Annotated in this window: 39 protein-coding genes, 1 pseudogene and 1 riboswitch (1 of these 41 running past the window's edge); of the genes and pseudogenes, 24 read left to right on the top strand and 16 right to left on the bottom strand. The window is 47.5% G+C overall.

Features of this window, described 5'->3' with window-relative positions; all coding sequences use genetic code 11:
- Nucleotides 1–459: 459 nt before the first annotated feature.
- From ICC18_RS15405 to ICC18_RS34765, 3 genes are all read left to right on the top strand, one after another.
- Complete coding sequence (locus ICC18_RS15405; RefSeq protein ID WP_188175295.1) at nucleotides 460–1,413, top strand: prenyltransferase/squalene oxidase repeat-containing protein; 954 nt, start codon at nucleotides 460–462, stop codon at nucleotides 1,411–1,413.
- A 501-nt stretch (nucleotides 1,414–1,914) separates the two neighbouring features.
- Nucleotides 1,915–2,523, top strand: coding sequence for a tetratricopeptide repeat protein (locus tag ICC18_RS15400; protein ID WP_312029534.1), 609 nt, complete (start codon nucleotides 1,915–1,917; stop codon nucleotides 2,521–2,523).
- Between the two features lie 398 nt (nucleotides 2,524–2,921).
- On the top strand, nucleotides 2,922–3,071 hold the full coding sequence (locus tag ICC18_RS34765; RefSeq protein WP_376745643.1) for a diguanylate cyclase domain-containing protein: 150 nt from the start codon (nucleotides 2,922–2,924) through the stop codon (nucleotides 3,069–3,071).
- A gap of 72 nt (nucleotides 3,072–3,143) precedes the next feature.
- Here ICC18_RS34765 and ICC18_RS15390 read toward each other — a convergent pair whose 3' ends face one another.
- Nucleotides 3,144–3,329: a YgaP family membrane protein gene (locus ICC18_RS15390; RefSeq protein ID WP_188175294.1), complete on the bottom strand. Its 186-nt coding sequence runs from the start codon at nucleotides 3,327–3,329 to the stop codon at nucleotides 3,144–3,146.
- Between the two features lie 286 nt (nucleotides 3,330–3,615).
- On the opposite strand from ICC18_RS15390, the gene ICC18_RS15385 reads away from it, so the two are divergent.
- Genes ICC18_RS15385 through cydS form a run of 3 tightly spaced genes read left to right on the top strand, consistent with a single transcriptional unit; the run spans nucleotide 3,616 to nucleotide 6,095 of the window.
- Nucleotides 3,616–4,956, top strand: coding sequence for a cytochrome ubiquinol oxidase subunit I (locus ICC18_RS15385; RefSeq protein ID WP_188175293.1), 1,341 nt, complete (start codon nucleotides 3,616–3,618; stop codon nucleotides 4,954–4,956).
- Complete coding sequence (locus ICC18_RS15380) at nucleotides 4,953–5,981, top strand: cytochrome d ubiquinol oxidase subunit II (RefSeq protein WP_188175292.1); 1,029 nt, start codon at nucleotides 4,953–4,955, stop codon at nucleotides 5,979–5,981. The genes ICC18_RS15385 and ICC18_RS15380 overlap by 4 nt, the downstream gene beginning before the upstream one ends.
- Nucleotides 5,982–5,984: 3 nt before the next feature.
- A complete protein-coding gene (gene cydS, locus ICC18_RS34760) occupies nucleotides 5,985–6,095 on the top strand; it encodes a cytochrome bd oxidase small subunit CydS family protein (RefSeq protein ID WP_376745640.1) in 111 nt (36 codons plus the stop codon).
- 14 nt (nucleotides 6,096–6,109) lie between these two features.
- Here the strand turns inward: cydS and ICC18_RS15375 are convergent, their stop codons facing one another.
- The 3 genes from ICC18_RS15375 to ICC18_RS15365 are packed head-to-tail and all read right to left on the bottom strand — an operon-like array spanning nucleotide 6,110 to nucleotide 10,558.
- Entirely contained in the window at nucleotides 6,110–7,108 is a 999-nt protein-coding gene (locus ICC18_RS15375) for a sugar ABC transporter substrate-binding protein (protein ID WP_188175291.1), read from the bottom strand.
- Entirely contained in the window at nucleotides 7,098–8,738 is a 1,641-nt protein-coding gene (locus tag ICC18_RS15370) for a response regulator (RefSeq protein WP_312029538.1), read from the bottom strand. Before ICC18_RS15370 ends, ICC18_RS15375 begins: the two co-directional genes overlap by 11 nt.
- 5 nt (nucleotides 8,739–8,743) lie before the next feature.
- A complete protein-coding gene (locus ICC18_RS15365) occupies nucleotides 8,744–10,558 on the bottom strand; it encodes a cache domain-containing sensor histidine kinase (protein WP_188175289.1) in 1,815 nt (604 codons plus the stop codon).
- A gap of 256 nt (nucleotides 10,559–10,814) precedes the next feature.
- Between ICC18_RS15365 and ICC18_RS15360 the strand changes: the two genes are divergently transcribed.
- The 6 genes from ICC18_RS15360 to ICC18_RS15335 all read left to right on the top strand — a co-directional run bounded on the left by ICC18_RS15360 (nucleotide 10,815) and on the right by ICC18_RS15335 (nucleotide 18,654).
- The gene (locus ICC18_RS15360) at nucleotides 10,815–11,855 is read left to right on the top strand and encodes an ABC transporter substrate-binding protein (RefSeq protein WP_188175288.1); all 1,041 of its coding nucleotides are present in this window, start codon (nucleotides 10,815–10,817) and stop codon (nucleotides 11,853–11,855) included.
- A 103-nt stretch (nucleotides 11,856–11,958) separates the two neighbouring features.
- On the top strand, nucleotides 11,959–13,467 hold the full coding sequence (locus ICC18_RS15355) for a sugar ABC transporter ATP-binding protein (protein ID WP_188175287.1): 1,509 nt from the start codon (nucleotides 11,959–11,961) through the stop codon (nucleotides 13,465–13,467).
- 5 nt (nucleotides 13,468–13,472) lie between these two features.
- The gene (locus ICC18_RS15350; protein ID WP_188175286.1) at nucleotides 13,473–14,501 is read left to right on the top strand and encodes an ABC transporter permease; all 1,029 of its coding nucleotides are present in this window, start codon (nucleotides 13,473–13,475) and stop codon (nucleotides 14,499–14,501) included.
- Complete coding sequence (gene yjfF / locus ICC18_RS15345) at nucleotides 14,494–15,456, top strand: galactofuranose ABC transporter, permease protein YjfF (protein WP_188175285.1); 963 nt, start codon at nucleotides 14,494–14,496, stop codon at nucleotides 15,454–15,456. Before ICC18_RS15350 ends, yjfF begins: the two co-directional genes overlap by 8 nt.
- Before the next feature lie 48 nt (nucleotides 15,457–15,504).
- A complete protein-coding gene (locus tag ICC18_RS15340; RefSeq protein ID WP_188175284.1) occupies nucleotides 15,505–17,568 on the top strand; it encodes a methyl-accepting chemotaxis protein in 2,064 nt (687 codons plus the stop codon).
- A gap of 117 nt (nucleotides 17,569–17,685) precedes the next feature.
- A complete protein-coding gene (locus tag ICC18_RS15335; protein ID WP_223192577.1) occupies nucleotides 17,686–18,654 on the top strand; it encodes an ABC transporter substrate-binding protein in 969 nt (322 codons plus the stop codon).
- A gap of 97 nt (nucleotides 18,655–18,751) precedes the next feature.
- On the opposite strand, the gene ICC18_RS15330 is transcribed toward ICC18_RS15335, so the two are convergent.
- Genes ICC18_RS15330 through ICC18_RS15315 form a run of 4 tightly spaced genes read right to left on the bottom strand, consistent with a single transcriptional unit; the run spans nucleotide 18,752 to nucleotide 24,022 of the window.
- Nucleotides 18,752–20,707 (bottom strand): glycoside hydrolase family 127 protein, encoded by a 1,956-nt coding sequence (locus ICC18_RS15330; RefSeq protein ID WP_188175282.1) that lies wholly within the window; start codon nucleotides 20,705–20,707, stop codon nucleotides 18,752–18,754.
- A 54-nt stretch (nucleotides 20,708–20,761) separates the two neighbouring features.
- A complete protein-coding gene (locus ICC18_RS15325) occupies nucleotides 20,762–21,595 on the bottom strand; it encodes a carbohydrate ABC transporter permease (RefSeq protein ID WP_188175281.1) in 834 nt (277 codons plus the stop codon).
- A complete protein-coding gene (locus tag ICC18_RS15320; RefSeq protein ID WP_188175348.1) occupies nucleotides 21,592–22,545 on the bottom strand; it encodes a carbohydrate ABC transporter permease in 954 nt (317 codons plus the stop codon). The genes ICC18_RS15325 and ICC18_RS15320 overlap by 4 nt, the downstream gene beginning before the upstream one ends.
- A 37-nt stretch (nucleotides 22,546–22,582) precedes the next feature.
- On the bottom strand, nucleotides 22,583–24,022 hold the full coding sequence (locus ICC18_RS15315; RefSeq protein WP_223192575.1) for an ABC transporter substrate-binding protein: 1,440 nt from the start codon (nucleotides 24,020–24,022) through the stop codon (nucleotides 22,583–22,585).
- A 227-nt stretch (nucleotides 24,023–24,249) separates the two neighbouring features.
- On the opposite strand from ICC18_RS15315, the gene ICC18_RS15310 reads away from it, so the two are divergent.
- Both ICC18_RS15310 and ICC18_RS15305 read left to right on the top strand, forming a co-directional pair.
- On the top strand, nucleotides 24,250–25,899 hold the full coding sequence (locus ICC18_RS15310; RefSeq protein ID WP_188175280.1) for a response regulator: 1,650 nt from the start codon (nucleotides 24,250–24,252) through the stop codon (nucleotides 25,897–25,899).
- Nucleotides 25,900–25,910: 11 nt separating this feature from the next.
- Nucleotides 25,911–27,731, top strand: a complete 1,821-nt coding sequence (locus ICC18_RS15305; RefSeq protein WP_188175279.1) for a sensor histidine kinase — start codon at nucleotides 25,911–25,913, stop codon at nucleotides 27,729–27,731.
- 117 nt (nucleotides 27,732–27,848) lie between these two features.
- Here ICC18_RS15305 and ICC18_RS15300 read toward each other — a convergent pair whose 3' ends face one another.
- The 6 genes from ICC18_RS15300 to ICC18_RS15275 all read right to left on the bottom strand — a co-directional run bounded on the left by ICC18_RS15300 (nucleotide 27,849) and on the right by ICC18_RS15275 (nucleotide 36,788).
- Nucleotides 27,849–28,691, bottom strand: a complete 843-nt coding sequence (locus ICC18_RS15300; protein WP_188175278.1) for a carbohydrate ABC transporter permease — start codon at nucleotides 28,689–28,691, stop codon at nucleotides 27,849–27,851.
- Nucleotides 28,692–28,702: 11 nt separating this feature from the next.
- Complete coding sequence (locus tag ICC18_RS15295) at nucleotides 28,703–29,581, bottom strand: carbohydrate ABC transporter permease (protein ID WP_188175277.1); 879 nt, start codon at nucleotides 29,579–29,581, stop codon at nucleotides 28,703–28,705.
- An 80-nt stretch (nucleotides 29,582–29,661) separates the two neighbouring features.
- A complete protein-coding gene (locus tag ICC18_RS15290) occupies nucleotides 29,662–30,996 on the bottom strand; it encodes an ABC transporter substrate-binding protein (protein WP_188175276.1) in 1,335 nt (444 codons plus the stop codon).
- A 122-nt stretch (nucleotides 30,997–31,118) separates the two neighbouring features.
- Nucleotides 31,119–32,705, bottom strand: coding sequence for a response regulator (locus tag ICC18_RS15285; RefSeq protein ID WP_188175275.1), 1,587 nt, complete (start codon nucleotides 32,703–32,705; stop codon nucleotides 31,119–31,121).
- A complete protein-coding gene (locus ICC18_RS15280; protein ID WP_188175274.1) occupies nucleotides 32,706–34,508 on the bottom strand; it encodes a sensor histidine kinase in 1,803 nt (600 codons plus the stop codon).
- A 78-nt stretch (nucleotides 34,509–34,586) separates the two neighbouring features.
- Nucleotides 34,587–36,788 (bottom strand): alpha-galactosidase, encoded by a 2,202-nt coding sequence (locus tag ICC18_RS15275; protein ID WP_188175273.1) that lies wholly within the window; start codon nucleotides 36,786–36,788, stop codon nucleotides 34,587–34,589.
- Nucleotides 36,789–37,099: 311 nt separating this feature from the next.
- On the opposite strand from ICC18_RS15275, the pseudogene ICC18_RS33745 reads away from it, so the two are divergent.
- From ICC18_RS33745 to ICC18_RS15235, 9 genes and pseudogenes are all read left to right on the top strand, one after another.
- Nucleotides 37,100–37,903 (top strand): annotated as a pseudogene (locus tag ICC18_RS33745) (glycoside hydrolase family 43 protein); the annotation flags it as partial.
- Nucleotides 37,904–37,972: 69 nt separating this feature from the next.
- Nucleotides 37,973–38,917 carry a glycoside hydrolase family 43 protein gene (locus tag ICC18_RS33740; RefSeq protein WP_312029537.1) on the top strand — a complete coding sequence of 315 codons (945 nt, stop codon included), beginning with the start codon at nucleotides 37,973–37,975 and terminating at the stop codon, nucleotides 38,915–38,917.
- 636 nt (nucleotides 38,918–39,553) lie between these two features.
- Complete coding sequence (locus ICC18_RS15265; RefSeq protein ID WP_188175271.1) at nucleotides 39,554–40,594, top strand: glycoside hydrolase family 88/105 protein; 1,041 nt, start codon at nucleotides 39,554–39,556, stop codon at nucleotides 40,592–40,594.
- Between the two features lie 142 nt (nucleotides 40,595–40,736).
- Entirely contained in the window at nucleotides 40,737–41,654 is a 918-nt protein-coding gene (locus ICC18_RS15260; RefSeq protein ID WP_188175270.1) for an ABC transporter permease, read from the top strand.
- 1 nt (nucleotide 41,655) lies between these two features.
- Complete coding sequence (locus ICC18_RS15255) at nucleotides 41,656–42,528, top strand: carbohydrate ABC transporter permease (protein WP_188175269.1); 873 nt, start codon at nucleotides 41,656–41,658, stop codon at nucleotides 42,526–42,528.
- Nucleotides 42,529–42,590: 62 nt separating this feature from the next.
- Nucleotides 42,591–44,204 (top strand): extracellular solute-binding protein, encoded by a 1,614-nt coding sequence (locus ICC18_RS15250; protein ID WP_188175268.1) that lies wholly within the window; start codon nucleotides 42,591–42,593, stop codon nucleotides 44,202–44,204.
- A 29-nt stretch (nucleotides 44,205–44,233) separates the two neighbouring features.
- On the top strand, nucleotides 44,234–46,573 hold the full coding sequence (locus tag ICC18_RS15245; protein ID WP_188175267.1) for a helix-turn-helix domain-containing protein: 2,340 nt from the start codon (nucleotides 44,234–44,236) through the stop codon (nucleotides 46,571–46,573).
- Nucleotides 46,570–48,264, top strand: a complete 1,695-nt coding sequence (locus ICC18_RS15240) for a DUF8769 domain-containing protein (RefSeq protein ID WP_188175266.1) — start codon at nucleotides 46,570–46,572, stop codon at nucleotides 48,262–48,264. The genes ICC18_RS15245 and ICC18_RS15240 overlap by 4 nt, the downstream gene beginning before the upstream one ends.
- A gap of 340 nt (nucleotides 48,265–48,604) precedes the next feature.
- A riboswitch (cyclic di-GMP riboswitch) is annotated at nucleotides 48,605–48,698 on the top strand.
- A gap of 167 nt (nucleotides 48,699–48,865) precedes the next feature.
- Entirely contained in the window at nucleotides 48,866–52,513 is a 3,648-nt protein-coding gene (locus ICC18_RS15235; RefSeq protein WP_188175265.1) for an AbfB domain-containing protein, read from the top strand.
- Between the two features lie 275 nt (nucleotides 52,514–52,788).
- Here ICC18_RS15235 and ICC18_RS15230 read toward each other — a convergent pair whose 3' ends face one another.
- The gene (locus tag ICC18_RS15230) at nucleotides 52,789–55,071 is read right to left on the bottom strand and encodes a glycoside hydrolase family 127 protein (protein ID WP_188175264.1); all 2,283 of its coding nucleotides are present in this window, start codon (nucleotides 55,069–55,071) and stop codon (nucleotides 52,789–52,791) included.
- Between the two features lie 240 nt (nucleotides 55,072–55,311).
- On the opposite strand from ICC18_RS15230, the gene ICC18_RS15225 reads away from it, so the two are divergent.
- On the top strand, nucleotides 55,312–56,160 hold the full coding sequence (locus ICC18_RS15225) for a helix-turn-helix transcriptional regulator (protein ID WP_188175263.1): 849 nt from the start codon (nucleotides 55,312–55,314) through the stop codon (nucleotides 56,158–56,160).
- Between the two features lie 19 nt (nucleotides 56,161–56,179).
- Here ICC18_RS15225 and ICC18_RS15220 read toward each other — a convergent pair whose 3' ends face one another.
- On the bottom strand, nucleotides 56,180–57,671 hold the 3' portion of the coding sequence (locus ICC18_RS15220; protein ID WP_188175262.1) for a glycoside hydrolase family 31 protein. Its footprint extends 584 nt past the window's final position; only the last 1,492 of its 2,076 coding nucleotides appear in the window; its start codon lies beyond the right edge, outside the window; its stop codon occupies nucleotides 56,180–56,182.

Genomic DNA, 57,671 nt, shown 5'->3' with positions numbered 1-57,671 from the left:
CGTCTATTTCATTTTCCGCCAATAACAGCCGCATCCTTCAATTCTTCCAAAGAAAATCTCAGAAAATCAAAAGTATGGTGAATATCGCCGCTATCTTGAAAACATTCCGGTCTGGGCAATTCGACTAATGAATCATCTTATTCACTATATGATTCATTCCTCCGATAGATTGGACGAGTATTCCTCCGCAACTCACCATTTCAATCTTGCAAGTTCAAACGGGATATACCGTCACCAGCAGGGGGACAAGTTGATATATAAATGGGTATCCCCAGACTATTCAAACCATGTAATTCTAAATAAGTAAACCAGGTTTAGTTCTGGGATGTGTAATTAAGAACGGGCAGGATAGTTTAATCACTTCGCGAATATAAATATATGTAAATATTTACCGATGGTCGAAAACAGCCAAGGAGGGTACGTAGTATGAACTTGACCAAAGTGAGGAGTAACCATTAGATGACTACAAAAAACCCCGAATGGCAAATCCCGAAGCCAAAGAAATCAGTATTAGAGTGGCTGCTTGACGCGGACCCAGCGATCCGTTGGCAGGTGATGCGTGACCTAACCAAAGAGCCCGATGACTATGTTGCCACAGAGCGGTCGCGGATTGCCTCGGAAGGTTGGGGTGCCCGGGTCCTCGGCCTGCAATCTTCCGAGGGCAACTGGGGTGGTGACGCCGACGCACGGAACTGGCTATGCACGAGCTACACCTTGCTGCTTTTGAAGGACCTAGGCTTGGATCCGTCGGGTGAGGAAGCCCGCAGATCGATCGGCCTCGTGCGTGATCACATCACCTGGCCGCGGCAAATGGGCGGCCGGCCCTACTTCGACGGCGAGACCGAGCCCTGTGTCAATGGTTGGATCCTTGGAGTGGGTGCCTACTTCGGAGAGTCAAGCGATCGGCTAGTCGATCGACTCCTCGGAGAGCAACTTAAGGACGGAGGCTGGAATTGCGACGCCCCTCAAAGTCGACGATCCTCGTTCCACAGCACCATCTGTGTCCTGGAAGGACTATTAGAGTACGAAAAGGCTAAGGGTGAAACTGCTGCGGTGACCGAAGCCCGCGTCCGGGCACAAGAGTACCTTCTGGAGCGTCGCATGTTGAGGTCTCTTTCATCCGGCGAGGTGATCGATCCAAAATGGACGCGGTTTTCGTTCCCGACCACGTGGCATTACGACGTGCTGCGGGGTCTGGATTACTTACGCAGCGCCGGTGTCGAACCCGATGATCGGGTCACCGAGGCAGTCGGTCTGGTGGCGAAGAAACAAGATCATAACGGGAAATGGCCGCTCGAGAACACTCACCCCGATCGAGTTCACTTCGACATGGAAGGTGTGGAAGGCGAGCCTAGTCGTTGGAACACACTCCGCGCCTTACGAGTGCTGGACTGGTATTCAACACGACACTAATGCATCTGATGGAAGAAGACTAGTAACTAACCGCTGGTGATGCAGATGACGGAGATTATTGTGAGTTACCGTTAATTTTAACGGAGAACAATAACTCAATAAAAGTGGATCACTTCAAAAAAGCAAAAAACCTTAGTAAAGATTACCAAGGTTTTTTCTTTCAAATTTATCGATATTTTTCAACGTTTATTTTTGGGGGTAGCTGCTATTGTTATCCCCTGTTTTACCTTTATTAAAGCTGGTTGATGTTTTTGCGTTGTTTTTACCTTTTTGATCGTTAGTACTCATCTAAGTATCACACCATCCTGTATTTTATTAGTTAATACACCTTACAGTATGTATTATCCTTCAATCATTTTATTATTATCCTAGACATCTACTGAAATTAAATAATTGCTGATTCCTCCCCTTTTTCATACTTTTTTTGTGTCCGAAGTGAAGCAAATCACGAAAGGAATTGAATAATAATGCGAGATCGTTTAGCTGAAGCCATTTAAATGCGTGACTGAGATCAACTTTCAGACAGCCGTAGCTCATGATAATTCCGGTTTAGGACAGGAGGCTATTCCTTACTATGAACGGGCCATCGAACAAGGGCTGTCCGGACCTGATCTCGAGAGAGCTTTGCTTGGCCTCGGAAGTATATATCGTTACCTGGGATACTATCAGCAAGCGGAGGCAACATTACGCCGGGGTGTGGAAGAATTCCCTCACAATCGGGGCCTCCAAAACGGCATATTATGTTCTATTCGCAACACCTTGATGAAACTTGGAAATGAAGAAAAGGGCCATCCGCAAAGGATAGGCTTTGTTGAAAAGATAAGAAAGTATAAATTTGGGGGTAACCGGAAGATTACTCCTTGCTTAAGCCAGAAACTAATGAGGATCGGATTGTTGAGACGGAAATCCAGCTGTTTTCATCTTGATGACGTAAAAATCGTGCCCATCTCCAACTGGAGTCCGAAATCACCCAATTGCGGCGAAATGATGTCCAACCCGACTATCCGTAGTCCGAGTTTGCCAACTTGGAGAGTCTATTTGCTCATGTGGTTATATAAAAGCCTCTGCAAGTGTGCTAAGTCGGACTACGGAAAAAAAAGAGAAAAATGACCTTCTTTAAGTAGTTAAAATCGACTTGCGGACGAGAGATGTATCCGGAGTACTACAAGGGAGTACATGGATATGAATACCGGATTGAAGACAGGTTAGGAAAAAGAGAAGTGGAAGGCAGCTCAAAGTAGAACAAAAAAAAGGGAATGGATATGGGGTGGAAAAGCGATAGCGCCCGCCTTTGAAATTCGTGTTGATACCGCTAAGAATGATTCAAGTAACAGGAATTTCAACAGCGGTTGGAGCCCCATATCCAATTCCCTCCCCCATGCTCAAATGTATGGGTTTAGACAAGGACCTAGCCGCAGGCTAGGTTTTTCTTATCACAAGAGGAAACAGTGTTCGGCATTCGGAAGGTGACGGGAAACGTTAGTTTAATATAACAGCGGCAGTCTAGGATTTGTCCAAGGCAGCCGCTGTTTCTATATTCGAGTCACGCTTACGATGAAGTTTTATGTTTTATCGCTAAGATGATGAGAAGTGTTTCAAGAGAAGGAGATTTGTGTTGTCGATCTGGCGGTGAGGAATTTTATCATCATTTTTTATGATGGCTGATACAAATCGTGCGAAAGCGGCAGGATGAATCCAGCAATTCCAAAAGGTTGATTGAAAGGTCAACATTATCTATTTTCACAATTCGATATTTTCAAGAATTCATTCATTGGACAATAACGGGTAGTACCCGTAATAATTGGCGCTATTCCAATTATCCCCCACCATTTTTTGTAGTATAGTCCAGCTAGGATAATTGCAGATCCCATGGTAATTCTTATTGCTTGCTCCGTTTTTCCAACATTACATTTCATTTTTTTCTCCTCCATAATGAAAATGGCTTCATTAAGTAGTTTGCCTGTTTCTAAGAAACGAATACTAAAAATTTTTAAAGTTGTATGTATTTTTCCAAGTGGTAAATAATAACTGAATCCAATCTATGAAGGAGCAAATCATGGAACGTTATCAAAAGCATGAAAAGAACCTGATCATTCTTTGCTTAATAATCGCCGGTATTTTACTTTTATCCATCTCACGTCAACTGCTTACAGGATAAAATCCGATTCATTCCAATTTATACATCGAGGGGATGTTGAAAGTATGCTTGAATACGATCCGGTTATATACAGCCGTGCTCTTATGACTTTGACTTTTGTATTTCATATTATATTCGCGACCATCGGTGTCGGAATTCCAGTACTAATTGCTTTAGCAGAGTGGATGGGGATTAAACGAAATGATCCTCATTACACATTGATGGCTCGCAGGTGGACTCGCGGATATGTCATTACAGTGGCTGTCGGCGTCGTCTCGGGGACAGCGCTAGGTCTTCAAATAAATTTGCTTTGGCCGAATTTCATGCGGATAGCCGGGCATGCCATAGGTTTGCCTATGTTTTTGGAGATTTTCGCTTTTTTCTTTGAGGCTATTTTTCTTGGCATCTACATGTACACATGGGATCGATTTAAACCTAAGATTCATTTTCTATTTATCATACCGGTCGTGATTGGAGCATCATGTTCTGCGCTTTTTATAACCCTGGTCAATTCCTTTATGAATGCGCCCCAAGGTTTTGAATTTGTGGATGGGATTATCGGCAATGTTGACCCTCTGAAGGCTATGTTTACTCCGGCAAGCCCAACGAAAGTCTCACATGTACTGACGTCGGCGTATCTGACCTCAGCTTTTATTTTTGCTTCAATTGCAGCCTTTGCTCTGCTGAAAGGAAAGAGTCACGTTTATTATAAGAAAGTGTTAAACATGACTCTTTTTGCCTCATTGGTATTTGCCATTGCAACCTTCTTAATCGGTGACTTGTCCGGAAAATATTTGGCGAAATACCAGCCGGAGAAACTGGCTGCAGGGGAGTGGCATTTTGAAACCGCGACACATGCGCCATTGGTTGTTGGCGGGATTTTAACTGAAAACCGCGAGATTAAGTACGGATTAAGAATTCCATTTGCTTTAAGTGTGTTAGCCCATGGCAATCCCGGCTCAGAAGTGATCGGACTTAATGATTTTCCGGCGGATGAAATTCCCCCATTATGGATTCACTATACCTTTGATGCGATGGTCGGCATTGGCGGGTACCTAACGATAATTCCCTTATTGTTTATTCTTGCTTTCTGGTTTCGTAGAGGAGACCCCTATAATAGGCTCTTACTTGGGGCTATTGTTATTGGAGGACCCTTAGCTATGTTTGCCATCGAGTATGGTTGGATATATACGGAAGTAGGCCGGCAACCATGGATTTTACGAGGGTACATGAAAACACATCAGGGGGCTACGACTTCTGAGCATGTTGACGTACTATTCATTGTTTTCTTTGCGTTATATGCAGTTCTCGGGATTACCTGTTTGCGGGTTCTAACCAAAATGTTTAATAACTATACGCCGGAAGAAGAACTCAAAGCAAAGGGATTGGCAGGTGAACTTCATTGAATTTGGAGGTTGCGGGGATTACGGTCCTATGGACTTTTTTGTATGGATACTTAATTGTAGCATCCATTGATTTCGGTGCCGGCTTTTTCAGTTATTACAGCTACAGAACGAAAAAGGAACATTTGATACAGAATATCATTAAACGGTATTTATCGCCTGTGTGGGAGGTGACCAATGTCTTTCTCATTTTTTTTATTGTCGGTATCGTAGGTTTTTTTCCAGATACCGCTTATTACTATGGAACAGCCCTATTGGTCCCCGGCAGTGTAGCGATCGTATTGCTCGCTGTGCGTGGATCTTACTATGCTTTTAGCACATATGGCACAAAGAGCAGGCAAGTGTATGTTTTTTTATATGGTGCGACAGGACTTCTGATTCCCGCCTCATTATCAACGGTACTTACGATTTCCGAAGGCGGGTTCATTGAGATTCATGACGGGAAAGTCGTCTTCCTCTTCCAAAGACTGTTCTTCAGCCTCTATTCTTGGTCCGTCGTTTTGCTAGCTATTGTCAGTGTGCTGTATATTTCAGCCATGTTTCTTACGTTTTATGCCGCCAAAGCAAAGGACATTCCCGCGCTCGAAATCGTGCGTAGATGGGCCTTGATTTGGAGTACCCCCACGATCGTCTGCAGCTTGATTGTATTCTATTCGATTAACTTACATAATCCTGAACATTTCCAACACATATTGGAGTTGTCCTGGATGTTTGCTTGTTCTTTTCTTTTCTTTTTGGCAGCTGTCTATTTGGTTTGGAGGAAAAAGAATTACGGAATATCTTTTATTCTCGTGATGTTTCAATTTGCATTTGCTTTTTACGGATATGGGGCAGCCCATTTGCCTTATATCCTTTATCCGTATCTTTCCATCTACGAACACTTCACGAATAAGGCTATGGGTATCGCATTAATTATTGCTTTCTTGGCAGGCTTATTGCTTCTTATACCATCTCTCTTTTTATTAATGAGGCTATTTCTTTTCAATGTCAGATATGTGCAGGGACGGATGCATCCGAAAGGAGATTAGAATATGGAATTCATTCTGATTATGGTTCTGCCGCCTATCCTGGTTGCAGCATCGCTTACTGTAGTTTTTGCTTGGGGGTGGATGGGTAAAGAAAGAGTTGATCCCAACGAGTAACAATATGCGATGCCTTAACGGATATTAGAAAGGGGCAAATCTGCAACTGTCACTTCCTGAATCCCCGTATCGATAAAGGAGGGAACGTTTTTTCCCTCGGAAGCCAGAAGCAATTGTTGGACAATCCATTGGCCCCATAAGTGTTCGTTTTCCGAAATGACGGATGTGATTTGACCGTTCAACAATGCTTCTTTGACCTCAGGCGACATGCCGAAGGTTAATGAATCACGTTTAAGACCTTGCGCTTTCCATATGAGGATGGAATTAGAGCTTGAGATAAGGTCCAAGGATACAAATGCATCAAAATGTGGATGTTCGTCGATCATATCCTCCAAGTCGCTTAAATCACGGTCGCTTTGTCCTTCGTTGAAGCGAATCTCCAGCACTTGAATTTCTGTATTCCATTTTAAATATTGAAGCATTCCTTCCAACCGGCGCTTCTGTTGGGGCGATTCGGATAATCCGCCTTCCACCATAATCATCCCTTTTCCTTTCAGATACCGCTTTATGATTGCTCCCATCAAGTAGCCTTCATGGTAAGAATCCGTCCCGATATAGGAAAGTCGTTTGCTGGCCGGCACATCGGTTTCAAAGCAAATAACCGGAATACCGAGAGAGACAGCTTTATTGATGACTGGAGCAAGTGCTACCGGATCGATAGGGCTAATCGCGATGCCGTCCACCTTTTGCTTAATCATGGTTTCCATCATTAGAATTTGCTGCTCCAAATTAATTTCATCCGGCGCTTTGACAATCAGTTTAACGGACTCGGGCTCGGCCGCCTGTTCTACAAGTTCGGTAATCATCTCGTAGAAAGGATTCGCCATCGGATACAGGATACCGAAAGTACTTGTGACTTTTCGTTCCTTATCCGGGGCTTTTGTTGTTTCTTGAAGCGGCGGACTACCGAAGGCAGGGTCATTAGAAGGTTCAGGCACTTTACAGGAGGCTAAGGTTAACACCAAAAGAAACGGTAAACATAGGTTTCGAATGAACTTGTATCTAGAGCTCACGCAGTTGTTCTCCTTCCGAACGGCTCAGGGATGCATCTTGCAAACCATTTTTCCTGAATTCTTTGGTCGTCATTCCTGTGACTCTCTTAAACAAATTGGAAAAGTAGTGCGCATCATTGTACCCGACTTGAAAGGCGATTTCAAAAGACTTCGCAGAAGTGGTTTTGAGGAGCTCCATCGCTTTTCGAATACGGGTTTGCGTTAAATATTCGATAAATGTTTGGCCGGTTTCCTGGCTGAATACCTTGCTCAAGTGGCTCGGACTAACTTCCACATGCTCGGCTGCAGCCTGAAGGGAGATGGAATCTTTATCGTAATTGCACTGGATATATTCCTTCACCTTAATCAGCATTTCCCCATACTTATCGTATAACCGGGAGCGCCAGGACCAGAACTGCACAGTCAGTTCGGTTAAGTAGGAACAAGTTTCTTCCCAGGAACGGATCATCCCAATCTGCTGCTGCAACCGGTTAAGCGTCTCTTCCGGATCTGACAGATGCCGATACATATCTTTTGCAGAGCGAAATACCTCCAGGGTTAAGTCGTTTAGGATGTAATAACCGATGGCTGAAGTATGCCAATTTATATCCTTTAGAGCGGTGGCGTATTCAATGATGAAGGGTTCTAACTGCGCAGGACTGCCGATTTTTAGAAAATCGACGAATTTACCCCGATCCAGAAAGAGCGACGGATCAAGTAGGCCTGGAAAACTTTCCCGGAGGGCATGCCGATTTTGTCGCGAGAGCCTCCGCCAATGCATTTCCTCTTCAGCCTCGAGGAACGATAAATGGACATTTTGCAAACGATCCTGGACACTTCCTATGCCGACAGACACGGAAACGGATAAACCGGATGGTTCCTCCGATATCATCCTCTGAGTCTCTTTAAAGCTCTGAAGCTCTTGCTGCAGCTGATCCAGTGAATCTCCTTTAAGGATCCAAACGGTCTCCGTGCGGCTTCGTTGGAACATTAAGTGCTTGTTATTTTGTTGCAGGCTCCTGCATGTATCAATCAACAGCAGCTCACTCTCTTGTAAAGTGTCAGATTGTATAGAAGAGGATGGACCGGGATAACGAATATCCATCATAGCGACGACATAGTAATGGGCCAATAGACTTATATGAAGCGATGCGCTGAGATGAATCGCCTCGGATGTCATAATGAAGCCGCTGCACAAGTCATTCAGCAGCTTGTCTTGCGAGATGATCTCTTTATCGCTTTCCGATTGCTTCAGTTTTTCAATTCGGGCTTTTTCTTCACGTTCATTATCAATTTTCGTACTGACTACTTTAAGCAGCGTGATGATTTCTGCAGCACTTAGCGGTTTAAGACAATATTCTTCCACACCCATACGCAACGCGCTCCTGGCATATTCGAACTCTCCGTGACCGCTTAATATGATGATTTTCACATCAGGCATTTTTTTTCGCACGATACTGCATAGTTCCAGGCCGTTCATGAAGGGCATCAAAATATCGGTAATTAAAATATCAGGTTGAAGCTGTTCAATAAGCGGAAGAGCGACTTCGCCATCGGGCGCATCCCCACAGTAAATAAAGCCCTCTTTTTCCCAATCGATACAATCCCTTATCGTCTCTCTAATTAAAATCTCGTCGTCGACCAGCAACACTTTCTTCAATGGAACTCACTCCAATCCTTCATCGGTATTCGAATGGTAACCGTGGTTCCTTCACCTTCCTTGCTGTACACTTGAACTCCATATGATTCTCCATAATATAAGCGAAGCCGCCGCTGTACATTATGAAGCCCGAAACCGCCTGATACTTCATTGCCGGTGATTTCCGGCAAATTGGGCTCCATCAAACCGTTACGAAGTTGTTCCAACCGAGCTTCCGACATTCCGATTCCGTTATCTTCCACATTCAACATAATATGTTTGTTCTCCTCCGCATAGCTATATATGCGAATCATTCCTTTGCTCCGTTTGTTCTTAAGGCCGTGATAAAGGGCATTCTCAACAATTGGCTGCAGCGTCATCTTCAATATTGGAAACGCGTAGAGGTTTGAATCTATGAAGATCTCATAATCCAAAATATCCCGATAACGAATTTGTTGAATAGTCAAATAGCTCTGTAAATGTTCAAGCTCCTTTTCTATGGGAATCCAATCCCTGCCTTTGCTCAAACTGATCCGGAAAAGTCGCGATAAGGCAATGACGAGCTGAATCACCTGCTCCTTCTTGCCGGCCTCGGCCATCCAAAGAATAGAATCCAATGTGTTATACAAGAAATGGGGGTTGATTTGTGCCTGCAGCGCACGAAGCTCGGATTTCTTCATTTCTTGCTGCTCCTTAATGCTCTGATCAAGCAGCATCCGAATTTTGCCAAGCATAATGTTAAAGCTATTTCCAAGGTCGGCGATCTCATCCGTTCCTGTCGGCGTCACTTTAGCTTCGAGAAAACCGGAGGCGGCGAGCTGCATTTTTTTCTTTAAAATATTAACCGGCCGGGTTAGACGATTGGATACAAAGTAATGAAGCGTGAAGGCGAATATAATACTCAGCACTACACTGATAATAATGAGCTGCCGAATGGAGTTAGCTTCTTCAACGATTTCTTGAAGAGGCACCTGGCCGACAATGTTCCATCCCGTCGTTTTCGAGGGAGAGGCGAAAACAAAACTGGGCTTCCCCTCCGATGCATCTATGTAATGGTTTTCCGGTCCGGCAAGTATGGCCGACAGTTCCTCGACATTAGGTAATTTGGTATGGTCGCTCATTTGAGACGGTTTAAAGATGGGTATGCCCGATTCGTCGACAACATAGAAGAAGCCATTTTTTCCGATCGTTACGTTATCACAGAACCGTTTCACGATACTGTCATCCAAATCGATGATAATAAATCCAATCACTTCATGAGTCACCCGTTGCTTGACTGTGGAAATGATGGAAATGACGTTATGATTTTTATAGTGAAATCCGTCCAAACGTTCCAATTCGGATACGCCGGAAGAAGGAATATGCAGAACATCATCCGGATGATGCATAAGATAGGCGAAATGCGTGTTGCGAAGCGGATTTCGGTCTAACTGGAAAACGCCTTTCCGTTCGCTAATTCCTCGCCCGTACAAATTGATCATGGTTATGTTCAGCACACTCTCATACCGATAGGTTTGTCTATAGGAAGCCATTGTTTTCAGAATGTCCTTTGAGTCTTCGTATGTATCGTTTTGTGAGAATAGAAAATGGAGGAGTTTCGGGTTCTTTTCTAATTCAAGGAGCTTACTTGTATCTATAAACAGGTTATCTATGTCCCTGGCCAACTGATCGGCAAGCAGCATGGTAGCGGATTTGCTGTTGGTAAATACGGTATTAAACGATTTTTGATAAGAAATAAGACCTACGGATATCAATGGCACACAAGTCAAAATAACAAACATGGTCATAAGCTTCGCACGCAAACTGGAAGTAATCTTCTGAATAAGCACCATGATAAAGAGTACCTTTCATCTTACTTTATGGGGTGATCGGAACAATTAAATTATGAAGCATCACTTATGAAAACGCAATCATTAGACAAAAAACTGCAACTTTTAAAAAAGAAAACAAAGGTCTCCTATACATAACTGGATATATACTCAAAAATTTATAATAATGCATCATAATACTCCATATACCCCCAAGATTAACAATCTTATAATCAAATCACACCAACACGAAATGGTGAAATAAAGGGAGGAATAACACATGAAAACAGGAAAAACAATGGGGTTGCTCTTAGCTTCGGCAATGCTATTATTCTCAGTAGCTTGCAGTAATACGGAAAAAGCTCCCGCTAATGCAAGCAAGCCGGAAGCGACAAAAGAGAGTACGAGTGCCACGAAAGCCCCGGCTGCAACTCCGGCAGACAAGAAGATTACTTTAGGTTTTTCTCAAGTTGGCGCGGAGAGCGGCTGGAGAACGGCGAATACGAAGTCTGTACAAGACTCGGCCAAAGAAGCGGGATTCGACCTGAAATTCTCTGACGCGCAGCAAAAACAAGAAAATCAAATAAAAGCGATTCGCACATTTATCCAGCAAAAAGTGGATGTAATCTCATTCTCTCCGGTTGTTGAATCCGGCTGGGATACGGTGCTGAAGGAAGCCAAAGATGCAGGGATTCCGGTGATTTTAACGGACCGTGCCGTAGATTCCAAAGATACTTCGCTTTATCAAACTTTCATTGGTTCCGACTTTGTTGAAGAAGGACGCCGGGCAGGCAAGTGGCTCGTGGACACCAAAAAAGACGCAAAGGAACCTGTAAATATCGTGGAGCTGCAAGGTACAACAGGCTCCGCACCGGCGAACGACCGGAAAGCCGGCTTCGAAGAAGTGATAAAATCCAACGCAAATCTGAAAGTAATTGCTTCCCAGACAGGCGACTTTACTCGTGCTAAAGGTAAAGAAGTTATGCAAGCGTTCCTGAAGGCTCATAAGGACATCGATGTTCTTTATGCTCATAACGATGATATGGCCCTCGGAGCGATTCAAGCGATCGAGGCGGCGGGATTAAAGCCGGGTAAAGACATCATCATCATCTCCATTGATGGCGTAAAAGACGGTTTCGTTGCGGCAAGCGAAGGGAAAATCAACTTTATCGTAGAGTGTAATCCATTGCTCGGACCGCAATTGATGCAAGCGGTACGTGATGTTGTAGCCGGTAAACAGTTACCTAAGAGGATCGTAACCAAGGAAGGCGTATTTACATCGGAGGATGCGAAGAGGGAACTTCCGAACCGCCAGTACTAATATCAACCTGATACATTCGTAATATAAACAAAAGGAGAAAGCCGCCCAAACCGGTGCTAACGGCATGGAGCGGCTTTCTCCTTAAAGGTAGAGGAGTGAATGTATGAATAACATACGGCCAATTTTGCAAATGACGGGGATTCACAAACAGTTTCCCGGTGTGAAGGCCTTGTCCGGCGTTAATTTCCGACTGTTTCCCGGCGAAGTCCATGCATTGATGGGCGAGAACGGAGCGGGGAAATCTACACTGATCAAAGTGCTGACAGGTGTCTATTCGATAGATCAGGGAACCGTTGATCTGGCTCAGAAGACGATAAAAATAAACAGTCCGCAGGATGCGCAAAGCGCCGGTATCAGTACTGTGTATCAAGAGGTTAATCTTTGCTTAAATCTTTCCGTGGCGGAAAATGTATACATTGGACGTGAACCGCGTCGATTCGGCCGTATTTTATGGAAAGAGATGTATCGCAATGCCGAAGAGCTGCTGAAGAAAAGAATGAACCTTGAAATCGATGTGACGCAGCCGCTCCATACGTATTCGGTTGCCGTACAACAGTTGATCGCAATTGCCAGAGCGTTGAGCATTTCCGCTAAAGTACTTATTTTAGATGAACCGACGTCAAGTCTGGATCGAGGCGAAGTAGTACAGCTTTTCTCTGTTATGACAAGACTAAAGAGTGAGGGCTTAGCCATCCTGTTCGTTACGCATTTTTTAGACCAAGTTTATGACATTTCGGATCGAATAACCATTCTCCGTAACGGAGAATTTATTGGGGAATATATGGCTAAAGAGCTTCCTCGCATAGAACTGGTATCTAAGATGATCGGGAAAGATCTTCATCTTCTCGAGGAAATTCCGAACATTTCCAGCGGGGAACGAGTGAAGGACGAAGTTTTGCTTCAGGCTGCCAATTTTGGGAAAAGAGGATCCATAGAACCGATAGACTTAACTATCCATAGGGGAGAAATTGTCGGTCTTGCCGGACTTTTGGGATCGGGGAGGACTGAGCTTGCGAGACTTATCTTTGCAGCCGACCGGGCGGATTCCGGCGAAATAAAGCTGTCCGGGTCCAAAGGCGCTATACAAACGCCAAGACATGCAATTGATCAATCCATCGCCTTTTGCTCCGAAAACCGGAAGGCGGAAGGCATTATTGACGATTTGACGGTAAGGGAAAATATTATTTTGGCACTGCAGGCAACCCAAGGCTGGTTCAAGACGATCTCGCGAAAACGCCAGGATGAAATTGCGGATCAGTATATTCGTACGCTAAACATTAATCCTCCCAACCCCGAGCATCTTATTAAAAATTTAAGCGGGGGCAACCAGCAGAAGGTGCTGCTTGCTCGTTGGCTGTTGACTCAGCCCAAACTGCTGATCTTGGATGAACCTACAAGAGGAATCGATATCGGAGCCAAGGCGGAAATTCAGAGGTTGGTTTTATCCTTAGCTCAGAAAGGCATGTCCGTTTTATTTATCTCATCCGAATTAGAAGAAGTGCTGCGGGTTAGCGACCGAATCGTCGTCCTTCGCGACCGGCGCAAGGTTCAAGAAATGATTGGCGACGATATCAGCCAAAAAAATGTCATGACGGCGATTGCGGGAGGGTGAACACCATGCTAAAGCATCACTTATTTTGGCCGCTAACGGTATTAGGCGCGCTGTTACTATTCAATTTATTATATGCTCCGGATTTCTTTTCCATTATCATGCGGGATGGCCATTTATACGGGAGTCTGATTGATATTCTAAACTTTGGCTCCCCCTTAATAATTGTGGCAATCGGGATGACGCTGGTCATCGCCACCAAGGGGATTGACTTATCGGTCGGTTCGGTTGTAGCCATTTCAGGAGCCATTGCCTGTTTAACCATTAGCCAAGGCGATGGACAGAATGCCGTAAGCCTTGTGTTCATTGCTATTGGGATTGCGTTGGTCCTATCCATTATCCTTGGCGTATGGAATGGATTCTTAGTCGCAGGCATCGGTATGCAGCCGATTATTGCCACATTGATTCTGATGGTCGCCGGGCGCGGAGTGGCGCAACTCATCACAGACGGCCAGATCATAACCGTTTCCAATGAGCCGTATAAATATATCGGTGCGGGCTCGTTAGCAACGCTTCCGTTTTCTATCTTTATCGTGGCAGCGCTCTTTCTTGTTGCCTCTATTCTAACCAGAAAAACTTCGCTTGGGCTCTTCATTGAATCGGTTGGCTGTAAGCCGGAGGCGAGTCGCCTTGCCGGAATTCGATCAAAAACGGTCATGTTTGCCGTATACATGTTCTGCGGTTTATGCGCCGGCATTGCCGGATTAATTCTTAGCTCAAACGTATCCAGCGCGGATGGTAACAATGCAGGGCTTTGGTACGAGCTTGATGCCATTCTTGCGGTAGTTATTGGAGGCACTTCCCTGAACGGAGGACGGTTTTACTTAATGGGCACCTTGATTGGGGCGCTTATCATCCAAACGTTAACGACGACCATTTATATGATCGGCGTTCCGCCTGAGATTACACTTGTAGTAAAAGCAATCGTCGTTTTAGTTGTATGCCTGGTTCAATCCGAATCGTTCCGCAAAACGCTCATTTCTCGATGGAAGACCCGTCATTATCCGGCAGAAAGTGAGGTTAAGCAACATGCTTAAACGACAATATATTCCGATTCTGGTGACTATCGGGCTGTTTGCTCTTATGTTTACGATTGGTTCTTTCCGGTATACAGGCTTCTTTTCCTTACAGGTAATCTTAAATCTGCTGATTGATAATGCTTTTCTATTGATTGCTGCTGTTGGAATGACCTTTGTTATCGTTTCCGGAGGTATCGACTTATCAGTCGGCTCGATGATTGCGCTCACAACGATGGTTTCCGCGAGCTTAGTTCAAGCGGGGTGGCCGCCGCAGCTGGTGATTCCATTAGTGCTGGCGATAGGATCTCTCTTCGGATGGGGGATGGGGGCGGTTATACATTATTTTAAGATTCAGCCGTTCATCGTTACCTTAGCGGGGATGTTCCTGGCTCGGGGACTTTGTTACGTCATTAGCATTAACACGATTACGATTGACAATGCTTTTTATACCAGTGTGGCGCAGACTAAGGTGAACTTGCCGGGCCAGAACTTCATATCCATCAGCGTGATCATAGCATTGCTGGTTGTATTTCTAGGCTTCTACATGGCACATTATACTCGATTTGGCCGCAACACCTATGCATTAGGCGGCAGCGAGCAATCTTCCTTATTGATGGGTTTACCGGTAGGACGAACTAAAATGACGGTTTACATGTTCAGCGGATTTTGTTCTGCTCTAGCAGGTGTAGTCTTTACCTTCTATATGCTTTCGGGTTATGGGCTGCATGCGATGGGAATGGAGTTGGACGCTATTGCTGCAGTGGTCATCGGCGGCACGCTGCTGACAGGCGGGGTAGGTTATATTGTAGGAACCTTCTTTGGCGTTATGATCCAAGGAGTCATACAAACCATTATCAGCTTTGAGGGCACGCTAAGTTCCTGGTGGACGAAAATCGTTATTGGAATTCTTCTGTTCATGTTTATTTTACTGCAAAGACTGTTCAGCGGACGAAGCTGGGTACACCGGCGCTAAGCGTTGCGAAAGCTCAAAATAGGGTTTGCATCGAAGGGGGAGAGCCTCATGAAAGAGTTAAAGAGCTTGGTACGAATGCTGCTGAGAAAACCCAATCAATCTATCGGAACCAAATTATTCCTTATCTTTTTTTGTTTTCTATGTGTATCCGTTACGGGATTAGGCATATTTTCTTCAAGTATTGCCAAATCAGCGATCATTGAACAAATGCAAAAGAGTTCGCTAATTACAATTTCTCTAGCAGGGGAAAAGTTGGATATGAAGCAACAATTTTATATCGATTTATCCAATCAGCTCCTTAATAACAGCAGTTTTACGGAAAATTTATTTCAAATCACAAACACGGGCATTGGAGCGGATGAGCTTCAGAGGCGCAGCTCTGAGATCCGGGGACTCTTGGACCAACTGGCATTATCCGACCAGAGCATCAGGGACATCACTCTCTTTCCTCTCGAAGATCCGATTCCCCCCATCTCTACGGAACGGGAGCGTTTTGATTCGAAAGTAAATCAGTCCGGCTGGCTCGAAGAAATTCGAAGTGCCGGCGGTAAACCGGTATGGCTGTCAATAGAAGAGAGAGGCTATTTGGGGAATTCCCCGAAGCCTCTCTTCGCCTACGGAAGACTACTGGATAAAAACAATGTCGGGTCTCGTGATTTCATCCTTCTTGTTCAGATCGATTCTAAAGTGCTACAATCAATGGTAAGCGCTCTCAAATTGAGTGATGGAGCGGAGACACTTATTATAACCCAATCAGGCAAGCCTATAATGAGCAATCGTCAGGAATCCGTTCTTCATGAATTGACGTTTCCACTTGGTCAAGCCACTTCCGGCAGCTTTTTACATAAAGGTACCGCAGGAATGGAAAGGCTTGTAGCATACCGCCAATTGGCTGCCAGCGATTGGTCTTTCTTAGGGATTGCCCCTCTTACGGAATTAACGGGAAATGTAAGTAAAATTCAAGGAACAACTTACATTTTTATCGCAGGTAATATCCTTATAGCTCTTATTATCGGATTATGGATCGCTCTGATCGTCGGAAAGCCTCTTTCCCACATGCAGCATTTGATGCGGTTGGCGTCGGAAGGCAACTTGACAGGACGGTTGTCCTTTAACGGAAAGAAAGATGAAATCGGCCAAGTCGCTCAAGCTTATAATCTGATGATCCAAAAAATCGTTCAACTGGTTAACGAGATGAGGGAAACGGGTAAAGAAGTGACTGAATCCAGTGAGCGTATGGCGACGGCATCGGTCGAAACTGCCGTTTCCGCTCGGGAAATTCATTCCGCTGCAAATCAAATCGCCCAGGGCGCCGTGAACTTAGCTGCGAATGCCGAAGAAGGGACTTCCGGGATGGAGCAAATAGGCTTCCGCTTGTCTGAAGCCTTGATGCTGCAAGACAGGATGGCCAACTCGGCTCAAGAGGTAGACAGCGTATGCCGAAGGGGCGGCAGCTCCATCAAGGAATTAATTCGTAAAACAGTGGATACCGAAGCTGGCATCCGTAAGGTTGTAGAAAGGGTAGATAGTCTTCAAGAATCGGCAAAATCCGTGCAAACTTTACTTAAGATGATGACGGAAATGGCAAATCAAACAAAAATATTATCATTTAATGCCTCCATTGAAGCTACAAGAGCAGGTCTCGCAGGTGCAGGATTCAAGGTAATTTCGAACGAGATACGCCAATTGGCGGAGAGGTCTAATGCTTCCATTGGTCAAGTGGGACAACTAACGGATAATATCCAATGGGAGGTTGAATCAACAGTTCATGCGATATCGAAGGCTCTTCCGTTCTTCCAGGATATGACCCAAGAGGTTCATGCCGTTCATAGCTTGTTCTTGGAAATCCAAGAGGAAATGGATCAGCTCCTGTCACGTTCCATGGATGTTACGCAATCGCTTTCACAGTTAGATCAGACGCAAGTCACATTAAGTAACGCTATGAGCACCGTATCTGCGATTTCAGAGGAATCATCGGCAGCAACCGTGCAAGTCGCTACGCTTTGTTCGGCGCAATTATCTATCGGGGAACAACTTGTGGAGCTCTCCATGAGAATGAAGCAGGTCTCGTCTCAATTAGAAAGACATATGGCTCGTTTTCAAATCGATTAAATCCAAGGGGGCTGGACCACCATTAACATGCATCTTAGAAAACCGGGCTTATCATTGGTGCTGCTTTCTAAGCTTATTATTGTTATCTGTTTTCTCGTGTTTCCCACGGGGTGTGATTTGGTCAAGGAAACGACGGCGAATAGCAGGAATGGGGGAGAAGGAAAGCAGGTTCCGGGGCTTAAGACGGGGACTAACATACAGAAGCGTCCTATCCTCTTGGGTTTTTCTCAACTTGGTTCGGAAAGTGATTGGCGCAAAGCGAACACACTCTCCATTAAAGAATCGGCAGAGGAATCCGAAATCAGTCTTTTATTCGAGAATGCAGAGCAATCTCAAGAGAGACAATTTGAAGCTGTCCGTTCATTTATTAAGCAAAAAGTCGATGTAATTTCAATTGCACCGGTGGTGGAAAAGGGCTGGGAGCCTATCTTGAAGGAAGTGAAGCAAGCGGGGATTCCCGTGATCATTATTGATCGATTGGTTGAAGTATCGGATCCATCCCTATACGTCACGTTTATCGGTTCCGACTTTTATGAGGAGGGCCGTAAAGCAGGAAAGTATGTACTTGATAAATTAGCTAACACTCCCGGCCCCATCGGTATTGTGGAATTGAAGGGAACAGAAGGATCTACGCCGTCAATTGCCAGGGGCAAAGGGTTTCATGAAGTAATCACCAAACGTACTGATTTTGCAGTTCTGGAAAGCGCTAATGCCGATTTCACTTTCACACAAGGGAAAGAGGTCATGAGGTCCTTCCTGCAAGCAAGAGGAACGAGTATTCGGGTCCTATTTTCACATAATGATGATATGGCTTTAGGTGCGATAGAGGCCATAGAAGAGTACGGCTTAAGGCCTGGCAAAGACATCGTTATCGTTTCGGTGGATGGTACGCGAAAAGCGCTTGAGAAGCTGATGGAGGGCAAAATTAACAGTGTGGTCGAATGCAATCCGCTGTTAGGACCCAATCTCATTCAGGCTGTAAATGAGATGATTGATGGCCGGACACTGCCCAAGCGCATCGTAACACCGGAAAGTATATTTACGGAAGTGACGGCCGCAAGAGAAATTGGCACCAGACGTTACTAAATAGTTCAATGAAAAACTTGATATAACCACAAAATGGTCAAGGACTGGTTTAAAGTCCTTGACCATTTTGATGTGCTATCATGGATAAGCTATGAAGTCATTCTTTGACCCAAACGGTCATTTCACCGACGCCGCGATTAGCCCAAGCGTAATATGGAATGAACGTTGCTTGAAAAGGTCTGGTATACTCGGATTGGTTGGCCTTATAAAGTTCCATTCCCCAATCGTCCGCAGCAATACGTTCGGCAGCAAGGCGAATCACGTTCATACCGCCTAGCAAATGGGGTTCAAACGCCGCTTCAGGCTGCGAATCTCGCGGAAGCTTGATCTGGTGCAGATGTTTCCCGTTATCCGCTTCCTCCAAACAATACACGAACGGTCCCCGCTGCAGAGCCGTTTTGCCGATCGTAGACCTGAGCAAGGGGTGACCTTTCATGCGGAGTACAGGCATGGATAGGGTGAGGCGGATTTGATCACCGGATTTCCATTCCCGATCGATTCTTGCATATCCGTCCACGATTGAGCCTGTTATATCCAGCTTTTGGCCGTTGACCGAGATTTCCGCACCGTCACTCCAGCTAGGTAAGCGCAGTGCCAATGTGAATGAGGCGGGCGACTCTGTTTCAATTTCCAGGGTCACCTCACCCTCCCAAGGAAAATTGGTTCGCTGCCCAATTGTCACATTGCTTCCATCCATGCTGATATTGGCTTTTCCTCCGACGTATAAGTGAGTATATACCGTACGGCTGTTGACAGAGTAAATATATTGTCCGAGCGAAGCCAAGAGCCTTGCTACGTTCGGCGGACAGCAGGCGCAGCCGAACCAGCCTTGGCGAACGGGTTTCACATGATCGTAAATGTGGTTTTTACCGCAGGCATCCGGCCATACCTCGAGTGGATTGACGTAGAAGAAATGCTTCCCGTCTTTGGCCATGCCGGCGACAACCGTGTTGTACAATGCCCGTTCCAATACATCGGCATATTCGCTTTTCGCTTCGATCTGAAGCATGCGATGAGCGAAAAAGATCAATCCGATGGATGCGCATGTCTCTGCATATACCGTGTCGTTCGGCAGATCATAGTCCAGGCTGAAGGCCTCTCCATGCGCCATGGAACCAATTCCGCCCGTTATATACAATCGTCTTGTGACGATATTCTTCCACAGTTTGCGGCATGCTTCAAGCAGCCCTTGATCTTCCGTCTCCGCAGCGACGTCAGCGATCCCGGCAGCCATATACACCAGCCTTACGGCATGTCCTTCCGCCGAATCCTGCTCGCGGATGGGGAGATGGGACTGGTTATAGGCTCGGTCTGCAATCATATCGAGCGTCGGCCAGTGATGGGTTTTGCCTCGTTTCTCATATTCCAATTGAAAGAAATTAGGCTCTTTGCCTCTTTCCTCCAGGAAAAACCGGGTCAATTGCAAGTAGCTTTTTTTCCCAGTCGCATGGTATAGCTTCATAAGTGCAAGCTCGATTTCCTGATGACCGTCGTATCCTTGTATTTTCCCTGGTTCCGGTCCAAACACCGAATCGATGTAGTCGGCAAACCGGCAAGCAACATCCAAAATTTTCGTTTTGCCAGTCGCATGATAGTAAGCGACGGCAGCTTCGATCAGATGCCCTGCGCAATACAATTCATGGCATTCGCATAAATTGGTCCATTCCTTGCCAGGCTCTTTCAACGTATAGAAGGTGTTGATGTATCCATCAGACCGCTGCGCTCTTGCAATAAGATCGACGACCTCATCCGCAACCCGTTCCAATTCCGGATCCGGCTTCGTTTCCAGCAAATAGCCGACGGCCTCCAACCATTTGGCTACGTCGCTGTCCTGAAACACCATTCCGTAGAACTCGCCTTCCGTTTCTCCCGCCGCAATCTGAAAATTTCTGATGGCATGACTCGGTTCCGCATCCGGCACGCGGTCGTTGAGCGCCTCCCATTGATAGGGGACGACGACATCGCGCACAAGTTCAATGTACTCCGACCAAAATGTATCTTGAATATGAACGTCTTGCAACTTCAACGGTTTCACAGTCTGTATGTGCTTCATTCATTCTCCGCTCCTCGTGATTCTTTATAAAATGTCTTTATAGATGGAATGAGATTAACCTTTCACGCCGGTCATCGCGATCCCTTGAATAAAGTAACGCTGCGCAAACAAGAAAATAATCAGCGAAGGCAGCACAACGATCGATACAGCGGCCATCATTAAATTCCACTGGGATGAGTACGCGCCCTGGAATAAAGTAAGGCCAAGCATCAGCGTATAATTCTTCTCGGAGGACAAATATATCATCGGTCCCAAATAATCGTTCCAATTGTTCAAAAAGGTAAACAAACCTACGACAATCAAAGACTGGGAGCTGAGAGGCAGGATGATTCTCGAATATACGGTAAAATGGTTCGCTCCATCCATGTAAGCCGCTTCGTCCAAGTCTCTCGGAATGCCCATGAAAAACTGCCGCAGCAAAAAGATATTGAACAATCCGCCGCCAAAAAAGGCAGGGAGAATGAGCGGCGCTAACGTATCCGTTAAATGCAGCGTTCTCCATCCGATAAATTGTGGAATCATCACGACCGCAAACGGCAGCATCAGCGCTGTCAGCATGACGCCGAATACTTTATCGCGTCCCGGCCAATCGATTCTGGAGAATCCGTAGGCGCAGAGGGAACTGGTCAGCAGCACCCCGACTATATTGGCGACGGTGACAATGCCGCTGTTCAGAAAAAATCGCCCGAACGGCTGCGCCTGGAGTGCGTCCAGGAAATTGTGAAATTCTAACTGCTTCGGTATGAACGTCGGCGTCACTTCAAAGATGCTGTCGGTTCCTACCAGTGCCGTTCTTAGCATCCAGTAAAACGGGAATAATGCAAAGACGGTACCGCAAATGAGTATAAAATAAACCGAAAATTGCGCAAAAACTTTGTTTTTCTTCATGATCTTTTGCCATCTCCTTCATAATGCACCAAAGATCGCGAGAACCGGAATATCACGAAAGTAAATAATAAGGTAACAAGGAAGAGGATGACCGCATTCGCGCTCGCAGCCCCCATCTTGGAGAAACGAAACGCATTCTGGAACAGGTAAAGGACATATAGCAAACTCGCGTTGTCCGGTCCCCCCATCGCCGCAGCGCCGCTCCCGGAATTTCCGCTCGTCATCACGGCAGGCTGGACGAACGTTTGAAAGGCATTAATGAACCCCATAACGGAATTGAAAAAGATGATCGGGGAGCTCATCGGAATGGTAATATGAATCAGCTTATGCCATGCATTCCCGCCATCGACTTCCAGTGCTTCGTACAGATGGGAAGGGATACTTTGCAATCCGGCCAGAAATATCACAATCGTACTGCCGCAATTCCATAAACTAAACAGGACCAATGTCGGAATGACCGTCGTATCCGAAGCGAGCCATGACGAAGTGGGGAGTCCCATTTCCCTTAGCAAGTAATTAACGACGCCAAAATCAGGCTGCAGCATCCACATCCAGATGATCCCGGCGGAGGCAAGCGGAATGACGACAGGCAGGTAGAAAACCCCTCGAAAAAATGCTTTCGCCCGGATTTGCTGATTCAGCAGGACGGCGACCAGAAACGAAAATACGATACCGAGCGGAACACTGACGAATACATAGTAAAAGGTCGCTTTAACGGCCGGATAAAAGAAAATATCCCGACCTGAGAACATATCGGAGAAATTCGCTAATCCGATAAATTGCATCGGACCGCCGATGGAATAATCCGTAAAGCTGAGCACGAAGGTAACGATCAACGGGATTACGATAAAGATGGCATAACCGATCAGGACGGGAGAAGTGAACAGCAAGCCGGTTCTCAGATTCTTCATCCGTTTAAGCTTCGCACGTCGGTCTGCATCTGTATGCATGTCGGCTATCAATGGTTTTCACAACCTCTCATTACACTTATTTCGCGTCATACCTTCCTTGAATGTCAGGCTGCACTTGTTTTGCGATTGTGTTCAAGGCGTCCTGGGCGTTTTGTTTGCCTAACCACACGGAATCCAATCCGGAAATGACAGTCGAATTCAATTTGGCATAGTTTTTCAAGTAGTAGGTCGAACCTGGAACGGAGTGATTCAAGAATTGGTTCATCATGGCATCTTTAAAGCCTGGAGGATGTGCGGCCGGATTCGCATCAACCCATTTTGCAACAAGTGCCGGATCCGTATACCATTTTTTCATGGTTGGCATCCACAGACCGCCGGAGTAAAGCTCGATCGCACCTTCCGGATTCGACATCCACTTGAAGAGCATCCATGCTTCTTCAGGATGCTTGGAATCTTTGAAGAATACGGTCGCTCCGCTTAAGCCGACTGTTAAGCTCTTTTTCAGCTTCGGCAGTACGCCGATGTCGTAGTTTACCTTCGCGTTGCCCAGATCCAAATTCATCCATTGCCCGCCAATGGCCATCGCCGTGATGCCCGATTGGAGCCCAACGTTCATGGCTGGAAGCGATTTGGCTGCCAGAGGCGATGGTGCGACATGATGTACGTTGATCAAATCAGCAAGTTTTTGAATCGCTTCGGCCGCTTCCGGTTTATTGAGTGTGAATTCTTTGCCGTCCTTTGACAGCCAATCCCCGCCGTTACTGTAGATAAAGTTATTCAGCGGCTCGTTCCAGGTTTCGAAAGTCACCCCGTACTGCTTGATATTTTTCGGATCGAAACCCGGATCCGCCGCAGTCTTGCCATTTTTGTCGATTGTCAATTTTTTAGCCGCATCAACGAATTGATCCCACGTCCATGCCTGTTCCGCTTTGGTCGGAGGTGTGGCGACGCCGGCTTTTTCCAGAAGATCTTTGCGGTAGAACAACCCGAAGGCTTCTCCGGCCGTACTGATTCCCCATGCGTTATCCGGCGTTTGTTTATACCAGATCGTATCGAGGAAGTCTTCTTTCTTTACCTCGCTGTCTTTGGCGAACATGTCAAACAAATTAACGAATTTCCCCTGTTTGGCCCAGGTATCTCCCAAATCGCCGGTCATATATCCCGTATCCGGCAAATCGTTCGCTGCCGCCATAGCCGTCAGCTTGGTGTTATAGTCGGAGTTTGGAATTTGCACAGTCTCTACCGTAATCCACGGATATTTCTCCGTAAATTTCTTCGTTGCGCCCTCAATCGCTTTCTTTTCGTCCGGACTTCCCCAGTACGTAAACTTAAGTTTGACCGGATCTTTCTTTTTGGCGCCTGCATCAGCAGTTTGTGTTTGTTGAGGCTTATCGGTGCTTGTTTGGCCTTGTGATGCGCCGCTATCCGCACTGTTGCCGCAAGCCGTAGCGATTAAGCTGAAGGCCATCGTCGCGCTCAGTACGCCAAGTACACGCTTTTTTGTTAAATGTTTCATGGGAGCCCCCCTAAGTGGTATTTGAAAGCGTTACCGCTCTTCACAACTCGATTATAGTGGAAGCGATTCCATTATAAATTGTAACATTTTTAGTTTCTTGCATTATTTTAAGCTAGTTATATATTGCCGTCGAGTTCGGCTTTTTAACTATGTTATAATAAGTATCAATCAATTGAATGCGTTTACATTATGTATTCATCTTTGTAAGTACTTGGGGGTGTACCGCTGTGTTTTCATTACTGGTTGTGGATGATGAGCCGAGACAAGTGAAAGCGTTAGCATCTATTATTCGTCAATTAAAGCCCCATTATCAAATTTCCGGAGCTTTGGACGGGGAAGACGCGTTGGAAATTCTTCAAAATAACTCGTTAGACATCGTCATCAGCGACGTTCGTATGCCCGGTATCGACGGGATTGCTTTAACAGGTCTGATATCGCGGATGGAAGCCCCTCCTAAGGTCATCCTCTTAACCGGTTTCGACGAGTTTCAATTTGCGGTCCAAGCGTTACGCTACCGGGCTTTTGATTATTTGCTCAAACCTATCGGAAAGTCCGAGCTCATCGATTTGCTTGAACGGCTGGAAGCCACTCTTCTGGAAGAACGCAATGAAAAACAGAGGATGGCAACCATTCAGAAAAAGCTTACATCCTCGTTGCCCGTCTATGAGGACCATCTTTTGAATCTGTGGATCGAGGAGCAGGCGAACGATCAAGAGCTGGAAGAAATTAACGATCGCTTCTTTGGGAGTGACGGCTCCGGCCTTATTCTCGTTTCCGAGTTGAATGGCATGGTCTCTTCGGGTGAGGAAGCATCGGTAAAGGAAGCATCGTCTTCCCTGGCTATGTTTCGGGATATGATGCTGCGGCAATTAGGCGAATTCGGAAACATCCATGCCGTTTTTCAATCGGAGAACGATTCGCATTCGCTTGTGGCAGCCGTTTCACTGCCGTCCAAATCCGTACAGAACTTCCGTCAGTTGGAGCTTCGGATGGACAACCTGATTTCCGAATTTCATTCAGAAACCGGCGTGGATGTTACGATTAGTATAGGTCCGGAAGTCGAGCGGTTCATGGAGTGCGCCCCGTTTTCGTACAAACAAGCGAAAATGGCTTTGAAACAGAGGTTTTATGCAGGAGTGAGAAAGGTAATTTCAAATGCGCTTGCCCCTGCCTTCAATACCCGGTTTCCTTTTAAAGAAGAATTTGCTTTCATTTCAAATGCCATGCATAATCAGGATCGTTTCAATCTCAGCAGAGCCGTTAACGACCATATCGACAAGCTCAAGCTGCAGCAGTGCGACCCTGACCTCCTGCGGGAAGAATGGTACGTATTTATGCTTCATTTGGCTAAAGCCGTCAGAAATCATTTTCATGATGAGGAATTTGCCAGGTGGCTGGCGGAAACCAAAATAAGATTATACAGCTGCAGGGATTATTTTGAGTTGAAGAAAGTGCTGCTGCAATTTTTAGTCAAGATTATGGAAGTGGAAGAACGGCAATCGAAAAATCAGCATCAGCAGATCATCGATCAATGTATCCGGTATTTGTCCAATCATTATCAGGAAGACCTGTCACTGGAGGATATTTCACAAAAGTTCCACTTTCATCCTTCCTATTTCAGTACGATCTTCAAATCGGTGGCCGGTATCGGTTTCTCGGAATATATGCAAAGAGTACGGATCGATCGAGCGAAACAGCTTATCCTTAAAACGGACTATAAGATGGCGGATATTGCCATTAAAGTCGGGTATAGAGACGCCGCGTACTTTACCAAAATTTTCAAAAAAGAAACGGGTACCTCACCATATAAATATAAACGGATTCATGCCCAAAACAGTAACGCTTACGAAGCAAGTTTTTCTAACGAAAAACTCTGAGGAGATTGCAGATGAGGTTATCCTTCTACAAGAATATAAGCCTTCGAACGCAGTTCCTGGTGCTTTTTATTGTATTAATTACTCTGACTCTTGGAATTTTCGGGTTTAGGTATTACGCGATCAGTACGTCCGTTGTTACCGACATTGCGGAGAAGAATGCTTATCAAATCGTGAAGAAGAGCAATGAAACTATTGATACGAAGTTGTCCTTGATTCGTCAAAATATCATAGCTTTCACCAACGATAAGGAACTATATCAAGCATTTTCCGATGTGTCGCCTGATAATGACGAGAATATTCTCTTGTTGGATCGCACCGTTAGCCAAATCATCAAAAAATATTTCTCCCATTCACAGGATATTTATTCAGTTCAATTGGCTACAAGCTATTTCACATTCGGACCGACTACGTTCTACAGCGGAGAATATGGGAAAGGCTTTATCCCTGCGGCTTCTTTCAAGGAATCCCGGATCTATCGGACGGCTGCCGACAACAAAGGGAAAATCGTTTGGATGCCTACCTACAACTTCGTCGACATGTATAATGTTTCTTACTTGAGAGATGTGAAGATCGACTATCAGCATATGTTTTCTGCTGTAGAAATGTTGGATGGAGCGATTACGGACGGAAGTATTTATCTCACGCTTCCGCAGGGTGTCGAATCGCCCGTGTTGCTCGTAAATTTTAAAGAGGAGTTTTTTCAAAAGCTGCTCGATCAAAGCGTTCCATTCGAAGGAAGCTTCTATATGATTGTGAGTCCGGACGGCAGTGTGGTTTCCAGTCAGGCTGATGAACAGGTATCGACTCGTTTGTCAGCCCCCTGGCTGCAGAAGGTTTTAAGCGCGAAGAGCGGTATTAATGTTTTCACTATTAACGGTAAGAAAATGATCGTATGCTTCGATTCGTCACAAGTGACGGGTTGGACTTCCATCATTGCTTTCCCTTCCGAACAGTTGGTAGGGAAGATCATTGCCGCTATGCGGTCTTATTTTTTATACTCGGCTTTTATTATCGTTATCATCGCAGTTATTACGTCTTATTTAATATCAGGTAGAATTACTAATCCTATACGAAAATTAACGCGCGCTGTGAACAAGACGGGGAAGGGAGACTTTGAGGTAAAGCTCCCGGAAATTGGGACAAGCGAGTTTCGTATCCTCATTCATAATTTTAACCTGATGAACGAGCGCATCGGGAAGCTGATTGAAGAGAATTATGAAATCAAAATCAGGGAGCGGGATGCGGAGATCACCGCCTTAAATCTTCAGTTGGATCCTCACTTTATGTACAATACGTTAAATTTGGTTAATTTGGTGGCATTGGAAAATGGACAAGACGAGATCAGCGAAATGATCGTCAGTTTGTCCAAGATGCTGAAATATACGGTGAAAAACAACAAAGATCTGGTTCTATTCGAGGAGGATTTTGCCTATCTTCAAGGTTATATTTATCTGATGTCCAAACGATTTGAAGGGAAAATCGACGTTGTGACTGAGGTTGAGCCAGGGATACTCGCTACGACAGTTCCCAAGTTTCTGCTGCAGCCCTTTGTAGAGAACGCTTTTGTTCATGGTTTCAGTTCTACGCGCAGCGGTGGCCGGTTGGTCATTACAGGCAAAATTGCAGGCGGGGCAAGGCAGTTCGTCATTGAGGACAATGGCAAAGGTATTTCTCGGGAAAAGGTTTTGGAAATTAGCCATGATTCAAGCAGCTCGTTAGGTATGAAAAATGTGCACCAACGCATTCAAATCATTTACGGCGACCCTTACGGAATTGACATTCAATCCAGGTTAGGTTCCGGCACCACTGTTACGATCACACTTCCGTTATAATCGGAACATTGAAATATTATCAGTCAGATGATGTTTGAGATCATCTGCATAGCTGGAGAGCAAATGAAAACTGAGAGTGTTTGCAGACGCTCTCAGTTTTATCTTGATATCATGCCCTCAACCTTTCACAGCAGACCCTACAGTCAAAGCCTTTTCCACCTGTTCACTAAAAAGCACGTAAACGAGTACCGTTGGCAGGCTGGCAATCGTCATTGCCGCTCCCATTGCGCCCCAGTTCGTCGTAAACTGCCCTTGGAAGAAAAGCAATCCCAGGGGGAGCGTCTTCAAGGACTCTTTTGTAATCAAAATCAAGGCCATCGTGAACTCATTCCACGCCGATAAAAACACGAAGATCACCATGGTCGCCATCGCCGGCTTAATAATCGGCAAAATAATTGTGTAAAAAGTCCGGTATATGCTCGCGCCATCCATACAAGCGGACTCCTCCAGCTCTACGGGAATACTTCGAAAAAAGCCGTAAAAAACCATACTCGCGAACGAGATATTAAAAGCGATATAAGGTATGATTAATGCGCCATACGTATTGGCCAAATGGAACTCCCGAACAAGAATCGCAAGCGGGATCATAATCACCTGAACGGGAATAAACATGCCGATGACCACATAAATGCGAGCGATCTCCTTGAAGCGCCAATGCATTCTAGCGACTGCATAAGAAAACGTAACTGAAAGGAGGATCGTACCTATTACGGTTGATATGGCCACCAAAAGGCTGTTGCCGAAATAAACGGGTACGTTAAACCGTGACCAGGCCTCCGTGTAATTTTCGATTCGGAAATTCGTCGGGAACCCGAAAGGATTCGTCACGAAAATCTCATTATTATTTTTCAATGAATAGAATACCATCCAGAGTAGAGGATATACGCTTAAAGCCGCGTATAACCATAGAAAAGCTCCGAGAAGCGGATTCTTCTTTCTTAGCTTGATAATTGTTTGCATCTTCTACCTCCTTAAAAAGTAATCCGCTCACGTGCTATGAGACGATTGATGACAATTGTCACGATTAAACATTCGACGACAAGAAAAGCGGCAGCAGCGCTTCCGTATCCGAACTCTCCAACCCTAAAGGCCGAGCGGTACATCAGATACGTCAGTGTATAAGTGGAATTTCCAGGTCCGCCTCCCGTCATGATAAACATGTTAGCGAACGCATTTAGACCGCCTGTAACAGCCAATACCAAGCAAAATTTGTACGTTTCAGCGAGCATTGGGATCGTAATTTTTATGTGTGCCTTGAACTTGGATGCCCCATCAATACGCGCCGCCTCCAGGTACTGCTCCGGCACTGATTTGACTGCAGCCAATAGCAGCGCAAACTGATAGCCCATGTACTGCCAAGCGTTTACAAACGCAATCGCGAAGATGGCCGTCTTGCTATTTGTCAGCCAATCTTGCCGGTAGGAGATGCCTAACGCCTCGAAGACTTTATTGATGAGTCCGTACTCACTGTTATACATGGCGAGCCAAAGCTGACAGACGACTGTAATCGATAAAACGACAGGAATAAAATAGCTGATGCGCAACAACTTGCTTCCTTTGAACCCCTCAGCTACGGCGAAAGCCAGCAACGTACCAATGCCAATCTGTACGACCGCCAAGACTGCCGCAAACACAATGCCGTTGTACAGCGAAGTGTAAAAAATGCTGTCTTGAAACAACCGAATGTAATTGTCAAAAAATATAAACGTACCCTGACTTAATCCATCCCACTCTTGGGTGCTTCGATAGAACGTCTGGATAATTGGATAAAATACGATGATTGTATACAAAAGGAGCGCAGGCAGCGTGAATAAAAGTATGGCTGGTTTGTTTCCCAGGAATTTGCTCATGTCATCACTTCCTCTATTTATTAAGAAAACCCACACCGGCTCAAGCGATCCAGTGTGAGTCCCCTTTTTTTGGCCATTCTTTATTTCGCTGCAACTGCTTTATTGACATCTTTAACGAATTGATCCACGGTATAATTGCCTGTCAACAGGTTTTGCGCAGAGTCTTCGATCGCTGCTTTGAATTTAGGGTTGGATAAGCCCCAAGCGAATGCGGTTGTGCTTGTAATTTTAGGAATATCTTGCGACAACTGCTCCATCATCGGCGGGAACTGTTTCACTACCGGTTTATCGACCTTTGTCGCAACAATCGGATTACTACGGTTGGTGAATTTGTATTCGGCATATTTCAATGAGATAAAGGCAGCCACTTTAGCCGCAAGTTCTTTATCTTTCGTATTTGCGGATACGGCATATCCGCCCGGGCCGCCGCTGCCGCTGAATGCCGTTTTACCCTTTTCGTAAGCACCTGCATCCGCTGCCGGAATATACATATAACCGACTTTATCACCCAATGCCTTTGTCGCGGCTTCGATCTCCCACTGACCATTGATGAACATCGCGGCTTTCCCTTCATGGAACAACGCAGCCGCTTGATCATAGTTCAGGTTGGTCGCACCCTTAGGCAGCATGCCGGCTTTAACAAGCGCAATAATTTGTTCAGCTGCCGATTTGTAGGCCGCATCTTCGACATTCGCTTGACCTTTATCCAGCTTCTTAATGCCGGCTGGCTCAGCGCGGGTAACGAACATATCATAGAGGGCTACGCAAGGCCATTTTTCTTTGGCGAAAATAGAGAGCGGCGTAATGCCTTTGCCATTGAAGGTTTTCACGGCGGCCATCATTTCATCATAAGTGGTAGGCACTTTTACGCCATTTTGCTGGAATAATTCCTTGTTGTAGTACAAGAGATTCACTTCGTTACCCGCATAAGGGAAGGCATAAGTGTGGCCGTCTTCAGTAACGAGAGTGTTCATAGCACTCGGCTGCATTTTATCTTTGAAGCCGAATTTGGTTACATATTCATCCAGGACAAGGATGTTGTTGGATTTTTTGAAGGTATCAATAATATCCAAACCGGATTGAAAAATATCGGGCAGGTTGCCGGTTGCTGCATAGGTTTTCAGCTTCTGGCCATCGTCTTGCGCTTGGATATCCAATTCCAGTTCGACATTCGGCATTTCTTTTTTCAACTCTGCAACAGCGTAGTCATAAGGGGATTTCGTATCTTCATCGGCATATTGCGCATAGATGCGAAGCTTGACCGGTTTTGCGTTACCTTCTTTGACTGCCGCAGTCGTAGCTGCTGGCGCAGGTGCGCTGGAACCGGCAGCCTCTTTCGTTGTATTCGAAGAGCTGCATGCCGCCAGACTGGATACAGCAAGCATACTTGCAAGAGTTACCGCCATTTTTTTCATTTTTTGGACCTCCCAATTGATCTTCTATTGTCTTGATAAACCGAGTATAGTCAAAAAATTTTACTTTGATAATGTAAAAACCGTGGGCTTCTTGTAAAATCCGCACATCGATGGCGTGGATGTCAATGCCGGTTGTTTTCATATTCACTAGGAGAATATCCGAAAAACTTCTTAAAGCTTTTACTGAGATAACTTGGGTCGCTAAAACCGATCATCTCGGCAATATCCGCGATTCGAATGTTACCTTTGCCCAGCAAGTCCTTTGCTTTATGCAGGCGAATATGTGTGACATAGTCGGTCACGGTCATGCCGAATTCTTTTTTGAAAACCGCCCGCAGGTAGCTGGAGTTAATGAATACTTGCTGTGCGATTTGCTCCAGTTGAAGCCCGGGGTCCGGATAGCTCTGCTCAATGTATGCTTTTGCCGCTTGCGCAATTTTAGAAGAGCGTGTCTTCTTGTGCTGGATGGTATATTGAACAGCCCGGGCGAAAAGCGCCATAATCCACTCAAAGGTTGCGTCAATGGATGCCATCTTTTTGATTTCGCTGTAGGGGAAAAACGACTCGCCGAAGCAGTCCTCAATCGGATGGCCCATTTCCGTTACATACGATAGACATACGGAAATAAGCCCCATACTAATGACATACGTATAATCAAGTGAAAGCCTTCTCTCGCGAATATCTTGGAACATATGCTCCAAGTGCGCATTGACTTTGTCCAGGTTATGCATACGGAGTTGAATCAAAAGCTCTTCATTCAATTCCGCCTTATAGAAAGCATGAGCACTCAAACTCTGAGTTCCGTAAGCAATGACACGATCTGTACCGAGTACGAATTTATTCTGGAGCGCCTCTAATGCTTCCAAGTAAGAACTGCGAATCCCTTTATAGCCCGACTGGCTGCGCCCTACACCAACGGTTATCGTCAACTTTAAATACTTATGAATTAAAAAACGAAGCTTTTCATAACCGTCCAGAGCCGGTATCTCGTGCTTCTGCCCGGAATGATGCTCCGCCAAACAAATAATCCGGCCTTCCGGACCGTTAAAAATCAGATGGTTCCCGCTCTCTTCAAGCGCCTCATTCAAAATATTGGTGACCGCATACTTCCACAGCAGTCGCTCGCTCACTTTATTCCATCTTTGATCCAGGTTATCGATCTCGATACAGGCTACGACGAAACAGGGGGCGTCGAACGATTCTCCAAATTGCTGAAGCTTAGACTCTGTTTCCGTGTCCGATTTATCATAGTCCGGACTCAGAAGATGATTCAGAAAGCTTTCTTTCATCAATTGCAAATTTTCCTTCAGCGTCGATTTTTCTTCCTGCGCTTTTAGGTGCTCCTTTTGCAATTTTAACAGCGTAAGTACCAACTCATCTTTAGAGAATGGCTTCAAGATATAGTCCTCAACGCCAAGCTTGAGTGCTTTGCGGGCGTAATCGAACTCGCTGTGACCTGTGATCAATACGACACTCGTCGCAGGGAAGCGCTCCTTTAACTGCTCCGTAAAGCTTAATCCATCCATAAAAGGCATCGTGATATCAACGAGCGCAATATCCGGACGATGCTTCTCTGTTAGCTCCAAAGCCTCAATACCGTTCTTGGCCTCTGCGCAAATTTCAAACCCGTACACTTCCCAATCGAGGGCCGTGCGCAAATATTCTCGAAAAATCGATTCATCGTCAACAATCATAATCTTCTGCATCATTTATCCTTCCTCGAAGCGAAAAGGGAGCCAAAGTGAGACCTCTGTGCCCATGCCTAACTCGCTCTCAATATGAATGCCATACTCCTCACCAAAATAAAGCTGTATTCGATCATGAACGTTTCGCAATCCGTAGCCGACAGCATGTTGCGTCACTGATGCTTTTATGAATTGAAGCGATTGAAGCCGCTCTGCGGACATGCCAATCCCGTCATCCGTTACTTTCAATCTAATCTTTCCGCATGCAAGTTCGCCTGTCACTTTAAGCAGCCCGAAGCTTCCCTTCGTTTTAAGACCATGGTAAATCGCGTTCTCAACAAGCGGTTGAATGGTTAACTTCGGTATAAGCCCTGTCATGATCTCGCTTGCAATGTCGAACTCAAAATTAAACACATCGGAGTACCGAATACGCTCTATGGATAAGTAATCCTTTACGTTGCGGATCTCTTCCTCGATGGTAATCGTTTCTCTTCCATTGCTGAGCGCAGCACGGTAAAAGTCGGCAAGCGATTTTGTCGTTCGCTGCACATCCCGGACTCTTCCCATCTCGGATAACGTGTAAATGACATCCAGCGTATTATATAAAAAATGAGGCTTAATTTGAGCCTGAATCAAAGCAAGCTCATATTCTCGCTTCTTTTTCTGTTCAAAGTTAATGTTGGTGAGGAGTTCTTGAATGCGTCTGATCATCGCATTGAAACCTGATGCCAGCAATCCGATCTCATCTTCGGAATCAACCTGAAATTCGATATCCAAATTTCCTTCTTTTACCCTTTTCATATGTTTGGTTAATGACATAATCGGCTTTGCAATAAGCTTGGACAGTATGCCTGCACCAAGTAAGGCAAAGAAAAGACAAACCGTGCCGATGATTATAATGAAAAGCGTTATTTTCCGTGTATCCGCCGTTAAGGATCGGAGAGGCGCCATAGAGATGAGCTTCCAGTCAAATCCAGGCACATCAGAGCTAACTACAACGGTTTTGCCATTCTGAAAAGAAGTCAGATCAGATGTGTTATCCGTCGAGACAATCCACTTTTTCATTTCGGGATCTGTCACTTCCTGCAGTAGCTCCTCAGGATGCTGCGACGAGATGACGACCCCTTTATGATCGGAAATGAAATAGCTGCCGTCTTGAATCGAGCCAATTTTTTGATAGATGGCAGATAGGGAGCTCTCTTTGATATTAAGCACAAGGATCCCCAGCTTTTGTCCGGTATTAATATTCACGATACGCTTGCCGAGCGTTATCACCGTTTCTTGAGCATCATGCGTCAAGTAATCCCTTCGCTGCATCGGAAACCAAATATTCATTCCGTTAGACGCATCAATATGCTTGAGTATGGCGCTGTCGCTTAAAGCTTCCGGGTTCCGTTCCATAGAAAGACTCGTACCGTAAATCCGGTTGTTCGTATCGATGAAAGCAGCCGATTGAACGTCAGGGAACACAAGCATCGCATAGCTAAGTTGATTCGTAATTTGCGTATACATTTGAAGACTCGGTACCACGCTCTCCGAAGACAGCTGGTCATCCATAATCACCTTATTGAAATTAATGGTCACCATATTCGCGAAGCTTTCAGCACTGGTCAACATACCAGTGATGCGTGTAATAATCAGCGAAGAGTTATCCGATACGTTCTTTATCGTCTTTTTGACAATCGCATTCGTATACATATGATTGGATATAAGTCCCAAAGCAAACAAAGGCACAAGGATCAGCGGAAAATAGATGAACATGATTTTATGGCGGATGAGCTGATTGCGTAACCAACTATTCGGATTTAACTTTCTGAGAAATAGCATAGACGCCCCCTTGTTTATTGAACGAATAGAAGGTTAAAAGGAACGCGAATCCCTCGGGATGCGTTCCTTCAATGTCAGTCATATTGCGGAAGAGTTTGACTTGAGGAGCCAAATTTTACTTTGAAAATCTCCATGCAGCCCGGAGACGTGAAGGCCTGCATACATGAGATGGTTACCTGGGTAGTTCCCTGCCAAACCGGTGACTTCGTAATCAAGATTCGGGTCAATCCCCTTGAGTTTCAGCCACTTTAGCGGCGGATTTGGATCTGCAAGGACGCGAAAGTAGGCGACCATGGCTTCGGATTTATCTTCGGAGACAATGATCCATGCAGTTTCGTTCCCTTCGAATGGGCTCAGCAAACGATACATGTCTCCGAATTGGACGAGTGGCCGGATTTGCTTATACAGTGCGATCTGTTGTTTGACCTGATCATTTTCTTCATCTGAGAATTTCGTCAGATCAAGTTCATAGCCGAAGTTACCGGACATGGCGACGTTCCCGCGCATCTCTAAAGAAGTCATGCGATGCACCTGATGGTTAGGAACTGCGGATACATGGGCTCCCATCGTGCTGATGGGATATACGATGCTGGTCCCGTACTGGATTTTCAAACGTGAAACCGCGTCGCTGTTATCGCTGGTCCATGTTTGCGGCATGTAATGCAGCATGCCGGGATCGAAGCGGCCGCCTCCGCCCGAGCAACTTTCGAATAAAATATCCGGAAATTCCGAGGTTAACGTTTCCAACACGCTGTAAAGTCCGAGCATGTAACGGTGCGCGGTTTCCCGCTGCCTTTGCGGAGGCAACGATGCCGAACCGATTTCCGTCATGTTCCGGTTCATGTCCCACTTGACATAGGTAATAGGGGCGCTACGAAGAATATTTCGGATCATGCCCGTAATAGCCTCACATACATCTGTACGGGAGAAGTCCAGAATTAATTGCTGACGCCCTTCCGTCCTTCTGCGGCCCGGTACATGCAGGCACCAGTCGGGGTGTCGCCGGTACAAGTCACTATCTGGCGAGATCATTTCCGGCTCAAACCACAACCCGAACTGAAGCCCCAATTCATTGACTCTGCTGACCAGATCCTCAAGCCCGCCCGGCAGCTTCGCTTTATCTACGAACCAATCCCCTAACGAGCTGTTATCACTGTCGCGTTTCCCGAACCAGCCATCGTCGAGAACGAACAATTCAATCCCCAGCTCGCGTCCGGCACGGGCGATGCTTTCGATTTTATCCGCGTTAAATTGAAAATAGGTCGCTTCCCAATTATTGACCAGTACCGGTCTGGTTCGATCGCGGAATTGGCCGCGACAAAGCCGGGTTCGATACAACTTGTGATACGTCCGCGACATTTCGCCAAGTCCTCTGCTTGCGTATACCATCACTGCTTCCGGTGTTTGAAATTGTTCGCCGGGTTCCAGCAGCCAGCTGAAATCAAAAGGATTAATGCCCATCGATACACGCGTGCTGCCATAAGGCTCGACCTCTGCATGGGCAGCGAAGTTTCCGCTATATACCAAGCTGAAGCCATATACGTCGCCATGATCTTCATTCGCATCCTTGGCGAGCAGGGCAACGAACGGATTATGCTGATGACTGCTTGATCCGCGTCGGCTTTCAACGGTTATCTTACCGGGAGCTAAGACTCTTCGTTCCATATGCCGTTCTTTCGCCCAAGTGCCCGAAAGATGAAGTAAATCAAAATCGCTGTGCAAGAAGTCAACGCTCATACTAAGCGCTCGAAGCAGTTTCAACTCTTCGCTTCCTTCGTTCACGAAACGTACGGATCTCGTAATTGCGGCATGGTGCTCAAATATCGTATAGATAAGCACCGTCCGGAGCCCGATGCTGCGGTCAATCAGCTCCAGCTCTAACGTTTCTGCTTCAGCATCATCCTCAACATATACAGCCGGGAGTCCATCAAGCTTAGGTTTTCCTTGGTAAATGCGATGTTTATCGTATACAAGCTCAGTAATCGTTGAGCCATCCATTTGCGAGGCTTGATAAGCCGGCTCACGAAAATCGCTCGTTCCGTAAGCCGGATATTCCTGAGGCAGCGTATCAAAGGAAATGCTTCGATCTTCCGGAATCGGATTTGGCGAAAACGAGCATCTTTCCTGAAACTGCAAAATCGAGCCCAACTGTCCGTTTCTAATCGGGCGTCCCCAGTAAACATGCGCAGGGTAGGCGGATTTTACAAGTTGAATGACATAACTCATATGTTTAGTTTGTAAGTGAAACACACCGTGTGCCGTATCGAATGAAATTGTCATGTTATCCCTCCTACTCCATATTATCTAACATGCTCTTGAGCAAAACTATGGAGATAATGCGCAATAATATGGACAAATGTAGTTAAATTCATTTTATTCCTGCTGTTGATTTTCAACAATGGGACAATTTTTGGGATTGGAGATTTGCGTTATAAATCGATGGATACTTGAAATGAATTACAGCGGCGATAACCACAAAAAGGTCAAGGACTTGTTTAAGTTCCTTGACCTTTCTAATGGAGGAGGATTCCCCACTATGGTTGTAGAACAATAGCAAATGTCGAAAAATTGCGAAATTTAAGGAGAGCGCTATGCTGACCAAAGAACAAATTCAAATCCGCGATCCGTTCGTACTGACCGTAAAAGATAGGAAAAAGTACTTTCTTTACGGAACTACGGACAAAAATGTATGGGAAGGAAAAGCAACCGGCTTTGATGTGTATATGAGCGACGATCTTGATCGCTGGGAAGGACCTTACCCTGCTTTTCGGCCGGAAGAAGGATTCTGGGCGGACCGGCATTACTGGGCTCCTGAAGTGTACATCTATGAAGGCAAGTTTTATATGTTTGCCAGCTTTAAGGCGGACGGCACATGCAGGGGCACGCAAATTCTCGTATCCGATAATCCGGTCGGGCCTTTCCGGCCTCATTCGGACGGACCGGTCACGCCTGGCGATTGGGAGTGCTTGGACGGGACGCTGTATGTCGACGGTGCCGGAAAGCCTTGGATGATCTTTTGCCATGAATGGCTGCAGGTGCAGGACGGCGAAATGTGTGCCTTGCCACTAAGCGGGGACTTGAAATCCGCTGACGGAGAGCCTGTGCTATTATTTCATGCTTCCGATGCGCCGTGGGCTGTTGGAAGCGGTGCCGCATCAAACGGGAAAAAGAACTTCGTAACGGACGGACCCTACTTGCACCGCGCGGCAAACGGGGATCTCCTGATGCTGTGGTCAAGCCACGGAGCGAACGGTTATGCGATCGGTATCGCCCGTTCGGATACAGGTGACATCAGGGGGCCTTGGGTGCAAGACCGCGAGCCGTTATTCGGGCAAGACGGAGGTCACGGCATGCTGTTTACCACGTTCGAAGGGGAATTGATGCTGGCTATTCACAGACCCAATAAGACTCCGAATGAAAGGCCGCTATTTTTGCCGATATGCGAGGAGAACGGCCGGTTAAGCATCAAGCGGCAATTCCGCAATCCGATCGTCGAGCAGCGGGCAGACCCGTGGATTTACAAGCATACAGACGGCTACTATTATTTTACCGCTTCGGTTCCCGCGTACGACTGCATCGAGCTTAGAAGGGCAAGAACGATTCAGGAGCTCGGGAACGCCGAACCGGCCGTCATTTGGCGAAAACACGCGAAGGGGAGAATGAGCGCGCATATTTGGGCGCCTGAAATCCATTATTTCGACGGCAAATGGTACATCCATTTTGCTGCCGGAGGCTCGGATGAGAACGAGAAGGAAGTATGGCAGCACCGCATGTATGTTCTTGAAAATGATGCGGCCAATCCGCTGGAACCGACATGGGTGGAAAAGGGCCAGCTTCGGACCAATTGGGAATCCTTCTCTTTGGATGCCACAACCTTCGAGCATCGAGGCGTAAGGTATTTGGTTTGGGCGCAGGAGGGCCCGGACAAGCAAGGAAATTCCAATTTGTATATCGCCGAAATGTCCGATCCATGGACGATTCGAGGCAAGCAGGTCTTGCTTTCAAAGCCGGAATTTGCATGGGAAACCGTAGGCTTCCGGGTGAACGAAGGGCCTGCGGTACTCAAGAAGAACGGGAAAATATTCATCAGCTATTCGGCAAGCGCAACGGACAGCAATTATTGCATGGGGCTGCTGACAGCTTTGGATACCAGTGATTTGTTAGATCCGCATTCATGGACTAAATCGCCGGAGCCTGTGTTCCGGTCGAGTGAAGAAACCGGACAATACGGCCCGGGCCACAACAGCTTCACCGTTTCGGAGGATGGATCGGCCGATATTCTGGTATATCATTCGCGAAGCTACAAGCAAATCGTGGGCGATCCGCTGTATGATCCCAATCGCCATACACGCGTGCAAGTATTGAATTGGAATGAGGACGGAACTCCGAACTTCGCCATACCAAAATGAATACCGAATCAAGAACGCCACCGCATGATGCGGCGGCCAGATTGTTGGCAAAGCCCCGTTTCCGGGGCTTTTTGTTGTATGCCTTACAGTCGCACAATCCAGGTGGTTCAAATCCAGCAGCGGAAAGCATTCGTTTTGCACAACCGGCAAGGCATCTTTATCAAAGGCTCTTTAAACTTAGTTGTTGATTTTCTTTATTTAAGTGACGGGACTTAAAAAAGAGCGGAACTGCGAAGGTTCATAAATCACAGAAACAACGATTTTGTATGAAATTTCATATAAAATCGGGCTCTTCGCTTCAATTAGAGCTTTTGTGTATGATTTTTCGAGTATAACTATGGAAATTACCGTTTGAAGGATAAATCTGTATGATTTTTCGAGTATATATATGGGGTAACGATAGTTTCGAATTGATCGCTAATTGTTTAGGTGGTTTTTCTAATGGTTAGAAATCAACAATGAAGAATAACAAAGCTTTATCAAAAAAAGTATGCGATCACAAAAAATGAAGGCAAGTAAAAACCGAAAAAGCATAGCCGCCAAAACATTGAAGATATTCTTTATCCGTGCGGCATGCTACATTGGGTACGAAAGTTTGAATGCGGTTTCATGAACATTGGTAACGGAGGATAACGGATGGATTTGAATCTACAGGAGCAAGCGGTCCGCGTATTTGATTATATGCGGAAGGACTATCCGGGAAGGTGGGGGCTTGATTTGAACGCATGGGACTGGGTGCCCGGCGTCGGCGTGACGGCAATCGCGGACTATGGCCACAGGACCGGACGCCAGGACGTGCTGGAATTTGTGCTTGGATGGGAGAGAAGAAACCGGGTCAAGTCGGCAGGGGGAAAAGTGATCAACTCCATCGTACCGTACGCAGTGTATGCGCCGTTATACCGGCATACGGGGGATTCCTATTATATGGAAGCCTCACACCGCCTCGCCGAATGGCTGCTGAACGAGGCGCCGAGGACGCGGGAGCGGGCATTCGAGCACACGGTAACGGAGAACGCGGAGTTTCCCGAGCAGGTGTGGGCGGATACGGTATTCATGGCGGTACTGTTTCTGGCGCGAACCGCAAGGCTGACAGGCAGCGCCGACTATGCCGCGGAAGCCGTCCAGCAGACTCTGATCCACTTGCAGCTGCTGCAGGACCGGGAAACCGGCGTACTGTTTCACGGCTGGAATTGCATCTCAGCGAACCATATGTCCGCTGCCCGCTGGACGCGCGCGAATGCCTGGATTGCCTTGGGACTGCCGGAAATCCTGCACGAAATACGCGGGCTGACGAACATTCCGCCCGAATTGACGGACCGGTACAAACGGATGATGGAAGGCATCGTCCGCTTTCAGCAGGATGACGGTTTGTGGAGCACCGTGATGGACCGTCCGGACTTTTACCGCGAAACCTCCGGCAGCGCAGGCATTGCCTGCGGCATCATGCGCGGCATCCGCGAAGGGCTGCTCGATTCCGGCCTGCGGCCTGCCGCCGACAGGGCGTTTCAAGCTGTGCTCGGACGCATTGCTGCGGACGGGGAAGTGCTTGGCGTTTCCGGCGGGACGGCGGTTTTGGCAACGGTAGACGCATATAACGCGATCCCATGCTATCCGACGCAGTACGGGCAGGGATTGACGCTGATGCTGCTAAACAGTTTCCTGACAAAAATTGAATGACATCACAAAAAAAGACGATGCCAAAAACCGGACAAAAGCAGCATCGAACAAAAAGTGCAGAATTGCATCCCGCTATCCGTCTGCTACCTTATGGGTATCGGTCCGATCATTTCATCTGGAAGAGGGAGAAGGGAGAAGGCATATGCAGCCAAGAACACGAGGTTGGCGGAAGCAATGGGACAGGGACAAATATTTGTACATGCTTCTCATTCCCGTAGCCTTGTATTTTATCATCTTTAAATATGTGCCGATGCTCGGCGAAGTGATGGCGTTTAAAAATTATCGTTTGGCCGAAGGCATTTGGGGAAGTCCCTGGGTAGGTTTCGATCAATTCAGGAAGCTGTTTACGAGCCGTGACTTTTACATTATCTTAAGAAACACGCTGCTTCTGAATGTGTACAGTCTCGTTTTCGCTTTCCCGGTTCCGATCGTGCTGGCGCTCATGCTGAATGAACTTCGTACGGAATGGTACAAGCGGATGCTGCAAAATTTCCTGTACATTCCGCATTTTATGTCATGGGTTGTGCTTGGCGGGATCGTCATTGCGCTCTTGTCGCCAAGTACCGGGGTCGTAAACGCAGTCCTGAAGCTGTTCGGGCTGGAAGCGATTTATTTTATGGCCAGCACCTTTTGGTGGCCCGTGTCTTTCGTCGGCTCGAGCATTTGGCGGGAAGCCGGCTTCGGGACAATCCTGTACCTTGCCGCAATGGCCTCCATCAACCCGCAGCTCTATGAAGCCGCGGCGATGGACGGAGCGGGAAAGCTGAGGCAGATTTGGCATATCACGCTGCCCGGCATCCGCAGTACCGTTGCGATATTACTTGTACTGCAGGTGGGGCGTATGATGGACGTCGGCTTTGAGCACGTGTTTGCGCTGCAAAATTCAACTGTAACCAGTGTCGCCGAAGTGATCAGCACTTATGTGTACAATCGCGGTATCGTTGGACTGCAGTACAGCTACACGACCGCACTGGGCCTATTTCAATCGATAGTCGCTTTAATTCTGGTCGTTTCGGTCAATCGTTTGATCCGGGCGATGGGGGAACGGGGGTTATGGTAGCATGATCCATTCATCCAAACGGTCTCAAGTGTTAATTGCGATTTTGCTGGCAGTCTTCGCCTGCGCAACGCTGTTTCCGTTCATCAACGTGTTGGCCGTTTCATTCAGCAGCAGCCGTGCGATCAACGCGGGCGAGGTGTATCTTTGGCCGATCGAGTTCAACCTCGATGCTTACAGAAACCTATGGCTCGACGGGCAACTGCTCGTCGCGATGAAAAATACGGTCATCATTACAGTGGTCGGCACCGCCTTCAATATGCTGTTCACCGTCATGGCCGCGTATCCGCTGTCCAAACGGCGATTGAAGGGGCGCAACATCATGTTGATGGCCATCCTATTTACGATGCTGTTCGGCGGCGGGCTGATCCCGAACTTTCTGCTGATAAACGCACTCGGGCTGATCAACTCCTATTGGTCCCTGTGGCTTCCTGCGCTCATAAGCGCTTATAACATGTTTGTCATGAAATCGTTTTTCGAAGGGCTGCCCGAGGAAATGGAGGAATCGGCAGCCATGGACGGCGCTAAGGACTTGACGATTTTATGGAAGATCATTCTCCCTTTGTCTCTTCCGGTGATCGCCGCCCTGACCTTGTTTTACGCAGTAGGCTGGTGGAATTCATATTTGTCCGTGCTGATTTACATCAAAAGCACAGACAAATTGTCGGTGACGGTCAAGCTCTACCAAATGATTCAAAACGTCAGTTCGGAGCTGCTTAGCACAACGAACGGCGAAGGGGTCTCGCAAACGACCATCACGGCGGAAAGCGTACGGGCCGCGGCGATCGTCATCGCCATTTTACCGATTTTGTGCATTTACCCGTTCCTTCAGAAACACTTCGTCAAAGGGGTCTTGTTGGGCTCAGTAAAAGGGTAAGGTCATAATGGCTTGCAGCCTTGTGATAAATCAAGTATGTTGAAAAAAAGAGGAGGAGTCGCATGAAATCGGGTTTCAAGAAATGGATCGGGCTGGCGCTCCCGGCTTGCCTTGCATTGGTCGTAGCGATGTCCGGGTGCTCGAAAACCGGCGATACGACTGGAGCAAGCGGCAATGGCAACAGCGCAGCCCCAGCAGGCGCCAAGCAGGAGGATAAGTACGACAAGCTGCCGAAGGATGTCAGCATTTCGATGTTCGACAGGGGGCAAGTATCCAGCGACGAGGGGACGTATGAGGAGAACCGCTGGGTCAAATGGATTCGTGAGCAGTCCGGCATCAATCTCAAGGTCGTGCCCGTTCCGCGTAATCAGGCGCAAGAGAAATTGAATGTATTGGTTGCGTCCAACCAGGCGCCGGATCTCATCTGGGAATATGACCGCAATTATATCGGAAATCTGGTCACGCAAGGCGTCATACAGCCGATCGACGAGTATATTGACAAATATAGCACGTCTTACAAAAAATATTTGCAGGAAAATCCGGATCTGAAGCCGTATATTTCATTTGACGGCAAAATTTACGCCATGACCACCAAACGGACAATCAGCACCATTGCGAACCACGGTATATGGATCAGGCAGGATTGGCTCGACAAGCTCGGGTTGAAAACGCCTACAACGATGGACGAATTGATCGCGGTTGCCCAAGCGTTTAAAGATAATGACCCGGACGGCAACGGAAAGGCCGATACCGTTCCGATCGTCGGCTATACGTTTGGCGACGTAATTTCGGCGATGTTCGGCGCGGTCTGGGCCGACTGGTACCTCGAAGACGGCAAAATGAAATACGGGCCGACTCTCGACCGCTACGGCGATGCGCTTGCGACGGAGAAAAAGATGTACGACTTGGGTCTTCTCGACAAAGAACTGTTCACCGATAAAGACAATTCACGGACAAAGCAGCTTTGGACGACGGGCAAGGCGGGGATCTGCATGTGTCAATGGGGCGGCGGAACGGTTCAAGTCATGAACCGGGATCTGATGACGAACAACCCGAACGCACTGCTGGCCCCTCTGGAACCTGTATCTACGAAATACGGCAAATACGGTACCTACCAAGAGACGCCGGCCTTCATTTACGTAACGTTTAACAAGAACATGAAAAACCCGAAAGCTGCAATCCAATATTTGGATTGGATCATGGATAAAGGCTGGTTCTCGCTGAACTTCGGAACGGAAGGCACACACTATAAGCTGGTGAACGGAATTCCGCAAAAGACGGATAATGACAAGTTCAAGAAAGAAGTATTATATGCCAGCGAATACGGGGTTTTGAGACCGCTTATTGAAAAGGCGGAGGATTGGCCGATCAAAGCGGCGCAGGACCCGCTCTCCCAGAAGATTGCCAATCTGGAAGTGAAATCGCTCAATACCGTCTTGAAAAACAAGTTCCGCCGTGACATTCCTTACCAGCCGAACGTGATCGAAATCAACGAAGCGAAAGCGTCAATTAGGAAAACGATCGATGAAATTCGGGCAAAAACCGTCACTCAAAGCGGGTACACAGCGGAAAAGGCGCTTGAGGATCTCCGGAAAGAGTGGAAGCGTTTGGGCGGAGACAAAGCGGAGCAGCTGGCGCAGGAATGGTACGAGAAGAACAAGTCGAATTTTAAATAAATTTAAGACACCTAAAGGGGGGACAGGGGATGAGCATCTTTCAATACCGGTCGACGAAAAGAACGGTTTTGGTGCTGCTGACGCTCCTGTTCCTCGTCGTTTTTGTCATTTCTTTCTTGTCATACTGGGTCGCCACGAACCGGCTGAAATACGAATCCACGAATACCCATATGGCGCTGCTCAGCCAGATCGACCACAAAATTGAGCTTATGCTTCAGGCGATCGACAAAGAAACGATTCAAATGCTGGAGAATCAAGAGGTCAGGAAATTTTTCGATTACGACATAAACGAGACGGAAAGCCGGGATAACGCGTACAATCTCAGCAATTATATCACCCGATTCGTGAACGCGGGGGAATACGTCTTTTCCATTGATTTATATTCTTATGTAAGAAATCAGTTGTTTTCCGGAGGCGCACTGAAAGATGAACAAGCACCGGAAGATTACGTCTGGATTCGGCAGTTCGAAAAGTTCGACGGTTATTCAAGTTGGCTGACGACTCGGCCCGTTTCGTTGAACGCTTCGAACTTCCCGATCTACCGTAACGTGGTGACGCTGGTCCGAACGTATCCGCTCATTCACTCTCCGGGCTTCCGTCGCGGAGCCGTTGCCATCAATATCAAGGAAGAAGCGCTGTATCAACTGCTGACCGATGCAAAAAACCGTACTCTTGGCGATACGTTCATCCTTTCCCCCGAGGGCAGGCTGATGTCGAGCTCGGATAAAAGCAAACTGGGAGCGGATATGAGCGGTGCACCGGTCATGTCCAAAGTGTTGAAAGGACAAGACGAAGGCAATTTCAAGGCGGACGTTGGCGACGAGGCCAGCTCGGTCTTTTACGTCACTTCCAAATATACGGGCTGGAAAATCGTCAGTATCGTTCCGGAAATTCAGCTAAACAAACCGCTCGTCAAGGTGCGCAATGCGCTGATCGTCATCGCCGGCATTCTGTTCGTTGCTGCTGGCATCCTTGCCGTTCTGCTTGGACTGTGGACATTCAATCCGATCAACCGGTTCATCGCCAATCTTTCCAAAAAACTGAAAACCCACCCGTTGTATGCCGGTGCGGACTGGATGAAGGGCAACGAGTTTGTCCATTTCGAAGATGCGGTGCAGAACATTTTATCGGACAGCGAGATGCTGCAGAAGCAGATCAAGGAAAGCAAGCCGATCATGAAATGGCGGCTTCTGATGGAAATTCTGACTGACTATCCGACGCAGAACCGAAATATCGGACAGTACATGGAGCTGGTGGGCGTGCAGCTGTTTCCGAATCATTTTATCGTGATGAGCACCGAATTCGACCGGAAGTCGGAAATCGCATCGATGCGCGATTTGCATCTGTATGCTTACGCGTTATGCAATGTGGCGGAAGAGCTGATCAATGCGGAAAGCAAAGGTGCGGCGGTCGAGTGGGAGGACGGCCAATGCGCGATCATTGTGAGCTTCGAAGACGGCGATACCACCAAACACGCTGTTCGTGCGGTTGCCGTAGCCGACATGCTGAAAAACTTCGTGCAGGAGAACTTCCGCAGGACGATCTCTATTGGCATCGGCGGCGAGGTTCACAAGATGCAGGATATTCATATCTCGCATAAGCAGTCCATGGAAGCGCTGGAATACAAGCTGGTTATGGGAAACAACTCGATCATTGCGGCTGATGATATCCAGAATTACAGCGTCGGTGCGTTCAACCGCCTGTTTACGCTCACGGACGGTATGATCGATTCCATCAAGATGCTGGATGAAGAGAAGTTGAAGCACCAAGTGAACGGCTGGTTTGAGAAGCTCGCTTCCTCCAAAGTGCCGCCCGACAACATCAGGCAGCTGATCGTTCAACTGCTGATGAAAGCGGCAGTCGTGGCCGGAGAAATCGGCGTCGCTCAAGAGGAGCTCGTTCCGGCGCAAAATATGTACGAAACGCTGGAGCAGTATGAGCATCTAGAGCCCATCCGGGATTTTGCCTTCAGTATCTTGTCCGGATATATCGAGGGCATTCGCTCGAAACGGAGCAGCAAGGAGAAGAACGACGCCGTAGAGAAGATTATGAAGTTCATTCGGAACCATTACATGCAAAGCGATTTGTCGTTGAACTATTTGTCCGATCAATTTCATATAAGCGTTTCCCATTTGAGCAAAATTTTCAAGGATTATACCGGCAGCAATTTCATCGATTACCTGATGGAAATCCGCATCGAGAAATCGAAGGAACGGCTGGCCGGCGGCAGCGAGAAAATTCGCGACATCGCGGAATCGGTGGGCTACACGAACGTGAACAGCTTTACGCGCATTTTCAAAAAAATAACCGGCTTAACCCCAACCGAATACAGGGATCGGGAATGGGCCAAACGAGAGGGAGAACAATGACGGCAAAAAAGTGGCATCCGTATTTTCTCGCAACGTTGAATTCCTGGCACAAAGGATATAACCCAGAGCTCCGCATGGTGCGCAGGCCTTTCAAAAGCCCTGGGTATCATACGACGATCAAGCAGGCCGATTTTGTCCATCCGACACGGGAAGCGCTTCTGTATGCGGTCGCATTGCTAGACAGCGAATTGCCGGAATATCGCGATCGGGCATTTGCCATTATCGAGCAGGTCGTTTCGCTGCAGGACGCCGATCCGGCGTCGCCTACGTTCGGCATCTGGTCATGGTTCTATGAGGAGCCGCTTGCGCAAATGTCGCCGCCGGACTGGAACTGGGCCGATTTCTGCGGAAAGCAGCTGCTGCTCGCCATCGTCAGGCACGGGGATTTATTCCCGCCTGCCCTGCTGGAGCGGACGAAGATGGCCGTTCGCAACAGTTGCGATGCGATCATCGAACGGAACGTTGGTCCGGGCTACACCAATATTGCGATCATGGGCGCGTTCGTCACCTTGATCGCTGGCGAGAGCTTTGGTGATGAACGTTATCGGACCTATGGCTTCGACAGGCTGGAACGGCTTTGCCAATATACGAGGGAACAAGGCACCTTCACCGAGTACAACAGCCCGACTTATACGATCGTCGCGATCGAGGAGCTGTCGAGCATTGCGACGGAAACACGCATCCCCGAAGCGCGGGCCATGGCGGAGGAACTGCTCGAGCTGGCCTGGGGGATGATGGCGTATCATTTTCATCCGCTGCTTCTGCAGTGGTCGGGACCGCACAGCAGGGCCTATGAAACGCTGCTTCCGCCCGAGAAGCTGTCTTTTCTGCAATATGCGAGCGACGGGAAGGTCCAGCTGGTTCCGGAAGGCGGCTTTACTTTCGGCATTACGTGGTATGGCAACGACATCAAATGTCCCGAGAAATATGTTTCGCTATTTCAGGATATCGGCGAAAGGGAGCTTCATCAGATCGTTTCCCGGCAAAAGGACGGTTCCAAGGAGAAACGCGCGAGCATGTACATGAACGCCGGTCTCGCCTTCGGCACCTTCAGCTCGGGCATCATGTGGAATCAGCGCCGGAACCTGCTTGCCTATGTGGCGAACGGGGCGCATTGCACCTATGTGCACTTCCGGGCTCTTCACGACGGCTACGATTACTCGTCTGCTGTCTTCACGGGCCTACAGCATCGCGGGAATGCGCTGTTCGGCGTGAATTTCGCAACGGATGGCGGCGGAACGCATCCGAACCTGGATAAGGTTCATGGCCGTATTACGGCTTCTGATCTGCGGCTCCGGTTCGAGATCGGCGGATGCCAGGATCATATTGACTTAGTGGAGCATGAAGATCGCGTGCGGGTTCGTATTGCCGGAATTAGCGTCGCGATTGATAAGCTTTACTGCTTAATGGACGGGGAAACGGACTTCCGGTGGGAGATTTCCAGGGATGGCCGACAAACCTGTGTTGACCTGGTTATCCATTCCGGCGAGCCTGCGGCGTTTGATTTTCATCAAATTCCAAACGCATGCTTTCTGTTCGCGTTCTCGGTCGCGGATACCGATCAGGCTATGCTTAAGGAAGTCCGGCAGCACCCTGATGGCGTTGAAGGTACGGCGCAGTTCGGCGAGTCGGACGCACTGACGCTGCGCATCCCGGCGAAGCCGGATGTACTCGATGCTCTATTGAATTGAACGAAAGCGGCCGTCCCATCGAGGGATCGGCCGCTTGTTGTGTCGAAGGTGCTTGCTTAGAGATGATCGGCATAACGCGGAAGCAAAAAGACCGTCACCTCTATCGTCTTGAAAACGAATTTAAATACGTAATAGCGCTATAGAGGCAGGCAGAATGAAGGTTGTCTATGGCATTGGCAATGAATAAGGGAGGATCGAGGTGCTTGAGAAATAAGTCCTGAATCGCCTTATCGAAAATAAGTATAAATAACCATTTACATTTCATACAATGGAGAATTACGATGTAGTTACTAATATTAATCGACTAAACTTTAGTAATATATATCATTTCGACAACAAGTTCCGACAATGGCAAACCTGGCGAAAGCCAGCGACGCAAAGCTATAGGGGCGTAACTGCGGTGTATTGAAGCCGCAAGCCAGCCAGCTACCGAAGGACGGGGACATCAAAGGACCCTCCTGATTTCAGGATGGTCCTTTTTTACATAGAATCACGAGGAGGAAAGGAGTCGATGAACAAAATCCCGGTCAACACTTCGGCGATGCCGGGTTTTGCGAACAAGAGAACCTACAAATAACTCCGATTGGAAGGAGAGAAATAAATGATGGCTTCTATAATTAAAACCGCGAAACGGAAAGGCGCAGCAGCATTTCTGGTTATTGCCCTACTTCTTCAATTATTCCCGTCAGTAGCAATGCCCGAAAGCGGCATGCCGAAAGCATATGCGGAATCGAGCGTTACGGACAGCACGTATACCACGATGCAATCGAGCGTTACGAACAGCACGTATACCACCGTTACGAACAGCGTATATAATACGCTGCAATCCTACAATTCTCCCGACAGGAATGTCAGACATGCAGCTGATTTTTCCTTGAGAATTGACCCGAGTGTCGACCCGGAGGAGGATGCGCAATGGAAAATCGTACCTGGTTTGGCGGGCGGCGAAGGCTATGTTTCTTTTGAATCCGCAAACATGCCCGGGTATTATATAACCGATAACAATTCTCTCGCCAAGCTGGAGCGAAATGATGGAACCGATCGCTTTAAAGCGGCTGCGACCTTCAAGAAGGTTCCCGGCTTGGCGGAAAGCACGGCGGTGTCTTACCAGTCCTATACGGTTCCTGACCGATACATCAGACATTCGGGTTTCGTTCTGCGTATAGACCCGATCACCACCCCGGTCGGCAAAACGGACGCCACCTTCCAGGAAAATCCCGTTTCCGCAGATGCGGCTAACCAAAGTGATGCAGGTTTCGTGCATCCCGGAGGGCTGTTTAAAAAATCCGATCTGGAGCGAATGAAGTACATGGTAAAAGCCGGAGTCGAGCCGTGGCTGACTTCGTTCAAAGACATGAAAGCCGATTACAAATCAAGTTATAACTATACGGTGCGTGGAAACCCGAGCATCACTTACGTTAAAAGGGGAGGGACCAACGGCGGAGCGTTTGAATTGGATGTAAACGCAGCCTACCTGAATGCATTGATGTGGGCCATTACAGGGGATAAGCGCCACGCCGACAAAGCGATTCAAATCTTTAATACGTGGAGCAATTTGACCAATGTTGACCCCGAAGGCACGGGCGCGTTAAACGCCGGGCTGTACGCCTGGAAACTGGCGGAAGCGGCCGAAATCATCAAGAGCACGTATGACGGCTGGGCTCCTGCCGATTTGCAAAAGTTTAAGGATATGCTCGTTTATCCCGGCTACTCCAGCACAGGCTTTCCCGAGTCCCTTAGTTGGAATAATGGGACATTCTACTGGCGACTTTGGAACGGCGATGCGGCACGTCACGGCAACCAGGATATGATCGCCTGGAGAGCGATGCTTACCATGGGCATCTTTCTGGATAATCGGACGATGTATGAAAGAGCGCTGCGATATTTCACTGGCCAGCCGCATAAACCCGGCGATATGCCGTATGCTTCGGGTCCGTCTCCGTCGGGAGCATGGATAGGCGACTCCGGATATTTCTATAACTACAAGCATCGGGGTTCGATAGGAACGATTCCGGATTACGGCTATAACGGCACATTGGCAAATTATATTTGGGAAAACGGACAAAATCAGGAAAGCTCGCGCGATCAGCAGCATGCTTTCTTCGGACTGGCGACAGCCGCAGGAATCGCCGAAGTAGCCTGGAATCAGGGCTACGACGTTTGGAATATGCTCGATAACCGGCTGCTCAAAGGGTATGAATTCATGTCAAAGTACAATACGTCCTACGTAGCTTCTTTCCCTGATCAGCCCACTCCGTGGGAGCCGGATAACTTCATCCAACGCCTGGATCGAACGGGAAGATGGTATTCCACAAAAATCAGCCCGTATTATGAATGGAGTGATACTTCGAAGGTGAGCCGGGGAGCTTTTGCAGGCGGCAGACCGGTTTACGAACAGGCGGTCGCTCATTTCAAAGTCAGGATGGGGATGGGGGACGAGGCGCTTTGGACGGAAAGAGGGAGAGACACCTCGATCGCTCTTGCAGGCTACGAGAAAGCCGGCTATAACACCCTTGATCAGCCGGGTTGGGGCACCCTGACCTTCCGCAGACCGGCATTCATGGCCGGCGATCCGATCAGCGGATTTGAGAACGCTCTTCCCGTTTACAGCATGAATGTACTGCCTGCAAATATTGAAGCTGAAAATTATGACCACTTCCCGATCGACGGAGAAGGGCATACGTACCATGATGTGACATCCGGCAACTCCTTCGGAGAATACCGCAAGGATGGCGTAGACATTGGGGCCAACGGCGCCGGCGGATATGCGCTTACGGATTTGGAGAACGGCGAATGGTTCACGTATTCCGTTCATGTGCCGGAAACCGGAAGTTACAGGCTCCATGTTCGGTATGCTGCGGCAGCCGACGGCGGCGCGATCAGGTTTGCTTTTAACGGTACGGATGCGACAAACGACGTCGCATTGCCGGGCACCGGAGGAGCATCGGTTTGGAAAACCTATACCGTGGACGATACGGTCCAGTTAACTGCCGGCGTTCAGGCAATGCGAGTGTTTATCGGGGGCGCATCGAAGGCATTCCATCTGGATCGCATAACCATCACCCAGGTTCCGCCGTCCGCAGACTACACGCAGGGCAGCTATTACCTGTATGAGAAGGAAGTGGAGCGGATCGAAGCGGAGGCGGCCCAGGCGGGCACCGAAATAACGGATCTTGCAGCCGAGATTGCCAAGGCGGAGGCAGCGTTGGTACCGTTAGTTGACCTGAAAGTTCAGATCGCGCAATCGATGGTTGCCGCTTCATCCATTTCCTGGGACAACAAATTCAATGCCGCCCAGAACGGTTGGCGCGCTTTTGACGGCGATACGGCCACTTCTCCCGATACGAAGACCGGTGATGGTTGGGTTAGGGTCGATCTGGGCGCAGGGAACGCACAGGCCATCGCTAAAGTCAGGTTTTATCCGAGAACGGGAAATGTTGACCGGATGAACGGAGCGCTTATCCAAGGTTCCAATGACGGCACAAACTTCGTCACTCTGCATACCATCAACGGCGTCAACGAGCTCAAATGGTATACGGCATTGATCAATACCGACACGGCTTATCGTTATCTGCGCTATTATACGCCGAATAACGGATTCGCTAATGCGGGGGAGCTGGAATTCTATAAAAAGGTGAACGATAAGACGCTTCTTGAGGTGCTGCTTCAGGAAGCGGCCGCAGCCGACACCGATTTTTACTCGCAGGCGAGCGTAGCAGCGCTTCAGGCGGAAATGTCGAATGCGCGATCGGTGTACGACAATGCATATTCGACCCAGGAAGAGATTGATGCGGCAACAGCGAACTTGCTTGCGGCGCTCAAGTTAATTCCTCAGGAGAAAGTTCAGCTCACGCAACCAATGGTTATCGCCTCGTCCATTTCCTGGAATAACAAATTCAATGCCGCCCAGAACGGATGGCACGCTTTTGACGGTAATACGGCCACTTCTCCCGACTCGAAGACTGCTAATGGTTGGGTTAGGGTCGACCTGGGTGCGGGGAATGAAGAGGCAATCGGCAGCGTTAAGTTTTATCCGAGAACGGGGCATGCCGATCGGATGAACGGAGCGCTCATTCAAGGCTCTAATGACGGCACAAACTTTTTTACTTTGTATAGCATCAGCGGCGTCAATGACTACAAATGGTATAGAGTATCGATTAATACCGACATGGCTTATCGTTATCTGCGTTATAATACGCCGAACGGCGGTTACGCCAATGTGGCCGAATTGGAATTCTATAAGAGGTGAACGAAGGCCGGCTGGTTATCCAGGCCGGCCTTCCTCTTTGTGCGCCAAGTATGCATGAGTCTTCTGGTCTATTTTCTTTTCATGCGATATATCTTTTGCGGACGGCCAATATGTCCGTACGGGGTGGCTGAACGGTTTACTACTTCAACACTTAATTAATATAAAACAGCCGTCATTCCGCGAATGACGGCTGTTTTATTTATTGATTCTAAAATCAGAGGATGGATGTGACACTGCTTCTTTTTTTGGTTTCCTGTAAGACCAGGGTTTATGACCTACAGCTTTATGGACCGAAGAATGCCATAAATACCGTTCAAACCACCAATAGGTACAAACTTGACCACAACCGATTCTTGACCTGATGCAATCATATCCGCAGGGATTTCAAATGTTTTCTCATAAAATTCCCGATTTCCCTTATTCAGTGAGGTTTCGGTTTTCAACAGTTTCCCGTCAATCCAGATCTCCAAGCTTTGATCCCTGAGCCAATTGGTGAAGGTGACCGACAAACCGTTCCTTAGTTCAGGCGATACCTTCAATTCATAACTGAACCATCCGTCAGCTTCCGCTCTTCTGCCGTTCAAGCCCTCCCAAGTACCCGCATGGGTAAGCTCGCCCTTGACCTGATGCTCCAGCTCATATTGGTCATTGCCCACCTGTACACTATCGATGGTATTCTCTCTGAGGAGCTGCTCCTTACGGCTCTTCTCCAGATGCGCCTGTAAATCACCCGAACCGGCCTCAACAAATTTCCAATAGATCCCGTATCTTTCACTATGCTGCTTATAATGAGGCGTAAAGACCAGATGATCGTCCTCATCCGTATTTCGGAGCACAAAGGCTAATTCACCGCTCTTGCGAACGAAATGCTGACCGAATCCGTCTAACCACTCCTGGACACTCATACCTTGAGGGGTGATAAAGTCTTTCACGATCATTCGTTTGGTCGGAATACTCACTATAACGCCAGTCCTGGATTCGACCATATCGTCAGTGCCCAATGCGGCGCTTAATACCACTGGACCGTACTTAAATCCGACGACATGCGGCGCATCCGGCAAGGAGGAGTAAGTGGCTTTCATCGGGATTTGGACCTGAATGGTATCGCCGTTCTTCCAAACCCGTTCGATTAGCGCATAACCATTCGTAACCTGCGGTTGAACGGCTTTGCCATTCACAGCAACCGAAAGCTCACCTGCAGCCCAATAAGGCACACGCAGATAAATGGACAAACGCTGCTCCTGCTGATCGGTCGTTTCAACGGACAGATGAACCGTATCGGTGAACGGGAGATCCGTGGTTTGTATAATCTTCACCTTTTGTTCGGACCAATCCAGCTGGCTGCTGACATATTGATTCACATACAACCGCTGATCCAGTTGGAAATAGATGCTGTCGTTCAATTTCGTAAAGCTTTCCATGCCCGTGCCGGTACAGCACCAAAAATGCTCGAACGGCGAGCTGTAAATCTTGAAATAACCCGTTGCCATCGGCTGAAAATACATCGTCATCCCGGTGTCCGGATTCTGGGAGGACAGAATGGCGTTCACATAAGTAGTCTCGTAAAAATCAGCGTATTTGACATCTTGCGTTAGCTTGAACAGCTCCCTCGTCAGCTTCAGCATATTGTAGCTGTTGCAGGTTTCGCAAGTGATATCGCTGCGTTTGGCATCCAGAAGATCAGGCTCGCCAAAATGCTCGGATTCGCTGTTTCCGCCTGTGATATAGCTGTGGTGATAGACCACCATATCCCAAAATCTTGCGGCAGCCTCCCGATAAAACACTTCACTTTCTCCCAATGTCAAATAGCGATTCAAGGCTCCTATGAACTTGGGAATCATCGTGTTGGCATGCTTGCCTTTTAATATGTCCTTGCCTTCCCGGATTGCCTCAAACAAGCTAAGCTCGTCAAACTGATGGGCTGCTTCCAAGTGGCGGTTATTCCCCGTCAATTTGAACAGATTGTAGAGGCAATCGTTCATGCCGCCATATTCCACAGCCAGTACGGTAGCCTGCAAATCCTTGGACCATCCGGAGGTGCGGTCGGCTACCCAATCCCCCAGTTTATTCACAACGTCATAGGCTGTTTGGATTCGAGTCCCTTCATAGACGTCGATCAGACCGGCGATGATCTTGTGCATCGTATACCACGGAACCCAGGCAGGCTTCCTGTTCTCCACATTATCGAACAGCGTCTCCGGAAACGCAGACAAGTACCCGCTTTCCAGCTGACAGACGGACAATTCAGCCACGATATATTCCAGCTTTGCAAGCAGCTCCGCGCTCTGATTCTGCGAATAAGCCTGAGCACAGGCTGTAAGATAGTGGCCTAATGTATGGCCTCTGATCTCCGTATTTTCCCATCCGGGATAGATCTTGGCCTTGGCCGGCAATCCTGCCACTTCACGAAAACCGACCAGCAGACGATCCGAATCATAGCTCATCAAATAAGTCATTTCCTTCTCGAATGCATTCACATGATAGGCTCCGGTCAACCCCACTTGATGCATGCCAAGATCCTTCAGTACGACCGTACTAGGCGCAGCTTCCTTCATCATTCAATCCCTCCGTTAAATAGTAACGTTCTCCGATGGAGACTAAATCAAGCTTAGCCTCTTCTACCGCTAGGGTAAATGACAGAAGGTTGGATTATGTGTCAAAAAGGAAGGGATTCATCACGTCGGCTTTATTGTCATCAATTCCGATAACCTTATCATACATGGAAATAACCCGATATTTCTGCTACTCTATTCTTAAATCAAGTGTGAAAAAGTCTGAAGGGGCAGGGGTCGGCTATTATGGTATTCTATCAATTCAGTGTGGATGTACCGGTGGTCATGGATATGACAGGGAAATTTGTATCGCCGTCTCCCGAGTGGAAGCACATGAACCGGGTATTGATGGATTATGAGTTATTCATTCAAACCCGCGGAACGATGTACATCTCATGCGGCACAGAGAGCTTCGCCCTAAAGGAAGGGGAGTTCCTGATCATGCCTCCCCGCAGCCAACAATTTGGCTACCAAGAGTCTGATTGCAGCTTCTACTGGTTGCATTTTTCAACGCACGGGCATGAAACAATTCATGATGCGGCTCTCGAGCATGTCTACGAACCGGGAATTATCGTCCTTCCCCAAACAGGTAAGCTGCGCAGTCCCGAAAAGCTCATTGTGATGCTGAAGCAATTGCAGGATTCCATTCGCAGCTACAGGGAACAGACCTTAAACAATTATTTGACCACCAGCATTTTGTGTGAGATTTACAACCAGATGTTTTTTGCCCAAAACCAATCCAGGAAGTTGCTGAAGCAGCAGCTTTACAATGATATCGTGGACTACATCAAATGGAACCGGCAAGAGAATATAAGAGTTACACAACTTGCCAAACATTTTGGTTATAACGCCAAACATCTTTCCAGCTTATTTTCTTCTATGGCGGGTGTTTCCTTAAAGCAATTCATTGTGCAAGAAAAAATGGAGGCCGCCAAATTTCTGCTGACGGATACCAATCAAAAGATTAATGAGATTTCTATGCAGCTAGGTTTTCCGGATAGTCATTCATTTACCAAATCATTCAAGAAAATAACCAGCCTGACTCCGACGGATTACCGGAATGCTTACGCAAACCGATTGCTTTATTATAAATAATAAAAGAATCGCCGTTCCTTTAACCAGATTCGGCGGTTACTATAATGTTATAGCGGCGGCCTTCATAGGTTCCGGTCCGATCTATTGCGATGTTTCCATCGGGGGCTATGGAAACCTTAACCCAATTGAATTGTCCTTTTCGATACTCGAATGTCTGTCCATCATCCTCATAGAGCATACACGCTCGCGCCTCGTCTCCGTATTGGTGAAGAGTAAGGTCGAAAGCAGTATCATCAGCTACACACTGCTGAGGTTTGGCCAGGGGTAAAAGCGTGCCTTCCTTCACAAAAACAGGGATACGTTCTAACCCCGGTGAGAAGGTATATGCTTGCCCGCCTTCATAAGAAACGCCCGTCCAGAAGCACCGCCATGTTCCCTTCGGCAGGTAAACGCTTCGTTCTGTCATGCCGGATATGATCGGGGCGACGAGGATCGATTCCCCCATCATGTACGCATCGTCGATGGCGTAGGTGTTCGAATCGTCCGGATAATCCATCACAAGAGCTCGAAACGGCGGTCGGCCTTCCAAATAGTAACGGGCATAAGCCGTATACAGATAAGGAATTAGCGCCATGCGTATTTCAAACAGCGAACGGCAAATATCCCGGGTTTCTTTGTAGTTGTCCATAAACTCGCCGCGTACGTTTTTATCCCTGTCCACCTGCATCCAAGGAGGATTCGGGATTCTCCAACAGTTAAGCAGGGCCATCGGCGAGAAGACTGCAGTCTGGATTCGGCGGATCAAATCCTCGGGCGATTCCGCCTGGCGTACTTCCGGCGACCACAGCAGTCCCGAGAACCCGCAGTTGACGACTCCACGGATAAATACTTGATGGTTGTATAAGTCGCTGTACAGGACGAACGGATAGGGCGAAGCAAGAGCGCCTGAGGCGCGGACCTGAGATAGCGTTCTTTTGCCGGCATGCTCGAAGGGAGCCTGAATAGCAGCTTGGTAGAGCGTCCCCAGTTGGTTGTGCATCTGCTCTCCATCCATGCCCGAAGGGAATTCCGTCACATCCGGGAAGGACCAATTGGAATGCACAAAATCTGAGCTGTCGCACTCGTCCAACTTGAAGCCGGCGATTCCTTTGGTAACAAACTCCTTCGAGTGATGTTCCGCAAATATGCGTCTGGCTTCCGGGATCGACAGGTCCGGCACCAAACCTTCCCAGACCTCATAATTACCGGAATGGGGCTTCAAGTCTTGATACATAGGCGAAGTGGGGTGTACGAAGAGATGCTCCCACAGATTTACCCGGTAATTCATCCCATATAACTCCTCGAGCATAGCCTCATGCTCGGGAAAACGGCTCTCATCCCAGACGAAGGAGCAGGAGTAAGCCTTAGTCTGCCACCCGGGTTCGAAGCCGAACACGTCCACCGGCATATTGTCCTGACGAAACGTGTTAGCCAGCCTCATCACATCTTCCTTCTTGGCTGCGCTGTATGCGCGGTACCACATTCCGAGACCCCATGCCGGGGGAAGGCAGCCGCCTCCGGAGAACAGATTG

The organism is Paenibacillus sedimenti (assembly GCF_014534655.1).
In the GTDB taxonomy this organism is placed as follows: Bacteria; Bacillota; Bacilli; order Paenibacillales; family NBRC-103111; genus Paenibacillus_E; species Paenibacillus_E sedimenti.
Note: the sequence above shows the minus strand (reverse complement) of the source record. Positions and strands in the feature narration are given on the sequence as shown.

Excerpts from the sequence above, each read along its gene's own strand:
- ICC18_RS15405 (WP_188175295.1), top strand. The coding sequence starts at position 460 with ATGACTACAAAAAACCCCGAATGGCAAATCCCGAAGCCAAAGAAATCA.
- ICC18_RS15390 (WP_188175294.1), bottom strand. The coding sequence starts at position 3,329 with ATGAAATGTAATGTTGGAAAAACGGAGCAAGCAATAAGAATTACCATG.
- ICC18_RS15385 (WP_188175293.1), top strand. The coding sequence starts at position 3,616 with ATGCTTGAATACGATCCGGTTATATACAGCCGTGCTCTTATGACTTTG.
- cydS (WP_376745640.1), top strand. The coding sequence starts at position 5,985 with ATGGAATTCATTCTGATTATGGTTCTGCCGCCTATCCTGGTTGCAGCA.
- ICC18_RS15365 (WP_188175289.1), bottom strand. The coding sequence starts at position 10,558 with ATGGTGCTTATTCAGAAGATTACTTCCAGTTTGCGTGCGAAGCTTATG.
- ICC18_RS15360 (WP_188175288.1), top strand. The coding sequence starts at position 10,815 with ATGAAAACAGGAAAAACAATGGGGTTGCTCTTAGCTTCGGCAATGCTA.
- ICC18_RS15355 (WP_188175287.1), top strand. The coding sequence starts at position 11,959 with ATGAATAACATACGGCCAATTTTGCAAATGACGGGGATTCACAAACAG.
- ICC18_RS15350 (WP_188175286.1), top strand. The coding sequence starts at position 13,473 with ATGCTAAAGCATCACTTATTTTGGCCGCTAACGGTATTAGGCGCGCTG.
- yjfF (WP_188175285.1), top strand. The coding sequence starts at position 14,494 with ATGCTTAAACGACAATATATTCCGATTCTGGTGACTATCGGGCTGTTT.
- ICC18_RS15340 (WP_188175284.1), top strand. The coding sequence starts at position 15,505 with ATGAAAGAGTTAAAGAGCTTGGTACGAATGCTGCTGAGAAAACCCAAT.
- ICC18_RS15330 (WP_188175282.1), bottom strand. The coding sequence starts at position 20,707 with ATGAAGCACATACAGACTGTGAAACCGTTGAAGTTGCAAGACGTTCAT.
- ICC18_RS15325 (WP_188175281.1), bottom strand. The coding sequence starts at position 21,595 with ATGAAGAAAAACAAAGTTTTTGCGCAATTTTCGGTTTATTTTATACTC.
- ICC18_RS15320 (WP_188175348.1), bottom strand. The coding sequence starts at position 22,545 with ATGCATACAGATGCAGACCGACGTGCGAAGCTTAAACGGATGAAGAAT.
- ICC18_RS15315 (WP_223192575.1), bottom strand. The coding sequence starts at position 24,022 with ATGAAACATTTAACAAAAAAGCGTGTACTTGGCGTACTGAGCGCGACG.
- ICC18_RS15305 (WP_188175279.1), top strand. The coding sequence starts at position 25,911 with ATGAGGTTATCCTTCTACAAGAATATAAGCCTTCGAACGCAGTTCCTG.
- ICC18_RS15300 (WP_188175278.1), bottom strand. The coding sequence starts at position 28,691 with ATGCAAACAATTATCAAGCTAAGAAAGAAGAATCCGCTTCTCGGAGCT.
- ICC18_RS15295 (WP_188175277.1), bottom strand. The coding sequence starts at position 29,581 with ATGAGCAAATTCCTGGGAAACAAACCAGCCATACTTTTATTCACGCTG.
- ICC18_RS15290 (WP_188175276.1), bottom strand. The coding sequence starts at position 30,996 with ATGAAAAAAATGGCGGTAACTCTTGCAAGTATGCTTGCTGTATCCAGT.
- ICC18_RS15285 (WP_188175275.1), bottom strand. The coding sequence starts at position 32,705 with ATGATGCAGAAGATTATGATTGTTGACGATGAATCGATTTTTCGAGAA.
- ICC18_RS15280 (WP_188175274.1), bottom strand. The coding sequence starts at position 34,508 with ATGCTATTTCTCAGAAAGTTAAATCCGAATAGTTGGTTACGCAATCAG.
- ICC18_RS15275 (WP_188175273.1), bottom strand. The coding sequence starts at position 36,788 with ATGACAATTTCATTCGATACGGCACACGGTGTGTTTCACTTACAAACT.
- ICC18_RS15265 (WP_188175271.1), top strand. The coding sequence starts at position 39,554 with ATGGATTTGAATCTACAGGAGCAAGCGGTCCGCGTATTTGATTATATG.
- ICC18_RS15260 (WP_188175270.1), top strand. The coding sequence starts at position 40,737 with ATGCAGCCAAGAACACGAGGTTGGCGGAAGCAATGGGACAGGGACAAA.
- ICC18_RS15255 (WP_188175269.1), top strand. The coding sequence starts at position 41,656 with ATGATCCATTCATCCAAACGGTCTCAAGTGTTAATTGCGATTTTGCTG.
- ICC18_RS15250 (WP_188175268.1), top strand. The coding sequence starts at position 42,591 with ATGAAATCGGGTTTCAAGAAATGGATCGGGCTGGCGCTCCCGGCTTGC.
- ICC18_RS15245 (WP_188175267.1), top strand. The coding sequence starts at position 44,234 with ATGAGCATCTTTCAATACCGGTCGACGAAAAGAACGGTTTTGGTGCTG.
- ICC18_RS15240 (WP_188175266.1), top strand. The coding sequence starts at position 46,570 with ATGACGGCAAAAAAGTGGCATCCGTATTTTCTCGCAACGTTGAATTCC.
- ICC18_RS15235 (WP_188175265.1), top strand. The coding sequence starts at position 48,866 with ATGATGGCTTCTATAATTAAAACCGCGAAACGGAAAGGCGCAGCAGCA.
- ICC18_RS15230 (WP_188175264.1), bottom strand. The coding sequence starts at position 55,071 with ATGATGAAGGAAGCTGCGCCTAGTACGGTCGTACTGAAGGATCTTGGC.
- ICC18_RS15225 (WP_188175263.1), top strand. The coding sequence starts at position 55,312 with ATGGTATTCTATCAATTCAGTGTGGATGTACCGGTGGTCATGGATATG.